Origin of the sequence: Mastigocladopsis repens PCC 10914, from assembly GCF_000315565.1 — a bacterium.
Taxonomy (GTDB): Bacteria; Cyanobacteriota; Cyanobacteriia; order Cyanobacteriales; family Nostocaceae; genus Mastigocladopsis; species Mastigocladopsis repens.
The window spans coordinates 2,889,203-2,946,873 of sequence record NZ_JH992901.1 but is presented as its reverse complement, the minus strand read 5'-3'; the positions used below and the strand labels follow the sequence as shown (position 1 = coordinate 2,946,873).

The window sequence follows — 57,671 nt, the reverse complement described above, 5'->3', positions numbered from 1 at the left end:
AGTTTTGCGCTTTCACAGAGCGTCTGCCCCACGGCTTGAGTAAAGAAATTGTGATGATGGCTAATAGGCAGATGACTTGCACCACCGTTCCAATGATCACGCCTCTAACATCAAACTGATAGAGTGGATTTTCTAAAGCTTGCAATCGTTGTGTCTCAGAAAGTGCCGTGGCTGCATTTGCCCACGGAAATAGCCAAAACGTTCCAAAGACGATAAGGAAAACTGTAGCAATCCATTTGACAATTACCCAGTAATGCTTGAAAAATCCCCAAACTGTTAGCCAACACAGTAATGTTCCCGTGAGTAATGACCCAATAGCAGATGGAATGACAACATAATCATCCAACAAGTTAATTGCTGAGTTGAGGGCATACAACACATCCGCATTCGCGGAATCTTTGTTTCTAAGTGCTAGCAGGAACATACTCAAAACCGTTCCAGTCCACAGCGCAGCAAACGCAACGTGAGCAGACACCAACCAATTTTTTTGCTTGACATTGAGTTTTGGCATTTTGTACTCCTTTGGTGAGTGAAGTTTGATGACACGAAGGATGAGCCATTGGCAGGCTTCCAAATCTATTGAATCGTGTCTCGAAAGGACTGATGAGTCGGCGTTCTCGTGTTCACCGACTTAATCGGCTAATATTCAATATATTTATATTTAATATATTAAGTATTTGAGATCCAGCTCAAGTTCGTAGTAAGGACTTTAGTCCTAGACTCCGAGAGCGCTCTTGCGCTCACTACGAATCCCTCAAAATTAATGGGACAGACCACTAGTTAAGAAACGTTAGAGACAATTTGATCTAAAAGGTTGGAAATCAATTCTTGGTCGGCTTTAGAGATGCCTTTCATTGCTCGATTAATCGTCTGCTCGCCAATGGATGGTAGCACCTCCTTGAGTTGCTCACCTTCACGGGTTAGCCAAATTCTAACCAAGCGTCGGTCTTCGGGGTCGCGCTGCCGATAGACGAGTTGACGGTCTTCCATGCGATCTACCACGCCAGTCAGTGTTGCTCCCAACTGTCCGAGCTTTTCGGCGATCCCAGATGTAGAAAGACCGTCTTCTTCCCACAGACAGCACAGCACAAGGTAATGAAACGGCGTGAGTCCGTAGGGTTCAAGTCTTTCTAAGAAATCGCGATACATCAGTTGCGATGCCAGCTTGAGTTTGTATCCTAAGTTGTAGGGAGCCAGAACATGTCGCCATTTCTTCACAAATTCAAGCTTGGCTGAGGAAGTGGACATCGCAGCAGGTTAGTTAGTTAAAGTGTTGATAATAACTACATAAAATAATAACCGAAATTAGCTACTGTACTCCCCTATTGTTAGATACGCCCACCCATCTTCACTCCACCGCCTCCCGATGCCTTTGAAGTGCAGCGCTTTGTAAACCGCTCTTTCCAAGACGACCTTTTAAGATAAAAAGGATGAATGAGTGGCGATCGCCAACACTATGAAATAATTTTTCAATTTGGCTATATTTGCCATTTGCCCGATAAGGGTTATTTATAACCATTCCATACGTGTAGAGACGTTGCAGTGCAACGTCTCTACATAGGCAATCATGCTCCACAGCTTCTAGCCGTGGGGAAGTTCAGGAATTACCGTTGCCATCTCCGCTTGATGGCATAGATTTCTGTAGTTGAAAATCATTCACCCAAATCGATTGTTGAGGCAAAGGAATGGAAATTCCGGCTTTGTCAAAGGCGATTTTTAGACGGCGGCGATACTCCCGTGCTACTTCCCATTGCTTCAGGGGTTGAGTTTTAATCCACACGCGAATATTCAAACCGCGATCGCCAAAATGATCCACTCCCAAAACTTGAGGAGTTTCCAAAATTGGATTCTGCCATTTTGGATCTTGATCCATCTCAAGAGAGACAGTTTCAATCAATTTTAAAGCTAGGTCAATATCGGTTTGATAGCCGACAGGGATAGTTAAATCAGCTCGTGACCAACGACTAGAAAGATTGGCAACAATTTTGATTTCGCTGTTGGGGATGGTGATCAGCCGTCCTTCTGCATCCCGCAGTTGAGTCATCCGCAGATTCAGATTTTCTACCAAACCTCCCACATCTCCCACGTTAATCACATCACCCAAGGCGTACTGGTCTTCCATGATGATCAAAAAGCCGTTAATTGCATCTTTAATCAGGTTTTGAGACGCAAGGGACACAGCCACACCAACTAAACTGGCACCAGCTAGCAAGGGAACGACATCTATGCCTAGCGTTGTTAGGGATAACAGAATGCCAACTCCCAACCAGACAATGGTGATAATACTTTTGGTAACACCAGCAATGGTAGAAACTCGCAGTTGTAACCGCTCAGAAGTTTCAGGAGTCAGCAAAGCACTACTGTTGATAAAAGCAGTGGTGAAACGATCAATCAGAGCATAGCTAAGACGTACTGCCACATAAGTTCCCAGTACCACAACACCCAATTTCAAAGGAATTTGCGCCGCTGAGATAATGACGACCTGAAGCGGTCGCGTGTAGGGAAACAGACCCAGCATGAACAAAGTTCCACCGCCCCAAATTGTTACTTGTGCAAGCTGAGAAAGTCGTCGCTTGACTTCTCGAAAATGTTGATGTTCTTGTTTCGTCAGTTGTGTGGTAATGGGTTGAACTTCTGGTGTAGTCGGTGGTATTGGCTGTAGTAAATGCCGTTTTGAGCGGCGTTGCCAGCTATATACCCCCCAACTTAATACAATCATCCCGATACCAGTTGTACCAGCAATGACACCTTGGCGGATTAAATACTGGGGTCGTCGCTCCTGTCTTGCCTGCTCTAATTCATCCTCCAATGTTTGGACAATGAGATTTGCCGCCCCTGAGGGAGGTGCCTGTCGTAGGTTTGCATCCTGAGACGTCACAGTCATGAGATATAGACCGTTGATGCTAATGATTGGTGAAGGACCTGAATCATTAACCTGTATATCCAGCTTGGCATTAGGGTCTTGAAAGTAACCTTGGCTAATTTCAGCCAAATTTCGTTCAATTTGTTGTAAACGCTCTGAAATGTTCGCCCTTGGAGCTGCAACCTGAAACAAACCGCGACCATCCAAATAAACCCAACGAGAAACATCTCGAGTATCTGATTCACTACTCCCATTGGTGGAAGTTTGCACCGTAGGCAAAAAAGGAATCTGCGCTCTAACTGGAGGCATTGCCCCAACTGTTATCACCGTGGAAGAAAGAGCGACTGCCAAAAATTGAAAGCGCACTTTCACACCTCCTTGTGCAAAATTTACTCTTATGTACTCTAAAGAGCTATGCTCCAAAATCAATTTGAGTACTTGTATCTGTCTTAAGTCAAGTTTTAACAAATCTTTAAGGAAATGCCTGTGGACTTTTTAGTTATTTTCACCCTTTAGATAGACGCCATGAAAGAATTAAAATGGTATTAATTTCAACCTACATCCAATACCCTGACCCTTACCCATTTTGCCAGTTGTGGAATACTCTAGTAGAGTGCATAAGAACTTAATTGAGGAACTATTTGATGACCGCAACTTCTCCCCGATTAAAGCACGAGGTTAAAGACCTCGCCCTAGCTCCCTTGGGAAGACAGCGCATTGAATGGGCTGGACGCGAAATGCCAGTTTTACGGCAAATCCGCGATCGCTTTGCCCAAGAAAAACCCTTTGCAGGCATTCGCCTTGTAGCTTGCTGCCATGTCACAACAGAAACAGCACACCTAGCAATTGCACTGAAAGCTGGTGGTGCAGACGCCCTGCTAATTGCAAGTAATCCCCTATCAACTCAAGACGACGTAGCTGCTAGCCTCGTTGCCGATCATGACATTCCTGTCTTTGCTATCAAAGGTGAAGATAACGAAACCTACAGCCGCCACGTACAAATCGCTCTAGACCATCGCCCCAACATCATCATCGATGACGGTTGTGATGTCGTCGCGACCCTAGTACAACAACGCCAGCACCAACTTGCTGACATCATTGGAACCACAGAAGAAACCACAACAGGAATTGTGCGGTTACGCGCCATGTTTAGAGATGGCGTCCTCACCTTCCCCGCCGTCAACGTCAACGACGCCGACACCAAACACTTCTTTGATAACCGCTACGGTACAGGACAATCAACCCTCGACGGCATAATCCGCGCTACAAACATTCTGCTGGCTGGTAAAACCATTGTTGTTGTTGGTTACGGCTGGTGCGGAAAAGGCACAGCTATGCGGGCGCGGGGACTTGGTGCTAACGTAATTGTCACCGAAATTGACCCCATCAAAGCAATTGAAGCCGTGATGGATGGTTTCCGGGTGCTACCCATGGCGGAAGCTGCACCCTTGGGCGATTTGTTTGTCACTGTGACTGGCAATAAGCACGTCATTCGTGGTGAGCATTTCGACGTGATGAAAGACGGGGCAATTGTTTGTAACTCCGGTCACTTCGATATTGAAATTGACCTCAAAGCCTTGGGCGCTAAAGCTACGGAAGTCAAGACAGTACGTCCCTTCACCCAAGAATATCGCCTGCAAAATGGCAAATCTGTCGTAGTTTTAGGTGAAGGACGCTTAATTAACCTTGCCGCAGCAGAAGGACATCCTAGTGCGGTGATGGATATGAGTTTTGCCAACCAGGCTTTGGGTTGTGAATACCTGGTGAAGAATAAAGGTCAGCTAGAACCTGGTATCCACTCAATTCCAACTGAAGTTGATCAAGAAATTGCACGATTGAAGTTGCAGGCGATGGGAATTCAAATTGATACCCTCACCTCAGACCAAATTGAGTACACAAACTCTTGGACTTCTGGAACTTGAGGGTTACCTAAGTACAGTAGTAAGTGCTTACTACGAACGATATGCATCATCTTCATTTCATTACCAACTTTTGTAATTCTGTACTAAGCGCTTTAAGCCAGAGTTGAATTTTCTAAATTTTTGTCGTGGGATAGGCAACTTGTCTATCCCATTTTTTTGTAATGCCAGCTAGCATAAAAATTAATCCTAAGATCAATACCTAATTGCGGACAAAATTTCTCATAATAAATCCGCATTTGCCAATATCAATTCCATCACAAAGGTGGCGAGCCTCCTGAGGAGGAGCTAAGTGCCTTTGGCACACGCTTCGCGAACGCTAACGCTTTTTGTGCTATGTTGCAGATAATTCCGCATCCAATTGCAAGCCCGATTCATTAGGTAAAAGAAAGTAGTGGCAGCGCTCCTGGCATCTGTGCTACTTCATCTATCAAATTATCTACCAAACTGTGCGGCTCAAAATACATCACCCGTGCTGATGCTGGCTCTTCAATGCAGGAGCGCAATTCTTCCCGCGTCATCGCCGGCACGATAAATCGCGCCCTTTGCCAATATGGCTCTAGGGCAGAATTTCGCAGTTGGGGTTCAAAGTCTGAACGCAGCGTCAGTATAATACGCAATCTTGATGAATATTTTGCTACTTTTTGAGCCAAGAAATTAAGAAAGGTTTCCCGCTCTTGGTCATTTAGACAAAGGGTAAGCAACTCTTCAGTCTGGTCAATAACTAGTACCAAATTTGACTGAGGATTCAGTTGACACCAAGTCGCAATCCTGGCAGAAAGGGTATCTACTTTTTGCTCGGTACTCAGGCTGGTAATCGAGACACCTGGCAAGTTTTCCTGTGCTAGTGTATTGTTCAACGCCCGCAATGGCGACTCTCCAGGACGCATGGGAGATAGGATTTGCCAATGGGGCTGATGCTTGAGGTAGGGAATCAATCCCGCTTTGACTAAGCTAGACTTACCAGTTCCAGAAGCACCCAGCACTACAGTCAACGGCTGCTTGCAGATGTGTTGGTACAGTTCTTCAGTTAACGCTTGTCTGCCAAAGAACAGGTGGCTATGTTCTTCATCAAACGACTGCAAGCCGCGATAGGGGTTTTGCGATTCATCAAGGGGTGGCGCTGGCGGTAAATTCAGTATATGCTCAGGGGTAAGGAAGATATACTCGCCCTTGTCGTGCTTATTCAGCGCCCAAATACCAGGGGTTTGTCGTTGGCGATTTCCTTGTGTGGCTAATTCGACGCGATCGCGCAAATATAAGTACAATTCAGTAGCAGTAATCACCCCATCTCCAGCCTGTTTACCATAAGCAGCAGGAGGATAAATATCTGCTTCTCCTTGTAGCGCTTCAAACAAAGCAGTCGCAAACGGCGAATGTTCGCCTTGACCCCGTTCGGTGTTGATTGCAAAAGCGTCTAAAGCTTTTTGGTCATAAGCCGCAGAGGTAATGACTTGCCATGCTGGGTCAGTGATAAAGCGATCGTAACGTTCTTGATGAATCACCTCTGGTGCAGATAACAAGTCTCTAGTCGAAGACCAGCGAAACGCCCCAGCAAAACAGCAGTCGAGAACAGCGAGAAAATGGCGACAAGGCAACTCACTCAAGCATTCGTGTACCTGGGTCATTGGCAAGAAAGCACACCCACACCTTGTAATCATGTTTTTCGCGCAGGATTTCCACCAACTTTTTGGCGTCATTCACAGCGTTGTGCAGGGGGGGAATGCCGTTGTTGTAATTGTTTATGCCAATTACAAATGCCAGATTGCGCGAAAACTCAGGCATGATGCAAACTCCTGTGTTAGTTGTTTGGAGGAAAATTACCAATAACCAACTGAATCTATTTTCAATCCCTATTCCGCAAGCCAAACAAATGTATTTGACTCCTCTTTATCTGCTTTATCTGTTTGATAAGATTTCAGACTTAAAATTAAGCTACAAAGCCAACCTTGCTGTCTTCTAAATAGCTGTCATGAAACTTAACTTATGCGCTTGTTGAGAATTGTCTCGTAGTTCGTCAAGCTAGAGTTGATGGGTTTGTAGTTGGCGCTTTAGCGCTCACGTGCGTTCCTGACTACTACTGAGGGCGCACAGTCGTGATCGTGATTTGACTTGCAATCCAGTCATCATAAAGTTCCTCCTCTGGTACGGCTGTAAGATTGCGGGATAGAACTCGGTTCATGAGACGGTTCAGCGTTCCGTGACCTCGACTTGGGCTTTTGACTAAGCGAGATGGCAAGTCAAGCTCCTGTTGTTCAAGTGATGACTCTAGCTTCGGCGATCGCCGCTGACAATTGACGTAGTTGTTCAGGAGGAGTGTCGAAGGGAAATAATGCCAGTAAGGTTGTCTCGTTTCCTATAGGTTGGAGAATACCGTGAACTGCACCGCCATCAATTATCCAACCGTGGTTTTTGTGAGCGCAGACGGTAAAATAAGGAGTACGTTGGGCGATCGCTCCTCCCAAAAAAGGTTGCTCTAAATCACTGAGAATCGTTGCTTCTATTTGGGGAGATTGAGCCATAACTTTACTGCGAACCAGAGCATTGGCACGCTTAAATAAGTCTCTATAAGTCAAGCTGCCATTAGCTTTCTTTAAAGTATCGAGCAAAAAGTAAGAAAAGACACCCCTTGCTTGCCCATCTCCGTTATACTCTTTGGCTAGCTCACTATCTAAGCAAGCTGCTAAGAAGATGTGTTTTCCTCTGGGGAAATTCCATCCACTGGGATTTTCTTCTGGACTACGAGAAGCTGATAATTGGTTGACTTCTGCTAAGGAGAAAATGAAACTGTCTGCATTTCGCTTGCGTGGATCAACGCTTGCTCTACGAACTGCTGTTTCCGCCTCTAAATCGCCACGGGTGCCAGAACCGGAGTGGCAGCAGTCCATAATAATAACGATGTGAGGGTTTTTCTTGGCTACCTCATTAATCAGCTTCGCTAACTCCTTATCTGCCAAGTCCCAACCGCCTAGGCTGCGACTGTCATAACACACTAGAGTTTCATCCAGTCGATCCGGCTCTAAAGTCCAAAATTCTTCCGGGGCATCCTCTTGACTTCCATGCCCTGCAAAATAAAATAAGACCACATCCTCAGTTGTTGCTTGGCACAAATGTTTACGGAAACCATCAATGATTGCCTGACGCGTGGTATCTTGATTTAAGAGTGTGCAAAGATGTAACTGGTATCCATCTCCAGCAACTCGCCCTTCTAAATATTCTTTTACAGAAATTACGTCGTTCACACAGCCCTGTAAGGAAGAAACAGGACGCAGGTATTCATCAATACCAACCAGCAGCGCATATATATTACGAGTCATAAAAACCTCTAGTCAGAAGGTGGTGCATAAGTCCTTGCTGTTGTCACCTATTCTGTAAGATAGATGACAAATAGGAAGCAATAAAGATGGCTAAACAGGCAAATTCTACTTCCAAATTATTTGCATTACTGATAGGGATTGATTGCTATCTACCGAATACCTTGCCTGGTGGTTCTTCCTACACGAGTCTCCAAGGATGCGTGCGCGACATCAACCATGTGGAGGCTTTCCTGAAAAACAACCTGCAAGTCCCTCCAGCACAGATTCTTAAGTTAACGGCTTCTCACTCTGACAATTCCAAACAGCCAAAAGAGCCTCTAGAGCAGTTGCCTACCTACGAAAATATTGTAGCCAAATTTAGGGAACTTATCGAACTGGCTCAACCTCAAGACCAAGTCTACATTCATTACTCCGGTCATGGCGGACGTGCGGCAACAATTTATCCAGAACTCAAGGGAAAGAACGGAGTTGATGAAACACTTGTTCCCACCGATATTGGCAACTCAGAGGCTCGTTATCTTCGTGATTTGGAGTTAGCAAAAATTCTACAAAATATGGTAGATAAGGCGTTAGTTGTCACAGTGGTGCTGGATAGCTGCCATTCTGGAGGAGCAACGCGAGGAGGTGTCAATGATTCTGATATTCGTGGTCTTAACAAAGACGTTGTAGATACAACGTCGCGACCTACAGAGAGTTTAGTGGCATCGACTGACGAATTGATCCAAACCTGGCAAAGCTTAACAGCAGAACAAAAAAATACTCGCAACGTTACCGCCACCAGTGGTTGGCTACCCGAACCTAAGGGTTATGTTTTATTGGCTGCCTGTCGGGATAATGAGTATGCTTATGAGTATGCCTTCAATGGTAAAGAGCGTAACGGTGCGCTGACTTATTGGCTACTAGATTCTTTGCAGAAATTGGGAAATGAAGTCAGTTACAAGGTCATTCACGCTCGCATTCTGGCAAAGGTCAACACTCAGTTTGAGCGACAAATACCTATGCTGCAAGGCGAAGGCGATCGCGTTGTCTTCAGCGGTCAATCAACGTCTTCCCAGTCTAGTGTCATCGTTAAGAAAGTAGATTTAGCCAAAAATCGGGTTTTGTTACAAGCAGGCGAAGCGCAAGGTCTGCGTAAGGGCGCGGAATTTGCTATCTATAACTTAGGCACAAGTGATTTCAGCCAAACTCACAAGCGAGTTGCACTGGCTAAGATTGTAGAAGTTGGTGCAGAAGAATCTTGGGCTGAGGTGACGGCAATTTTTAAACAAGAAAATACCAATGTAGACAATTATCGCACGACACGAGACACTTCCTCTAATCCTGTACGCTCTATTTCTGCCGTAACTTCACCACAACCAGAGGATACGCTGCGTCTTTACACTCCTCCCCCAAGTGAAGCCATCATTGAAGATGGCGCTCCTGCCTTACTGCTATCGCCAGGTGTCAAGCTTGTTCGGAAGGTACGTTTGTTGCCACCAGAGGAGCATCAGCAACCTTTAGGAATAAATCCTCAAGAAGCATTAGCAGCAGTCAAAGCCGCCAAGGCAAAAGTAGAAGGCAATGGCTGGGTAGAATTCTTGTCTTTTGATGAAAAGAGCGATGAACCTGTTACCTATCAAGTATCTGTCAACGCTCAAGGTGAGTATGAAATCCTCGATGCAGGCGGAGAACCAATTATTAATTTGCGACCGACGTTGAAAGTAGGCGATTCAGATGCTGCTGCTAGTGTGGTCAACCGCTTGGTACATTTATCTAAATACCACGCAGCTTTACAGTTAGACAACAACGACCCACTGTCACCTTTAGCAGGAAAGCTCAACGTTGAGCTATGCACAGCCGGAGAAAATCGTCAATTAATACCCATTAATGCTCCTGGCAATGTACCAACGCTTAATGTTGATGAATATGCATTCCTACGTATCCGCAATGAATCGGACCAAGTTCTCAACATTACCGTACTGGCGATTCAGCCTGATTGGAGTATTGCCCAACTCCACCCAGGCGGTGCAGCTGCCTTTGAACCCTTAGATCCTGGAATGGAGAAACTGATCCGATTCCAGACAAGCCTACCAGAAGGTTACAACGAAGGTGCCGATGTTCTCAAGGTTTTTGCAACAGTTGGTGCAGCTAATTTCGGTTTGCTAAAACTACCAGCATTAGATCAACCCCGTAGAGGAATAGAAGGAACCAGAGCAACAAACCCACTCGAAGAATTATTAGCAGCTGTTGCAAGTGAACAACCGCCAAATAGAAATATCAGTGCTGCTGCTTATCCGAGTGAGAAATGGACAATAGAACAAGTCAAACTTGTTGTGAAGGTGTAGAGACGCGATGCTTTGTAGGAGTGATTTTGAGCGATCGCACATTGTTTGGTCTGGGCTTAAGGGGCGATCGCCTTCTGTAACAGACGTGTTGGACAAAGATAAACAGAACCACAGATCCACACCGATAAACACGAGTTCTTTATCTGTGTCCATCTGTGTCCATCTGTGGTTTCATTTTCATAAATTTAACTACTGCAAGAGATTTACTAGATAAAACAGCGATCGCTTGTCTTGCGTGGTTATCAATTAAGCCGCACAACAAATAGGGGCGGGTTTCAAACCCGCCCCTATTTCTTCCGATATTCTCCGCCCAACAGATGCTGCTACGGGCTTTAAGCTATGAACCAAATTCACCATATCTTCCAAAGACAACGCCTGACGTGCGTCAGAAACAGATTTTTCTGGTTCTGGGTGACATTCAATAATTAACCCATCTGCCCCACAAGCAACAGCTGCCTTTGCAACAGGTGGCACGAGTTCCCGCTTGCCCACAGCATGGGATGGGTCTACAATCACAGGCAGGTGAGTGATCTGCTTAAGTGCCGCCACTGCGCCTAAGTCCAGTACGTTACGGGTGTAATTATCAAAGCTGCGGATACCCCGTTCACATAGCACCACATCAGGATTTCCATGGCTTAAAATATATTCAGCTGCCATCACGAATTCTTCAATTGTCGCCGATAACCCGCGTTTCAGGAGTATCGGCTTACCTGCTTGTCCTAAAGCTTTCAGCAAATCGAAGTTTTGCATATTGCGGCTACCAACCTGAAGCATATCAACATGAGCAGCGACGACTTCAATTTGGGAAATTGACATGACCTCGGTGACGACTGGGGTATTGTAGTGCGATCGCACCCCTGCCAAAATTTCCAGTCCTTCCTCTCCCATTCCCTGGAAGGCGTAGGGAGAGGTGCGGGGTTTGTAGACACCGCCACGCAAAGCTTGCACAGGTGCAGCAGATAGCTTTTGGGCGACAGTCTCCATTTGTTCGGTGCTTTCAACTGTGCACGGTCCGCCAATAATCACCAGTTCCGTACCACCGAAGGCAACTGTTTGAGAGAGGTTAACGATTGTCTGATGGTGAGGATGAGATTTGGCGGCTAATTTAGCGTTATTCATGGTTGGGTTCTCCTTAGAGTTACAAATTTTTTCTTTTTCTCTTCCTGCTGGTAGGAGGGGGTTAGGTTGACAACAAAAAAGCCCGGAATCTTGAGTTCCGGGCGTTAACGATTCATCGGCATGACGCTACTTACCCGGAACTTGTTCTAGGCCAAAAGTAAAAGCTATAAAACCAACTACCGAAATAGGTCATCATGATCAAAATTCTCGCCTTAAAAAACAAAAACCGCAGAGTTCGCTCTGCGGTTCACCGGGCGGTTTCCATTCGGAAACGTAATTCACCCCCGGTGAACCACCCTAAACCAAAAATAAAAGTAGGAAGTCGTGCTGAACATTTGTTAGGCGCTTTGTTGAAAAACTTAATTTACACTCACATTTTATGACACTAGCATAGAAAACGAGTCGCGTCAAGACAGCGATCCCTTTAAAAAAAGCGTTAAACTCAGTACAATTCAAGGAATCAAGACTTATTGCTGGCTAGATATCATCTCATTTAGAGAAATTAAAAAATATTTTTATTTCCTGAGTCATGGAGAAAGAAAGAATTTATGAATGCTGAATGAAGAGTTGGTTTGGAATGCTCATTTCATAATTCATAATTCATAATTTTGGCTTCGCCATTGACTTAATTAACACTGAAGGACTACCAAGTATTATTATGCCCAGTTCCAAAATTTTAACCACATCTTTTAATTATCAAGGAGTTTACCCTTGCCCAGTCTGTCGTGTGGGTAAGATTAGTCATATGCCATTAATGGAAGCTATGGCTTGTGACTTCTGTCAACAAATTTTTACTGTAAATGTAGAACAACAGCAAATTAAAATGCCATCGAGGCAACCACCTTTAATTTGGCATTGGAATGGATTTAATTGGACAGAAGCCCAAATAGAAGGTGTAGAATTTGGTTGGGGCTATCTGATAGCAGCAGGTGCTTTTGTACTCTTGCCTACTGCTTTAATTGGGATAGTAGCTTATAATTTCCCACCCAAACCCGAAACTCCGCTTTCGTGGGTACCATATGTTTGGACGGCGTTGACTTTTTTGTCGCATCTAGCAATTATTATTTGGCTTTTTATTGAGGTTTATCAAATTCCAATTAGGGCATATTGGCGAGCTATACAACAGCGTTTCCTAAATCGCTGAGAATCATCAACGACTTGCTATTAAGCCGAAGTAGGAATAATTATTTGAATGGCTCATTACATATTAGTTAACAACAGATGTTGGAAAATATCGGGTGTTGCTTAATTTTCCAAGCTGCTAACGGTAGTCATGTCATAGTACAGCAAATGTTAGTAGCCATCAAAGAATTAAAGAACCTGCGACAACCTAATAAAAATTACAAAATAAAAAATAGAGTTACGCAATGTTAAGGAATATGTTCTTTTTAAGAGAAAAAAAGCAATTCATACTCACATTACCCAAAGCATGGGGTATGAGACTTTTCTATAGGATGTGTGCTGTATTCACTTGAAAGACTGCGTCTGTTAGCATACAGGTATGCTGTAGTAAAACAGAAGGTTACTGCCGCTCAGGTGTTATTTAAAGCTTTGTAAAGGATACTGAGAACTCATGGCTTTTAGGCTCAATCACCCAACAGTAGAAAAGTTTGACAAATAATTCAGCCGCTAAACGGTTGCATCACTCATAATTAAGATAATTTTCACTGAAACGTCTTATGAGCGAGTTGGAGCAGTACTATAGAGTTTTGGAATTAGACCCGGGCGCAACATTCGAGGATGTAAACCAAGCTTATAAAGACCTAGCTTTTGTATGGCATCCTGATCGGCTCCCAAAAGATAATACCCGCTTACAAGAGAAAGCACAAAAAAAGCTACAAGAAATTAATGAGGCTCGTGAAAAATTGCGCCCCTCAAAAATGAAGTATCAAAGGTTACATAGTTCTGCGCCAGCCTCACAGAAAAAGCCAACCCAAAAAAGCTATGAACCACCAAAGCAAAACCCAGACTTAAGTGGAAAAGACTTTAGTCGGGCAAACCTACAAGGCAGAGATTTATCTAGCAGAAACCTGAGTTATGCGAACTTAAGTGGTGCAAATCTCAGTGATACTTTTATGCACAAAGCGAATCTTAGAGGTGCAAATTTGTCTGAGGCAAATTTATTTAGGGCAAACCTACTTTTAGCGGACCTAAGGGAAGCCAATTTACAGTGTGTTAACTTAATTGGAGCGGATCTCAGTGGAGCAGACTTGCGGGGAGCGGACTTAACGGGAGCGCGTATTCGATCTGGGGATAAACTTCTTGTTAAACTGATTGGAGCTAACTTGACTGGGGCAATCATGCCTGATGGCAAAATTTACGAATAAGTAAGACAATGAACGTTGCAATTATCGGTTGCGGATACGTTGGTTGTGGAGTAGCTCGATATTGGCAACAAAAGATGACTTTTGTAGTCACCGCTACCACAACCACTCCTGAACGTGTCCCTACACTGCAAGCAGTAGCCCAACGAGTCGAAATAGTCAAAGGAAACGACCCAGACTTGCTCCACACAGTCTTGAAAAATCAAGATGTTGTGCTTTTGAGTGTCGGTGCAAAGAGTGCTGATGTTTACGAAGAAACATATTTGCACACTGCTCAAACTTTAGTCTCTGTCTTAAAACAGATTCCAAGCGTGCAACAACTGATATATACAGGGAGCTATGCTGTTTACGGCGACAGAAACGGAGCATGGGTGGATGAAGAATCATTGGTTGCACCCGCTAACCAAAATGGACAAATTCTTAGTGATACTGAGCAAATTTTACTATCAGCCTCCAATGAATTTCTGAATGTTTGTATTTTGCGGTTGGGAGGAATTTATGGTCCAGATCGAGAACTGGTAAAAATATTTGGTCGATTTGCTGGTACAACTCGACCTGGTAATGGCAAAGATACAACAAATTGGATTCACCTTGATGACATTATTGCTGCTATAGAATTTGCCCGTAGGCGGCGACTACAAGGTATCTATAACTTAGTTAATGATGACCATTTCACAACGAAAGAATTACTTGAGCGTGTGTGTGAAACACATAATCTATCCAAAGTTATATGGGATTCTTCCCAAGAGAGTAAGCGCCCATATAATGTTAATGTATCTAATAAAAAGATAAAAGATGCGGGATACAAGCTGATTCATCCGCAGATGATGTTTTAACAATGATTACTCAAGATAAAACAGTATCTCCTACCCAGTTTTACAGTTGGAAGAATTATCGCTGCGCCTACGAAATTCATAACCCGACTCATTCAACTCCAGAGGGTATTCCCCTGCTGTTAATTCACCCTATTGGTGTTGGGTTATCGCGGCAATTTTGGCAGCGATTTTGCCGTGAATGGTATAAACAAGAGCACCGCAATCCTATTTACAACCCAGATTTACTGGGATGCGGTCAAAGTGATATGCCTCATGTAGCTTACACTCCCAAAGATTGGGCGGAACAGTTGCAATATTTTTTACAGACAGTAGTGCAAAAACCTGTCACTTTGGTTGTGCAGGGTGCTTTATTTCCGGTTGCAATTGAATTAGTTCAAAAGGAACCAAACCTCATTGCTGGACTTACACTAGCAGGACCTCCAGCTTGGGCAGTTATTACGAAAAAAACACCAGAATGGCAAGACAAACTCATTTGGAATCTGCTAGATTCGCCTTTTGGTAATGCTTTTTATCGCTATGCCCGACGTGAAAACTTTTTGCGTGATTTCTCAATACGTGAATTGTTTGGGTCAGACAATGCTGTTGACGCTGAATGGTTGAATACCTTGCAACAAGGTGCAGCAAATCCTGCCAGTCGCTACGCAGTTTTTTCTTTTTTAGCTGGTTTTTGGCGCAAGGATTATAGTAACGCTATTGCATCTATCAAGCAACCGACGCTGGTAATTGTAGGAGAAACAGCATCGAGTATTAGCCAAGCAGGTAAACAAGAAACACCAGATGAACGTTTAGCTGACTACCTCGCTTGTTTACCTAATGGTCGTGGAATTAAAATGCCCGGTCGGAATGTTTTGCCATATGAATCAACGGCTGAGTTTGTTAAAGCATTAGGGAAACGCCTCCCGTAGATTTAGAAACCTTATTGGGATGCTCCAAAGCGTTTACGGCTGCCTTGCGACGAGCATCTGTTTCACTTGTGTTCTCAAGGGTTTCTTTTAAAAAAGTGAACACATCTGTACGTCTTCTCTCATCCGCAGCGACTGAAGCAAAGGCATGATTTACTATATCTTCGCTATTATTAGCTCCTAGTTGTGATTTAAAGCTATTGATAATTTCATCAGCCAATGTCGAATCAACTTTTTGAACATCAGCCAAGCACTCAAACGCAACAACTGGATCTAGTGTGCGTACTTCTCTAATCAAATTTGTACTATCTCCAGCTATTCCACACCAGAGTTTTAGAGTTTCACGCCAAGCGTCAGGGTCAGCCTTAAAACGACTAATTAGACCATCAGCATTCTCTCGTAATTGACTTGCTGCGAAGAATTCCTGTAAGGTCAAGTGTGCGAACTGGTAACGTTCACCGGCATCAATAGCAAGTAGTAAACCATTACGTTCTACAATTTCTGGCAGAATGGATCTGGTACAGTCAGGAAGATTGAGGTCGGGAAGTATTTTTTTGACTTCTGATTCAACAGTTCTACAGTCTACGCTGCGACGGTCTTGCCCTTGCTGGTTAGCACTATCTTGAAAGAAAAGTGCTAAATGTTGAAGTATCAGCTTTTTATCACGTCCTTGGAATTGGTTGCGTTCTTGATGCCATTGTTCTAATAAAACATCTGTTGCTTTTCGATAAAACTCTGCCCTTGAATGGGGTAGCACAACAGGGGTATCAGCATAAAGATAGGCAATAATAGTAAGCATTAGTGGATTACGTGCCAGAGCCATAATTCGCGGTCGGTCATGCAACGTTTGTATAAGTTGCTCAACAGATTTATCTGCTGGCATATCTAGCTTCCACGGAACTAAAAATTCACGAATCTGTTGGTCGTTGAACTCAGCAACTTCTAGTGTCTTTTCAACTACCTCATGAAACTCATCTCTATAGACAGCCGTGCGGCAAGTAATAATAACAGGACATTTTAGATACTTATCCAATAAATTTTTTATTTCATTAACTACCCGCTCACGCCAATCGCTCTTTACCTCATCAAGACCATCAAACAGCAGTAGCAGTCTACCTTTATCTAAACTTTCAGAGACAAAATGTTTGGCGTTAGGAAAACCATCTCTATCAAAGGCATCCTCCAAGTGTTCTTGTAATGTCTTTTCTGAAGAGCTTAATCGGTGTAGTTCTAATAAAATTGGAATACAAGGGAATTTATTAAATACGCTAGACCAACGACCATCAGCGTAGCAAAGAGCAATATGCTTGAGCAGCATTGTCTTACCGGAACCGGGAGACCCTTTGACCATAAGTCGGCGATGCTTGGTTATAGCTTGGAAGGCATCAATCAACTCATTGTCGTTAGTACCTGTGACTTTTAGTGGAACATATATATCTTTTAGCTTTAGAGGTTTATTAGGTCGAAAAGAAATTTTTAACTTCTCATACTTCTCTTTGAGTTCTTCTCTGTATCGTTTTAGTGCAACGCCACGTAGTAATGGAATTCCTGATAGTTTGCTATAGATTTGATTTCCTACAGCTTTAAAAAAGCTACCAACCCATTCTGTTAAAGTATCTTTAAAAATTAAGACGAAAAATAGAACTATAGCAACTGACCATCCAGTTCCAGGCTTCAGTTGTTCCCACAAGTTATTTTTCTTTGCTTCTGCTAGCTTGGTATACTCGTTATCATATATTTCTAATATTTCTTCATCTTTTAAGCCTAGGGATTTTTTACCGTACCGCTTCACAGCATAGTCATTTCGTCTTGAAATATCATTTTCTACATCGCTCTTAGCCAGTTCTCGAACCTTCCGTTCGATTACAGGACGAGGTGTAGGGGTAGGAACTTGAGAATAGCTTGGAACTGCTGAAGTGGAAAGCACCAACCATAGAGTTAGTGTAAAGAAAAGTGCATATAATCTTTGCTTCTTTAAACTATTTTTTGCAGACTTTAATTTCTGAATATATTGAAGTAGTCTCATAAAATTCATGAATAGCACACTACAACTATTACCCGATTATTTCTGCCACAACCTTGATTCATAATCACCCCCGTAGGGCGCAAGCTGCATGGAATCGTTTCTTTAGTTCGTCCGCAATACTAATGTGCATAGCTAAAAGAGATGAGGACTGTATAAAAATAGTATCTCCACCAAACTACAAAAGTACAAAAATTGATAAATGTATAAAAATTGATTTCTGGAAAGCAAAATCAAAATTTGTCGTGGGGTGAAAAAGTCGGTATTTGGAGATAATGTAATATCACGCAGGCACTTGAATCCTCTGGCTACCCGCCAGTCCAAATGCCATGTGAATTGCTTGCAATGCCTTAACACCTTCCTCTTGCGCCACAACACAGCTAATTTTGATTTCCGAAGTCGTAATCATTTGGATATTAATTTGGTGTTGCGATAGCGCCTCAAACATTGTAGCTGCGATGCCTGGTTGTCCGACCATACCCGCTCCTACAACACTCACTTTGGCAATGGCACTATCGAGCGCCACTTCACCCCAGCCATATTCTGCGGCTGCTTGCTGGAGCATTTTTTGTGCCGCTTGTGCATCCATTCTGGCAACCGTGAAGGCAATATCCCGTGTAGGAACGCCATTGATCACATGACAGCGCTGAGACTGAATAATCATGTCTACGCTGATGTTGTGTTCTGCCAACAGTCCAAACAGCTTTGCTGCGGTTCCCGGTCGGTCAGGAACTTGACGAATTGCCAGACGCGCTTGGTTCATATCTAGCGCCACACCTCTTACGGGAGGATGGGAGGAGGAGGGGAGGGGGGAAGGAGAGGGGGATAATTGTCCCCTTGTCCCTTTGTCTTCTTCAATTTCAAAGGCACTGCGTAGGGTAGCAACGGCGCGATCGCAATCTGCGTTGTCAATCACGCAACTGACTTTAACTTCGCTTGTGGAAATCATTTGGATGTTGACGCCAGCTTCTGCGAGGGTGACGAACATCTTTGCCGCCACACCTGGACGCCCAATCATCCCCGCGCCTGCAATGCTGACTTTGGCGATATTGTGCTGTACCATCACTTCAGCCTCTTCGGCTTCAGTAGCCTCTTGAGAACGCAGAACAGGAGCAATGGCTGCCGCTACGGCTTCTGCCCGTTTTAATATCGGTGTCATCACGGTAAAGGCAATGTCATTTGTATTACCTTCATGAATTGACTGTATAATCAAATCTACGTCCACATCCTGACGGGCAATTTCCCCAAATAACCGTGCTGCTACGCCTGGTTTATCTGGGACACGCAACATTGACACCTTTGCTTGATTGGCGTCAAATGCAACATCATCAACTGAACGGGCAATTTCCAAATTCACAAGTGAGCGTGGACGTGGTTCCGGTGAAATGACCCAAGTCCCAGGATCATCTGTCCAACTAGAGCGTACCACCAAGGGAACGCCATAGTTCCGAGCAATTTCCACAGCACGAGGATGTAATACTTTTGCCCCCAAGCTTGCGAGTTCCAGCATTTCATCGCTCGTAATTTCATCCATCAGCTGGGCTTCTGGAACTAAACGGGGGTCTGTCGTTAAAATCCCTGGCACATCGGTATAAATTTCACAAAAATCTGCTCGCAATGCAGCAGCCATTGCCACCGCTGAGGTATCTGAACCGCCACGTCCCAAGGTAGTAATTTCCAAGTCCTCAGTTCTGGTAATACCTTGGAAGCCTGCTACGACAACAACTTTATTTTGATTGAGATGTCGCTTGATGCGCTCTGTTTCAATATGTAAAATCCGCGCCCGAGTGTGTTCTGCTTCGGTAACAATTCCTACCTGCGCCCCTGTCAGAGAAATTGCTGGTTGTCCCAGTTCTTGCAAAGCCATACTTACCAAGGCAATGGATACTTGTTCACCCGTGGAAAGCAACATATCCATTTCCCGACTGTTGGGATTTGTGGAGATTTCGTATGCTAGCTTAACGAGTCCATCAGTGGTTTTACCCATTGCGGAAACCACAACGACAAGCGAGTTTCCTGCTTTAACAGTTTTGCACACGCGCTGTGCAACACATTGAATGCGTTCGACTGAACCGACAGATGTACCACCGTATTTTTGAACTATGAGTGCCATAACTTTTATGGTATTGTTTGTGCCTGTAAAATCAATGCCCCCGCTGAATCAGCAAGCCTTGACGGCACGTTCAATTCCTGATCGGGATCAATGATTAAGCCAAGATCCTAAATATATATTATTTCAAACCAGAAACTTGAATCAAGTTACCTAATGAATATAGTTCGTAGTGAGGACTGTAGTCCTTACTTTATCTTCCCATCACCTAAGAACCCTGCCTATTTGACATCCTATATAGTACAATAGTACTCTAGAGCTTAGGAAGTGTGTAACGCAAATAAAGTAAAGCAATGCACACATTAATTTACGTAAATATACATAAGCACACTCCATCAACATCACTATCACTGCAAATATCTGCGTTTACCATGCCAGTTTGAGCAAGAAGTTACATAACTTTTGTCTGCAGTATTTTGCGTGTTTACCCTCAATTTTTAAGGTTTGTAAGAAGGTTTTCTTACTGAGGGTGACGCACTAAAAAAATGTGAATTAAGATGGTTTTTAACCTTTATCAAGGCTGGAATAAATATGGCAGAAAATAACGTTGTTAAACATCAAAATATCCACAATAAATCTACAAATAATACTAGAACAAAATTCACCCTTTACAACTTTGGTGGTCAGGAAAAAGCTTACTATTTAGTAGACAGATTACTCTTAGAAAGAAATCCTGGTGATATCCCACAAAAAGCAGTAGCGCATAGCATCATTATTATCGACCGTTCCGGCTCGATGTATGAGGATATCCAAGCATTGAAAGAGACTCTGATTAAGATTTTAACCCTTGATGAATACATCAATTACCAGCTAGTTATCACCTTAATATCCTATTCTTCTAAGGCAGATGTAACCTGTCATTTCGAGAGAATTCCTATTCAAGAAGTGATGAAACAAAGCTCTCCCTATTTAGAAGAAATCAAACAAATTCGTGCTACCTATCTAACCTGCATATCTCAAGCAATGCAGTTAGCGAAATCTCTAGTTAAAGAAGGAGAACTGACTGCCATAACTTTGCATAGTGATGGTTATGCTAATGATAGCAGTCCCAGTGCAGAAGCAAAAGCCTTAGAGGGGATTTGTGAAGAACTCAAAAGCATGGATGTTTTCGTCAACACCATCGCTTATTCCAACGCTTCTGACTTTAAGCTGTTGTCCAAAATTGCCAATATGGTATCTGGTTTATGCATTAAAGCCGGCGACGTGAAAGAAGTTTATGATGCCATTTACAGCATGGCAAAACTATTAAATGGTTCAGTTGCGCCAGCAATGGAAGAACCTTTAGCTGCTGATTATACTTATCAAGTTTTACTTTCTAAAAGTGCCAATAAAATTAATGGTACAGCAGGAACATTAAAAATCTTTGGGTTGAAACCCGATGATGAAGTTCTTATCTATAAATATAAGCAAATCACCAAAAAAGCTTATGAACAATTAGATGTACCTGTAGCGCAGAATCATGAGTCGGTGTATGCATTTGCTAAAGCAAATTTGGTGGAAGGAAATTTGAATACTGCAAAGTATGCTATTGCTAGTACATTTGACGCCACTTTAACAGAAAGACACGCTAAAGCGCTGACAAATGAGCAAGTTGCAGATTTTGCCCAAGACATTGACATCGCACTATTCTATCCTAATATCTTACGAGAGCATGAAATTCTAGATCAGGTGAAAGTTAATGAGAGAATTTCTCTGCTAGAACTTATCAAGATTTTGGAGGAACATCGCACCAGTCTCATTATTAATATCAAGCACTTGCAGGACAATTATCAAAGAAAAGGAATTAAAAGAGTTCAAGGTTCCAGAGATGAAAATGGCAACTTGATGAAACCTTGGCTGATAACTGAATTTATAGATCAAGGCGGTTATGTTGGCTTGGGTTTGTTTGAAATTAACCACAACACCGCCACCATTAATATGCTGATCACCCGCAAAGTCAGACTTGTCAAAGCTGAGGACAAAACCCCAATTCTTGAAGTTGCTGGGTTACTGGTGAATGACCTTGTTACCTTTAATAATTACACCATTGTCAGTGATGGTGAAGTCAATGTGAAGTCGCTGAAAGTGAAAATCAGCAGTAAAAAATCCTTTGACGTACTTAAGGAAAAAGGCGTATTGGAAAAAGAAGGTTCGCCAGCAGAAGAATTTGACTTTCGCAGTGAGTATACTATCAAGCTAGAAAACTTACCTCTTGTACCTTTTGAGGAACAGTATAGCAGCATTGATGGTTTGTTTTATGAATTAGCAGAAATTAAAGTTCTCTCTAGCATCATTTCTGCTCACTTGAAAGAAGAGTCAGATGTCTTTTTACCCGAACAGTTGGAAGAGTTGAAAAAGCATTACCTTTCAAAAAATCTTTACATCAACTTCCCAACAACGAACGAATACACCGACATCAAGGATGCCCTAGCAAATGGTACTCTTGATTCAAGAGTGAGCTATAAAATAGATATTGGTAGCAAAGATATTCTTAACTTGAGCAAGCTGCATTCAGCTAATAAATTTCTTGAGAGAATGTATCAGGTTTATGACAAACAGACTGGGGAAATTTTCCAGAAACCTTCTTTTGACCTAGCGTTAAATGAAAATATTGTTTTCACAGATAAGCAATTGTCATCCCGTACGAAAATCACAAAAGTGGATGAATTCATGAAACCAATTTTTGATGATTTTCTCGGTTTAGAGAAGAACGGTATAATTACGCCTATTCTTGTAAAAGTTGGTGCTAAGAGTCTCGTGCGGGTATTCCAAGATAAGTGGAATGGCAAATTTGTTAGCAAAGAGGAAATGGTTGCTGCTTTAACAGCTGGGAATACTAAATTGGAGGGGTATGTAGAGAGAATTTACCGGGATAAAATTTGTCCTTTGGTGTTCTACATTGGTTCTACTGGACTTTTGCCAGATGAGATGGAAGCGAAAGCATCCACTGCTGAGGAAATTGCTGCAAAATACCTAAATTTGCAGTTTTCTAAAGATGAGATAGAAGGGACGTTTTTTGAAGTGGGTGAGAGTATTGTCAGCGTGTATGCGAAGACTGAGTATTACACCAAGAAAGTTGTCGTTGGGGTAGAGGAATAGGGAGTCAGTGAAAGGGGACAGGAAACAGGTTGGAGTTCAAGTACCTTATACCCTGTCCCCTATTGTTGTCGTCGCTTCCATAATTCAAATTTGGGCTGAAGGATTCATAAATTGCAGGAATTTCCGCAAAAACATCTCATGAGAAGTCTTAACTGTTCAGTGATCATTCTTTATTTGGGTGCTTGCTTGGTTGGAAGGTTCATGCCAAAATTGCAGGTAAATCAGTTCTAGTTCGTTGCCAACTTGAGAGAAAAAGCCTTTTTGCCACGATTGCAAACATAGAAAAATTCGGAAAAATACAAAGGCAAAAATTGCTACTGCTATTCCAGTTGTAGAGCTAATTAACGCCTGAGCGATACCAGAGGTTACTGTAGCGAAATCAGTAATGCCTAAAGAGTTAGTTTTGAGGTTCGTGAAAGTGGTGATTAGACCATTAGCCGTACCTAAGATAGCCAGCAAAGGGGCGATCGCAACCACACTTTCCAGTAGCATATCACCTTTACGCATTGCCACGGATTCTTTATCATAAGCGGCTTTTATTGCCAAATGAAAGGTTTCGGGAGAGGGCTTTTTCAGTCTGAGAGGTTCTACCAAAAAGCGACCAATGGCTAAATTCTGGGCACTTGCTGCTATTTTTTCGGCTTTTTCTAAGTCTATCTTTGCCTCTGTCAAAACCCCACGCACTACCTGTTTTTCTTGAATCAATAGCTTCAACCAGAACCAACTGCGTTCCAAGATACATGCTAAGGTGACTACAAATAAACCCAACAGAGGCCACATGACTAGACCACCAGCCAGGAAGGTGTCGTATATTCTGGTCATATTTGATCAGGTAAGCGCTTAATGGTAACAATTAATGCATATTTTGGTTATAATATCTGAACTATTCTTGCTAAGAATTACAAAAATAAATTGAAAGGTTAACTTCTAGTTAAAATAAGCAATTGCCCTTGTAGGGAGATGGAGTTTAGACGCTTAGAGGACAGCTTCTCGTAGACCGCGAAGGGTAGGGTAGAGTAGGGTTGGAAAGATGTGGTGATGTGAACATTGAATAACTAACGACGAATGACTAATGACTAATAATATAAGAAAGCGCTTCACACTTCTTAAATATTATTTTTGGAAAAATGGCGAGAGATTTTCGGGGATTTATCAAACTTCTGGAAGAAAGAGGACAATTACGGCGGATTTCGACCCCAGTTGACCCAGATTTAGAAATTGCTGAAATTGCCAACCGGATGCTACAAAAAGGTGGTCCAGGGCTACTCTTTGAAAACGTCAAGGGCGCATCCTTCCCAGTCGCGGTCAACTTACTGGGAACAGTGGAAAGGATATGCTGGGCAATGAATATGCAGCATCCCCAACAGTTGGAGGAATTGGGGAAAAAGTTGGCAATGCTGCAACAACCAAAACCACCTAAGAAGATTTCCCAAGCGATAGATTTTGGTAAGGTACTGTTTGATGTCCTGAAGGCAAAACCAGGACGCGACTTTTTCCCAGCGTGTCAGCAGGTGGTGATTCAAGGGGATGAGTTGGATTTGAACAAGTTACCCTTGATACGTCCCTATCCTGGTGATGCTGGCAAGATTATTACGCTAGGACTAGTGATTACCAAGGATTGTGAAACAGGGACGCCGAATGTGGGTGTGTATCGCCTGCAACTACAATCTAAGAATACGATGACTGTTCACTGGTTATCGGTGCGGGGTGGCGCAAGGCATTTACGCAAGGCAGCAGAACGTGGGAAGAAATTAGAGGTGGCGATCGCACTAGGCGTAGACCCCCTGATTATTATGGCAGCTGCGACGCCGATCCCGGTAGACTTGTCAGAATGGCTGTTTGCTGGACTTTACGGCGGTTCCGGCGTGCAGTTGGCAAAGTGTAAGACAGTAGATTTGGAAGTCCCAGCGGATTCGGAATTTGTGCTGGAAGGGACAATTACGCCAGGAGAAATCTTGCCGGATGGTCCGTTTGGCGACCACATGGGTTATTACGGCGGCGTGGAAGATTCGCCCTTAATTCGCTTCCACTGCATGACGCACCGCAAAAGCCCAATTTATTTTACCACATTTAGCGGGCGACCACCGAAGGAAGAAGCGATGATGGCGATCGCCCTCAATCGCATCTACACCCCAATTTTGCGGCAACAAGTTTCGGAAATTGTGGATTTCTTCTTGCCGATGGAAGCGCTATCGTACAAAGCAGCGATTCTATCTATAGATAAAGCATATCCGGGACAAGCGCGACGGGCAGCTCTTGCTTTCTGGAGTGCTTTGCCACAGTTCACCTACACAAAGTTTGTGATTGTGGTGGATAAAGATATTAATATCAGAGACCCACGTCAAGTGGTATGGGCGATTAGTTCCAAAGTTGACCCCGCGCGGGATGTGTTTATTTTACCGAATACACCGTTTGACACTTTAGATTTTGCAAGTGAAAAGATTGGTTTGGGGGGAAGGATGGGAATTGATGCAACGACGAAGATTCCTCCGGAAACTGAACATGAGTGGGGTGCGCCTTTGGAATCAGATCCTGAGGTGGCGGCGATGGTTGATAGGCGTTGGAGAGAGTATGGTTTAGCAGATTTGCAGTTGGGGGAAGTTGACCCGAATTTGTTTGGTTACGATGTGAGGTAGTATCCCACCACGCCAGTCGCACGCCAGTTGCTATCTCCTATGCCTACGGCGTTAGCGTAAGCGTCTCCGTAGGCTCAGGTTTTACCCGAAGGATGCAAACTCCCCTAACTCCTCTGGTCACAAGCGAGGAGCTGGGTGGTTTCATATAGTCGGAGAATGGGAGAAAAATGAAAATACTGGGGTTAGCTAGGCTAACAGCATTTTTTTGTTATTCTCTATGTAAAATTTTGCTGCCGTCAACCGTGGAAATCGTTTAAGCTAGCTGAAAGATTCTTTCATTCTTGGCAAAGAGGCGGTAGTGTGCCTAAACGGATTGGTTTGATTTCTCTTCTGGTTGTTTGTAGTTTGTGCAGTTTACCTCAACCTACAAATGCACAAGCACTGGTACCCCATACACTGCAACTTGATGCAGCGAAGTTAGAACAGCAAGGGTTGGGTCTGGCGAAGGAGGCTGCTCAACTAGCGCAGTTTCAACAGTATGAACTAGCTTTACCAAGAGCGCGCTTGGCATCACAACTAGCTCCTAGGAACGATAAAGTATGGTTTCTCCTAGGTGGTTTGTATTTGCAAACCAAAGATGTGAATGGCGGAATAAATGCCCTAAAAAAGGCACAATCTCTCAACCCTAAAAATGGTGATGTTCAATTCGCTTTAGGTTCGGCTCTCTTTCAGCAGGAAAAATACCAAGAGGCTGCAAGTTACTACCAACAGGGTTTGAAATTGAAACCCAATGACCCAGAGGGGTTGTTTGATTTGGGTAATGCTTACTATATGCTACGTAAATTTCCTGACGCGATCGCCCAGTACACAAAAGCAGTCTCCTTTGACAAAAAATTCTGGCCTGCCATCAACAATGTTGGGTTAATTTTGTATGAACAGGGCGATATTCAAGGCGCGATTAAGCAATGGCAAGACGCTGTCACGATTGAGAAACAAGCGGCAGAGCCTTTACTAGCATTGGCAGTAGCTTTGTATACCAAAGGTGATCGCCAACAAGGTCTGGCAATGGGAGCAGCTGCAATCCGCATTGACGAGCGCTACGCTGATGTAGATTTTCTCAAACAAAATCTCTGGGGCCAACGCCTGCTGTCGGATACGCAAAAATTCTTAGAATTACCGAGCATTCAAGCTGCTCTCCAGCAACGTGAAGAACCATCAGCTCCTACTATCAGGCGACAAATTCTTCCGCAATAGGAAACAGAGGAGAGGGTTCAGGGGACAGAGGATAGGGAAACTCTAACCTCAACTCTAAAATCCGTAACCTCTGACCTATTACCTCTAAACCTGTAACCTATTCCCTATTGCTACTTGCTCAAAATCTCATCTAATAGTACATATATATTATTCTGTAAAAGAAACAGTAACCCAACATATACATTGGACTACTGTTCTGGTGTGTTCTTAACTTAAGGACACTAATATGAAAATGTGCTAGGTGCAGTTTACCGTGGAGTGAACATTGTTGATCGCTCCGTATTATGCGTTTAGTTGTCCTGCTTAGGTAGCAGTGCGATGATTTGGTCAACAAACTGTTGATGGTCAACAATTGGCTTGGAGATATAGCCATCAGCACCGCTTTGTTTGAGAAAGTTCTCGCGATCGCCCTCCATAGCGTGTGCTGTTACCAAAATAATAGGTAAGGGAGCTGTTTGCGGATCGGATTTTAACATTTGTGTAATTTTGATACCATCAACAGACTTACCTTGGTAAACACTTCGTGACAGAGAAACATCCATCAAGATAATGTCAACTTCCCCCGATTGGGCAATTTTGATGACTTCTTCAACATTTTCAGTGTGTTTTACCGCCAAGCCACCTCGCTTGGTCAAAATCTTGGAAAAAACACGAGCATTAATCAGATCATCTTCGACAATCAAAACAGTTTTCATGAGAATTTGACTTTTGTTAGCCCATCTTAACTAAAGGCGCACAGGTCAGAGAAGGGGAATACCACCTAATCAAAACAATGAATGTGCCTAAGCTTGAAATAATCAATATAAATCTCCATCAACAAGGATGATACTACTGCTTTTTATCCTGTAACTATCAAGATTGTGTAATGAAAAGCATTTCATCCGTTATGCTGTGGTTGCTGCAGTCTTCGTTAATGGCAAATTTTGTGTAGAGGAAATTTAGGGAAAAAAACTCATGGCAAAACAGTTAAACCTTCTCTGTGAGGGACAGGTCATTACCACAGCCTTGCACACCGAGATGCAACGGTCTTACCTAGAATATGCCATGAGTGTCATTGTTGGGCGAGCGTTACCAGACGTGCGAGATGGCTTAAAGCCAGTTCACCGACGCATTTTGTATGCCATGCACGAACTAGGTCTGACGCCGGATCGACCCTACCGTAAGTGTGCGCGTGTGGTGGGAGACGTGTTAGGTAAATACCATCCCCACGGCGACCAAGCGGTTTATGATGCCTTGGTCAGGCTGGTACAAGAGTTTTCCAGTCGCTATCCCTTACTGGCTGGACATGGGAATTTCGGGAGTGTGGATAATGACCCGCCAGCAGCGATGCGCTACACAGAAACGCGTCTTGCATCCATCAGCCACGAGGGAATGCTGACAGAAATCGGTGAAGAAACAGTGGACTTTATCGGTAACTTCGATAATTCCCAGCAAGAGCCAACCGTACTGCCAGCGCAGCTACCATTTCTCTTGCTCAATGGCAGTTCTGGTATTGCGGTGGGGATGGCGACGAATATTCCACCGCACAACATAGGGGAAGTGGTAGATGGGTTGATTGCATTAATTGATAACCCCGACTTAGCCGATGAAAAGTTATTTGAGATCATTCCTGGACCTGATTTTCCCACAGGTGGTGAAATTGTGGGCAACTCTGGAATCAAAGAAGCATACACTACAGGGAAAGGGAGTATTGTGCTGCGGGGAGTTGCCCAAATTGAGGAAGTTGCAGGTACCAGGGGTAGCAAGCGGCGGACAGCAATTGTGGTGACGGAATTGCCTTATCAAGTGAATAAGGCGGGTTGGATTGAGAAAGTGGCGGATTTGGTGAATCAAGGACGTCTTCAGGGAATTGCGGATCTGCGAGATGAAAGCGATCGCCAAGGAATGCGCGTCGTGATTGAACTAAAACGCGATACCAACCCCCAAGAAGTTCTCCAGAATTTGTATCACCAAACCGCTTTGCAAAGTAACTTTGGGGCAATTCTCCTAGCTTTGGTAGATGGACAACCCCGTCAGCTGAGCTTGCGTCAGTTGTTGCAAGAGTTTTTGAGTTTTAGAGAGCAGACACTGAACCGCCGCTACTCTCATGAGTTGGATAAGGCCCAAAGTCGGCTCGATCTAGTTGAAGGTTTACTCAAAGCGCTGTCTCACGTAGATGAGGTTGTGGAGATTTTACGAGGTGCTGCTGATGGTACTACGGCAAAAATCAGCTTGCAAAACCGACTGGATTTGAGTGAGGTGCAGGCGGATGCTATTTTGGCTATGCCGTTGCGACGTTTAACGAATTTAGAACAGCAAAACCTACATAAGGAGTATGAGCAGCTCAATGAGCAAATTCAGTTATTGCGGCGATTACTAGACGATAGAAAGGAGTTACTCAAGTCGCTGAAAAAAGATTTGCGATCGCTCAAGCGCAAATACAGTGATAGCCGTCGTACCAAGATAGTTGTCATGAATGAGGAGGAGGTGACCGGACAAGGAGACAAGGGGACAAGGGGACAAGGGGGTAAACACACAGAGAGTCCAAAATCCAAAATTGAAAATCCCACATTGGATGTACCACCAGAAGAGGTGGTTTTAGAGTTTAGCCACCGGGGATATGTACGTCGTCAACCATCATCCCGGAAGGCAAGAACTGACAACGGTACATCTGATAATGACACCGTTATCCAAACCGTATTGACCGACACGGCAAAAGAGTTGCTGGTACTCACTAGTGGTGGCAAGGTTTACCCAGTGAATGTGGCAGATATTCCTCCCACCAGTGGACGTTCTCCACGGGGAACACCATTGATTACCTTGCTCTCCAGCTCTGCTCAGGGTGCTCAAGAAGGAGTGATTAACCGCTTTGTACTGCCGGAGCATCTAGAAAATGCCGAGATTGTTCTCCTGACGAAGCAAGGAAGAATCAAGCGTCTGTCCCTGACAGAATTGACTAACCTGACTCGTCGCGGAATTACTATTTTGAAACTCAAAGACGATGATGAATTGTCATTTACTCAGTTCACCACTGCGGGTGAACATCTGGTTTTAGCGAGTTCGGGTGGAAGAGTCTTGAAGTTTGAGGTGAATGATCATCAACTCCCCGTTATGGGTCGCACTGCTATGGGTCTGCAAGCTTTACGAGTGCGCCAACAAGAGGAAATGGTTGGTTGTGTCACCTCAAGCACGAAGGAAAATCTATTACTGGTCACTCAATTGGGATACGCTAAACGTCTGCCAGTGAGTGCTTTGCGGGTAGCAAATCGAGGCGATATCGGCACTCAGACTTTTAAATTCACCAACAAGACCGACATCTTAGCAGGAATGGTAAGAGCGATCGCAAATACTGAGGTGGCGCTCGTCACTAATCATCAACGAGTGGTACGCCTAAGCGTAGAAACAGTTTCCAGTTTCGGCAAGGATGGCACGGGTGAAAGTGTCCTTCAACTCAATCGCGAAGAAAAAATTATTTCTGTCGTCCAACTGCAATAAGGTGTGAAGGCGCAAAGTACTGCGCCCGTAAGGGTGCAGGGATAGAAGGAGTTTAGAACTTCACAAATCAATACAGCAGATTCCAAGTTCATGAGGTACAGCTTTTCAACTCAAAAGCCAGATATAGAGCAAATTTTACTTCTGGCTCCTGACGATTGACGCCTTTATTCTGCTGTATGTTGTCTTTTGGCTAACCCTCTTTTAAACTCCTGAACTCTTCAAACCACTACAACATACATCTTTTCTGATGATCAGTTGTACTGATCAGCGAATCTCATATAAGTTGAATTTATTTAAATAAGATATAAAAAATATGACACTTCTTAAAAATAATTGTTATATTTGTTTACGTAAGGTTACGAACCTTAAACAAATCAGTTTGGAGTGCCGACCATGCAAGACGCAACAAAAGTTACTGCTCCCGTAATGGATGACCGTAATGCTTGGCGTTGGGGTTTCACACCTCAATCAGAAATTTGGAACGGTCGCTTGGCAATGATTGGCTTTTTAGCAGCTGCTCTCATTGAACTGTTTTCAGGTCAAGGTTTCCTGCACTTCTGGGGCATCCTGTAAATTGTAAGACTACCGATTGCCTATAGATAATTAGGTAAAGTTAATAAAACTTAGAGAATTGGAGTACTGACCATGCAAGGCACAACAAAAGCTACTGCTCCCGTAATGGATGACCGTAATGCTTGGCGTTGGGGTTTCACACCTCAATCAGAAATTTGGAACGGTCGCTTGGCAATGATTGGCTTTTTGGCAGCCACTCTCATTGAACTGTTTTCTGGTCAAGGTTTCCTACACTTCTGGGGCATCCTGTAAGTTTTAAGACTGCGGATTGCTCAGTAGTCATAGATAAATGAATAAGTAAAAAACCTGGGAGTGCAGCTTTTGCCTCTCAGGTTTTTTTATAGTTATATATGTAGAGAAGCGTTCTCATGAAAGCGTCTCTACAGCTCATAAGTACGTCTGTACAACAAATGACTAACGGATATACTCTTTGAGAACGCTGTTGCGATTCGGGTGCCGTAATTTACGAAGTGCCTTCGCCTCAATTTGACGAATTCGTTCGCGAGTGACATTGAAAATTTGTCCAATTTCTTCTAATGTCTTCATGCGACCATCATCCAACCCGTAGCGCAGTCTGAGAACATCTCGTTCCCGAGGACTGAGACTGTCGAGGACTTTTTCCAGGTCTTCTCGCAGCAGATTTTTGGAAACTTGGTCTTCTGGTGTTTCACCATCTGACTCAATAAAATCGCCCAGTCGGGAGTCTTCTTCTTTCCCAATGGGCGTTTCTAGTGAAATAGGCAGTTGTGCCGATTTAGCAATAAACCGCAGCTTCTCAATGGTCATTTCCATACGAGTCGCAATTTCTTCTTCGGTGGGTTTGCGACCCATCTCTTGAGAAAGCAGCTTTGTGGTTTTCTTAATCCGGGAAATGGTTTCGTAGAGGTGAACCGGAAGGCGAATTGTCCGGGATTGGTCAGCGATCGCACGGGTAATTGCCTGACGAATCCACCATGTCGCGTATGTAGAAAACTTGTAGCCTTTTTCGTGGTCAAATTTTTCGGCGGCGCGAATCAAACCAAGACTGCCTTCTTGAATCAAGTCTTGAAAAGACAAGCCTCGATTCATATACTTCTTAGCAATTGAAACTACAAGGCGCAGGTTAGATTGTACCATTTTGTCTTTCGCTCTGCGACCAACATGCAGTCGATAACGAAATTGTGGCAAGGGTATTTGTACTGCTGCTGCCCATTCACTGTCGTAAGGCTCGCGAGCTAACTGCTGTGCAAGTTTTTCGCGCGCTCGCTCTAATTCCAGTAAGTCGGCAATCTTGCGTGCCAATTCAATTTCTTCATCTGCACGCAACAGGCGAATTCGACCTATTTCTTGTAAGTAAAGGCGGATCGAATCCTCGGTGTAATGCTTTTTCTTCGTTTGAGTCCGACGACGCGATTTAGCGGCTTTCCCAGACTTTGCGTCGTCCTCATCAGACTGAGGCTCTAAAAATTCATCGAGTTCGCCTTCATCGCCCGTCAGCAAGTCCTCTTCGTCGTCAATCAAGAGTTCTTCTAACTCAATCTCAGGCTGATTCATTATTTCTAGGTCATCAGGCTGATATATGTTTTCGAGTACGTTGTTAGCCTGGTTCATGCCGCGTTCCTCATGCTCCTTGCAGAATCAATTACTTAAGATATGTTTACGCTCTTAAGGTGAGCTATTTCCCAACACAAAAGAGCTTTTTTGGCTATCTTGCCTAAGATAATTTTGGAATTTTCACACCTTTCCAATATAGTTTTACCCTGTAAGGGCAACTTCCTTGAAGGTAAATTCCTATCCTTAGTTAACGCCATGTGTGTTGCCGAGCAACATCAGTTTTTACTAGCTGGTCTCAAAAAGACTCCGGACTGCTAAAAAAATTTACCACTCCATACAAATGAATATGACTGTTGGGAGATTCTTTTGTAAAGACTGTTCCGATTGTAGCCTGTTTCACAGAAATTGCACTGTGTTTGTGTGGTAACCATGAAGTCATTAAGCAAGTTAAAGGCTGTTCTACCAAAGTTAAGACATTGAAAAAGGCAGCCATACCCTTGTATTTTCTCCAAAACTTTTTGGAATTGCAGTGGTATGCTCATTTCCATTTAATGTTAAGTACACCTGCTTATATCTACTTCAATGTATTACCCAGAGCATTCTTTACTCAGAAACAGCATATCTTCTATTAACCCAAGTCAGAAAAAATGCTTACACCCATTTTTACACTTCCTTTACATAACTTCCAGAGTGGAGTTATGTTCGCCCTCTGGCGAAAACTTGTCATCCACAGGTTGTCTAAAGCGGCTTTGTGCTTTCTTCCATTGGGCTTACCATAGGCAGCATCAATGCAAATTCAATAATGGCGGTGGTTTTTAGCAGTTCCCTAACTTTGTTCTGCCAATGACTTTAACTTAGGAGTCAAGACTTTAGCAGAATTAGCTAAATGGACATGGAATTTTGGTTCAACTAATTCGGTCTTTATCACACGTTAGCGCACTGTTGAAATTTCAACCTTATGAATCTTGACAAACTGTTCTTATTGTATACAAGGATATTTTAATCAATTCAAAAAGGATTTGACAGTTAAGACTATCGATATTAACCTACTTAACGCTTAATTTCCTAAGACGAAGGCAAAATATACTAGAGGGTGCTACAGAGGGATAGAGAAACATATTTAACAAGACCACCGTAGAGAGCATCGCCATCGGCTCATAATTTTGGTTGATGGTGTCAGCCCCCTTTGTGGTTGCTGGCAACGTTTGGAAAATTGGGATGAAGTTCGGAGTTAAGGCATGATGGCTTATAGGCAGCAGCTTCCAAGGAAGACATCGCTCGAACCAGTAAGATAAAACTAACAACAATATACGGATATGATTTGCATCTCGCGAGTCAAGTTGTTGTAATATTTAATACTTTTAATTTCACAAATCAGCTATTGTCTCAGGGCTGAATAATAAATAATTTTTATAATTGTAAGTAGTAACTTAGAATATTCTATATCTAAACTTTAAGAGTTAGATTGCCAAAGTTTTTAGTAGGGGTGTCAGGGTATAGGCGATAAAGGCGCATGGCTTTGTGCCCCTACCCTGAGTTAATTAAGTACTTCGCTGTTTACTTGGAATCAAGACTTGCTTGGAAATTTGGAGGCAGAATGACCTTGTCCACTACGTGAACGACACCGTTACTGGCTGGAATGTCTGCCTGAATGACCTTAGCATCTTTCACGGTGACTGTACTGGTGGTACTGTCAACCTTGATTGTCACAGGAGTCCCCTCAACAGTTTTGACTTGTCCAGATGTCAGTTGACTCGAAGTCACTTGTCCAAGTATAACATGGTAGCTTAAAAGCTTCACGAGTTGTTGTTTGTTTTCTGGGTTGAGAAGGTTGTTTAGTGTAGCTTTTGGTAAAGCCGCAAAAGCAGCGTCAGTAGGTGCAAAGACTGTGTAGGGTCCTGGTTCAGCCAGTCGTTCAGTAAAGCCTGCGGCTTGCACTGCCCGTGTTAGCGTTGTAAAAGACCCCTGAGCAGATGCAGACTGTGCTAGCTGTGCCAAATTTTGGCTGGCTGTTGGGGTCGTGGGAGTTTCCGCAATTGGAGGCACAGCTGGAGGAACATCTGCTACTGGAGTTTCGGTAGTTTGAGTTGTTGTATTCTCTGCACTAGGCTGACCACAAGCAGACAAAGCAATGAGACTACTTGCACAAATAACACCAAACAATGCTTTTCCCAAAATGCCTTTACTTGCTTTCATAGCTACATATTATGTATTGTTAATATCACTCTATAACTTTTAACAAAACTTAATAAAGTAACTGAGATAGTCCCTCAGTCCTAAGGAATAGATTGAGGCGGAATGGAGTGTCGCGGGATAGTTACCCAGTTTGCTATTAGCTAAAACAGGTCATACCAAATCTTTTTGAAAGCCTTATGAAAGCTTAAAGAGTCCGTTACTCAACAAATCTCCAACATCTCTCGCAAAAGCAAAGTACGGTTATCCGTAAGCATAGCCGTACTTAAATTGTGCGAAAAATTTACTAATTATGCCTAAATTGCATTAATTATGCACACCCACAAGATTTAGATATCTAAATCAGCTAAGTTGAGTTTAGAACCGTAGGTTTCAATGAATTCGCGACGGGGTGCTACGCGATCGCCCATCAAAATCGTGAAAATGCGATCAGCTTCGGCTGCATCCTCAATTTCCACTTGCTTGAAGGTACGAGTTCCTGGGTTCATTGTGGTTGTCCAGAGTTGTTCTGGCATCATTTCACCCAAACCTTTGAAGCGTTGGATGGTGTAGTTCGCGTTGTCGGGAAACTCAGCGAGGCGCTGTTGCAGTTCGCGCTCGCTATAGCAATAATAGTGATTGCGTCCACGCTCTACTTTAAACAGTGGTGGACAAGCAATGTAGATATGCCCCTGTTCAATCAGCGCCCTCTGATACCGATAGAAGAAAGTTAATAACAGAGTCCGGATGTGCGCTCCATCTACGTCAGCGTCAGTCATAATGACTATACGGTGATAGCGCAGTTGCGATGCGTCGAATTCCTCGCCCTTAACTCCTAAACCGAGTGCTGTAATTAGCGCCTGAATTTCAGTATTTTTATAGATTTTGGCGTCGTCAGTTTTCTCGATGTTCAGTATTTTACCGCGTAGGGGGAGAATTGCTTGGAATCGGCGATCGCGTCCTTGTTTGGCACTCCCGCCTGCCGAGTCCCCTTCCACGATGTAAATTTCCGACTCCTTAGGATCTCTAGTACTGCAATCTGCCAATTTTCCGGGTAATGGTGAAGATTCCAGCACCGATTTGCGACGCACTAATTCCCGCGCATGGCGTGCTGCTTCTGCGGCTTTGAAGGCTTGGATGGCTTTATCTAAAATCGAATCGGCGATACTAGGACGAAATTCCAGGTACTCGGTGAGAACTTCTCCCACAAAAGAATCGACAATTCCGCGGACTTCTGTGTTGCCTAGTTTGGTTTTGGTTTGCCCTTCAAATTCTGGATCTGGTACTTTAACGGAAATCACCCCTGTCAAACCTTCGCGGACGTGTTCGCCGCTGAGGTTGGGTTCATTATCTTTGATTTTGTTGCGCTTGCGGGCGACTGCATTCAAGGTGCGAGTTAAGACTGTCTTCAACCCTTCTAGGTGTGTGCCACCATCCACCGTGCGAATATTATTGGCAAAGCCTAGTAAATTGTCAGTATAAGCATCAGTACACCATTGCAATGCCACTTCCACGTTTACGTTGTTGCGTTCTCCTTGCACAAAGATAATCTCTTCATGCAATGCCTGCTTATCACTGTTCATGTAGGCAATGTATTCTCGAATACCACCTTTGTATTCGTAGGTTTCTACCTTGGGTGTATCACTTTTCAGTAATTCCAAACGGTGATCTGTAAAAGTAATTTTGACACCAGCATTCAGATATGCTAACTCCCGCAGGCGACTTGCTATAGTAGTGTAATCAAATTCAGTAACGGTCGTGAAGATTTGGGAGTCTGGTTTGAAGGTGACAGAAGTTCCGGTGCGGTTTTCTTTGTAAGGCTTTGCTATCAGTTCCGTAACGGGAACACCCCGTTCGTAACGCTGGATATGAACCTTTTTATCTCGCCAAACCGTAACTTCTATCCACTCCGACAGGGCATTCACTACAGAAACACCAACCCCGTGCAATCCTCCAGAAACTTTGTAGCCGCCGCTGCCAAATTTACCCCCGGCGTGCAGAACGGTTAACACAGTTTCCAATGCTGATTTTCCCGTTTGGGGGTGAATATCTGTAGGAATACCCCGACCATCATCTTGTACTGTACAAGAACCATCAGCGTTGAGATCCACCTCCACATGGGTGCAGTAACCCGCCAAAGCTTCATCTATCGAGTTGTCTACCACCTCGTAAACTAAATGGTGGAGTCCTCGCGGACCTGTGGAACCAATGTACATTCCCGGTCTTTTGCGAACGGGTTCCAGACCTTCCAGAACTTGAATCTGAGCGGCACTGTAACTGCTCGTCATGTAAAATCTCCTGTTAAGTGGGGGTGAAGTCGCCTAAAGGCGAAAAAATATTAAAACACTCCAAAATTCTAACACAAAAGCCTTGGTGGCGACTTTAGGGCAATCTGAAGAGAAGTTTATGATAGGGATGTACCCTTTTCGTCATTCGTCATTTGTCCTTCGTATAAGTACCAATGACTAATGATTAATGACTCATGACTCATGACTAAACTCATTGTGATTTGTGGCGCGACGGCGACAGGTAAATCGGGATTGGCGTTGGACTTGGCGATGCGACTCGGTTGTGTCATTCTCAGTGCAGATTCCCGTCAGGTTTATCGGGAGTTTGATATTGGTACAGCTAAACCTACAGAAACTGAACAAAAGTTAGTACCGCACTATCTTATAAATATCTGTGACCCAACGGATACTATGACAGTTGCAGATTATCAAGAGCAAGCACAGGCGTTAATTGCTTCTCCCCCAACAATTGGACAAGGAAAAGTAGCGGGAGTAGCGGGAGTAATTACTCTCTCATCTTCTCTAACTTCCCCCACTTCCCCACCTCTGCTAGTTGGTGGTACGGGTTTATACATACGCTCCATCACGCGGGGTATGAAGATTCCCAGGGTTGCACCGCACAAGGAATTGCGATCGCAATTGGAATCTTTTGACCAAAGGCAATTGTACGCTATATTGCTACAAGTTGACCCCATTGCAGCACAAAAGATTCATCCTAACGACCCAGTGCGGACTTTAAGAGCATTGGAAGTATTTTATGTCACTGGTCGCCCAATTTCCGAGCAGCAGGGAGAGAACCCCCCAGATTATCCCATTTTGCAAATTGGTTTAGACTGTGACTCTGCTCACCTTACCCACCGCATTACACAGCGCACTGAGAAGATGATTGCAGATGGTTTAGTCGCAGAGGTGGAGTATCTTTGCCAGAAATATGGTGCTGATTTACCTTTGCTAAATACTTTGGGTTATCAAGAAATCAAGCAATATTTGGCAGGGGATATTTCTTTAAATGAAGCTAAAGAATTAACTGTGTTGCACACAAAGCAATTTGCTAAACGCCAACGCACTTGGTTTAAAGCATATCCGCAAATTGAATGGTTTGATATTGAGAGTCCAGATTTATTAGAAAAAATTTGCCAGCGTGTGCAAGGATTTCTGGAATCTTAACTGACACTTGAGAGCGTTATTTCTAGGTTAGTTGATCACGGGTAGAAAGGAGCTTGGGCGTTTATGTACAACCGTGACAGAGCAGTAGTTAAGCAGGGAGGTTGTGCGAAAATTTATTTACTGGTCATGCCCTCAATCTCGCCCCGTGAAAAAAATTCTGATTCTCACAGCCAATCCAAAAGACACGGATAATTTACGCCTAAATGAAGAGGTACGAGAAATTCAAACAGGCTTAGAAAGGGCACGTAAACGAGACCAGTTTGAAATTATCTCACGGTGGGCGGTGCGCTCTGATGATTTGCGGCGGGCATTGTTGGACTATGAACCGCAGATTGTACATTTTTCTGGACATGGGGCAGGTGCTCAAGGATTAGTTTTGGAAGACAGCGCGGGAAAGATGCAATTAGTCAGCGCTCCATCTTTGGCGCGGTTGTTCAAGCTTTTCCAAAACAAAGTTGAGTGTGTGTTGCTGAATGCCTGTTATAGCGAGGTACAAGCAGAAGCAATTTGTCAACATATTAACTATGTGATTGGCATGAATCAGGCAATTGGCGATCGCGCTGCAATTAAGTTTGCCATTGGCTTTTACGATGGGCTAGGTGCAGGACGATCGCTAGAAGATGCCTTTGAATTGGGTTGTATTGCAATCGACTTAGAAAGTATTCCAGAGTCCGCAACACCTGTACTTAAGAAACGGTCATCATCTTTCCTCCAAGCTTCTGAGCAAGTGCTGACAAAGCCGCAAAGTCGCATTTTTATCAGCTACAAACGCAACGCAGAACCTGATGAAACAGTAGCGTTGCAAGTATTTCAGGCACTCAGTCAGCAGCATGAAGTGTTCATTGATCGGGCAATGCTGGTAGGTACTCCTTGGGCACAAAGGATTGAAGCTGAATTGCGTCGGGCAGATTTTTTGATTGTTTTTCTCTCAGAACGAGCTGTTCACAGCGAGATGGTGGAAGCCGAGATTGCCACGGCATACCGTTTGGCAAAAGAACAGGGAGGACATCCTGCGATTTTGCCAGTGCGTCTGAACTATCAAGAACCGTTTCAGTATCCACTAAGTGCTTATCTCAATAGCATCAACTGGGCATTGTGGCAGGGAGATGAAGACACACCCGATTTGATTGAAGAGTTAAAACTGGCGATTGCGGGTGGTACTCTTTCCATCACTACAGAACAGTCCAAAACCGACTTGCTGCAAATTTCCCCACAACCATCTTTACCGCGTCCATCTCCCTCTGCTCAACCAGTGCTTCTAGAGATGCCAGAAGGGACAATGGACTCAGAGTCTCAATTTTATATTGAGCGACCTCAGGATGCGATCGCGATCGCGACAATTCAGCGACAAGGAGTCACTTTGACGATAAAGGGTCCGCGTCAAATGGGCAAAAGTTCGCTGTTGATCCGGGTGATTGATGCTGCGCTGAAAGTTGGAAAACGGGTGGCGTTTTTGGATTTTCAATTATTTGACCATGAAGCCATCACCAATGCAGAGATTTTTTATCAGCAGTTTTGTACGGATTTAACCGAACAGCTGGGAATGCCCAATCGAGTGGCAGAATTCTGGAGAGAAGGCGGGGGTAACAATCAGCGTTGTAACCGCTATATGCAATCCTATCTGCTCAAGGAACTCGGTGGTTGCCTGGTTCTGGCAATGGATGAGGTGGATCGGATTTTTGATGCTGATTTTCGCTCTGACTTTTTTAGTATGTTACGCAGTTGGCACAATAACCGTGCTTTACCCACTATGCGTATCTGGAAAAAGTTTGACCTGGCGTTGGTGACTGCTACTGAACCCTATCATCTGATTGCCAACCTGAATCAATCGCCCTTTAATGTGGGTGAAGTTCTCCTCCTTGAGGACTTTACACCAGAACAAGTTGCTGACCTCAATCAAAGGCATGGTTCTCCGCTAACGCGGTTGCAAGCAAGCCAACTGATGGCGTTATACCATTTCACGAAAAGCCTGATACAAATAAAGCATCAAGAATAAAATCCCAACCTGTAATAGAAGCAACGATTGATGTGTTTAATTGTTCCAATCGCTTCCAAATAAATTCTCTTAATTCATCTAAAGTTGAGAAGCTTTCCCAAGTTAAATGCCTTTTAACCTCCTCCCACAATCTTTCAATTGGATTAACTTGAGGTGTATGCGGAGGCTGAAATAACAAAACTATATTTTCTGGTAGTTTGAGATGCTGACTAAAATGAAACGCTCCATTATCTAACTGAAGAATATGTATATCTTGAGAATAAGTCTCTGAGAATTTTTCTAAAAAAATATTGAAACAAGCTGTATTTAAATGAGAGAATTCCCAAATAAAATGCTCTCCAGTTAATGGTTCTACTAATCCATATAAATAAAAATTATCCCGCTTCCATTGCATAATGCCGATGGGCTTGACTCCTTTTGTCGTAATTAATCTCCCAGGTTCAGTCTTCAACCCCACACGGCTTTCGTCTCCACACCAATATCTAATTTTTTTTTGTTTATCGACTGGTGCTATGATGTGTTTTTTAATTACTTCTAGGTATTGTGGCAGTTTTTTTTAAATTCCAATTCTGCTTCACTATCGTATTTGACACCTACGGCTCGCGGTACTTTTAGCTTCGCTTTCATTTGATAGCGCACTGTGTCGTGTACTACTTTATATGATGCTTCTATCCCTTCCACTGCTTTTAACCAAGTTCGTATTTCTTCATAACTTTTAAATCCCTGTGGCTGTTGAAGTTCTCTGTCTAGCTGCTCTCTTGCTTGTAAGTTAATCATTGGCGGTCTTCCTGGACTCTTTTTCGTTGACAATAAACCTTTTATTCCTGATTCGGTATAGTCCTTCAACCATCTTTGTACCGTTACCCTTGCTCTCCCTAGCACCACCGCTACATCCTGTATTGTTTTTACATGACCTATTTTCAGCAAATACAACGCTTGAATCCGTTCACGACTTGATACTATTTTTTGTTTTCTCAGCAGTTCCTGTAATTCTTCTGCTGACTCATATATTTCTACTTTGGTGACTCCAGCCATCTTTGCTCGTTGATATTTATTCCTTCTTTATCTGTATCATAGTTTTAGTGAATTGGTATTACTGCATGGTCATCCTTATTTGGTGAGGCGGGCACTATATCTGGTTGCTAGCCAGCAGATTCAAGCAGAAGCGTTATTTGCTCAAGCAATAGGCGATCGCGGTCCCTTTGGCGATCACCTGCGCTATCACCTATTCCGCATTTACGAAAAAAAAGACCTAGTGCAGGGATTTCTGCAAGTCATTCACAACAACACCTGTCCAGATGAGCGGATTGCCCGATTACTGAGTGCAGCAGGTTTAGTCCGGCGTGAAGGTCAGATAATTGTGCCACGCTGTCAACTTTATGCTGACTATTTCCGGGAGCACCTGCATGGCTGAACCAACCATTTACACCGTTGGCGGTACTGTTCAAGCAAATGAACGGGGGTTGTATATCCCCCGGCAGGCAGATGAAGAATTACTGACACTGTGTCGTGATGCCACTTTTGCCTACGTCCTCACTCCCCGTCAATTGGGAAAATCCAGCCTGATGATCCGGACGGCAGAACAGTTGATTGAGGAAGGCATTCAATGTGTGATTATTGATATCAGCGGTGTATTGGGTGTCAACTTAACTGCTGAACAATGGTACAAAGGGTTGCTTGATGAGATAGCTAATCAACTGATACTGGATACGAATGTGAACCAGTGGTGGCAGGAGCATACCGATTTGGGCGTTTCCCAGCGGCTAACTCTGTTTTTTCAGAATGTGTTGCTGGTTGAAGTGGCAGCACCCATAGTGATTTTTATTGATGAAATTGATACTACCCTGAGCCTAGATTTCACTGATGATTTTTACGCGGTGATTCGTTACTTTCACGTTGCCCGTGCTACAAGTCCCGAATTCCGCCGCCTTTCCTTTGTTTTGATTGGTGTTGCTACACCAGGTGATTTAATCCGCGATCCAAAGCGTACCCCCTTCAATATTGGACACCGGGTAGATTTGACAGATTTTACCTTTGAAGAAGCACAGCCCTTAGCAGTAGGATTAGGATTATCTACAGAGATTGCCCAGCAGGTATTGCGATGGGTTTTGAAGTGGACAGGAGGACACCCGTATTTAACTCAGCGTCTTTGTCGCATTCTTGCTGATCACACTCAAGCAGATTGGTCTGAAGCCGAGGTTGATCGCGTTGTGGGTAGTACCTTCTTTAGCACAGCCAGCGAGCAGGACAATAACTTGCAATTTGTGCGGGATATGCTGACCAAGCGTGCCCCCGATATTACCAGTGTTCTCAGTGTATATCAACAAGTATGGGGCGATCGCCATCCTGTTGTTGATGAGGAGCAGTCGCTGGTTAAATCTCACCTCAAGCTTTCCGGCGTAGTCAAGCGCGAAGGCAAAATCCTGAAAATTCGCAATGCCATTTACCGAGAAGTCTTTAATAATACCTGGATTAGAAGTCATTTACCTGTCAACTGGGCAAAGCGACTACAACGTGTGGCTGTGATTTTGATTGGATTAATTTTATTTTCTTCAGTGCCCTTGGCAGCATTTGGTTGGTGGAAAGCACAAGAAGCAGAACAACAAAGAGCGATCGCTGAACAGAATGCCAAAGAAGCTGAAGCAGCCAAAAAAACAGCGGAAGACGCTCAACAAGCGGAAGCAAAACAACGTCAAATTGCTGAACAATTGAAGGGTAAAGCAGAAACTGCCAGAAGCCTTGCCGAAAAACGCCGACAACAGGCAGAAATAGCCCAAAAGGCTGAAGCACAACAACGCCAAATTGCAGTGAATGCCAGAAGCCTTGCCGAAAAACGCCGACAACAGGCAGAAATAGCCCAAAAGGCTGAAGCACAACAACGCCAAATTGCAGTGAATGCTCAAAAAATTGCTGAACAACGCCGACAACAGGCAGAGACAGCTCAAAAGGCTGAAGCACAACAACGCCAAATCGCGGAAGGACAACGGGAAGAAGCAAACAAAGCAAAATTAGTTCAAACCCTGGCAGGACAAGCTTTAGCATTCCGTGATGTATTTCCGCAACGCAGTCTTTTATTTGCAGTTGAATCGCTTAACAGAGGAAAGAATATTTTGCGGCGTACAGAAGCGGGGGCGCTGTTGCGTCGGCTGCTAGGTGAAATTGGCGGGACTCCGTTGCTTGGACATGAAAAACCAGTCGTTACTGTTGCCTTTAGCCCAAAAGGCAATTGGTTAGCGACAGGGGGAAAAGATGGAACAGTACGGCTTTGGGATAAGCTTAATCCTGATAAACCCGCCGTTATTCTACAGGGAAATACAGGTGAGGTAAAGGCTGTTGCTATTAGCCCTAATGGCAAATGGTTAGCAGCGATCGCGAATGACACCCGCATTCTCCTCTGGGATATCAGTACACCACACTTCAACACTGCACCTAAAATTCTCCGAGGACATACCAAGCCAATTAATGCTCTTTCTTTTAGTCCTAACAGCAAGTGGCTAGCAACAGCCGGTCAAGATGCCATTGTTGGGCTATGGGACATGACAACTCAAACCCCTGGCTCCCAAATGATGCCATTGAGAGGATATAAATCACAGGTTCTACAAGTCGTTTTCAGTCGTTCTGGGCGATGGTTAGCTACAGGTGAAGTAAATAGCATTGATGTTGGATTATGGAATATGGAAGCAATTAACTCCTCTGCCACACCCGTAATCCTCAAGGCTAGAGAATATACTGAAAATAATATTCGGGGACTGACTTTCAGCCCTGACGAAAAACGTTTGGCCGCTGCTATATCCTACTCTGTTCAAGCTTGGGATTTAACAGCCCAAAATTTGGTTGCCACCCAATCTATCATTTTAGGTGCACATTCTCAGTGGATTTCCTCCATCGCCTTTAGTCCTGATAGTCGCTGGGTGGCCACAGGTAGCACAGACTCAAAAGTGAAACTGTGGGATATGCAAAGCTTGAACCACCCACAAACTAAATCCTCTACCTGTCAGACCGATGCTGCAAATTATTTTGTCTGTCGCGTTGTTTTGCAGGGACACACAGCTAGAGTTGATGCAGTTAAATTCAGTCCTAATGGGAAATGGCTAGCTAGTGCCAGTCAAGATGGCACAGCTAAATTATGGAATATTACTGATCTATCAGCTCCGCCAGTCGCTCTTCAGGGACATGAAGGGTGGATCAATGCAATGACTTTCGATGCAACGGGACAATGGATAGCAACTGCTAGCGAAGATACTCAAGCTCGATTGTGGAAAGTTCCCAACGTTTTGAATGATCCAATTATTTTCACTGGTATCAAAGATTGGGTAAGGGCAGATGCAATTAGCCCTGATCATAAGTGGATAGCAAGTGCTGACGACGACCACATCATCCGACTGTGGAACACCACCGATCTGCAGCGTCCGCCCATCTTGCTAGTCAAACACAAAGATCACATAAGGAGTCTAGAATTTACTGTCAATGGAAAATGGTTAGTTTCCGCAAGCGATGATCGTACAGTTCGATTGTGGGATATGACTTCTAACCAGCCAAATCTCAATTCACGAGTTTTACGAGGACACACTGAATGGATTCAGAGGATAGCAATTAGCCCAGACAGTCATTGGCTGGCGACAGGTAGTTGGGATACCACAATACGTCTCTGGGATTTAACAGCATCTGACCCAAGTGCTAATCCACGAATTTTGCGAGGACATCGAGCTGCAATTAGAAGTCTAACATTCAGCCGTGATGGCAAACGCCTAGTCAGTGGTAGTGGTGATAATCTCCACAGTGTAAACGATGTGTTTGCCCTGGTATGGGATATGACGGCTGCTGATCCATCGGCTCACCCCATAAGAATTATGGGACACCAGGATATTATTCAAGATGTTGATATCAGTCCTGATAATCGTTGGGTAGCGACAGCAGGTTGGGATGGTACAGCCAGATTGTGGGATTTGACATCAAGCAATCCCTCAGCAAATGCAAAGATTATGACATTTGATCCAGTTGGCCGTGTTGTTCAAATTGCCTTCAGTCCGGATGGTCACTGGTTAGCGGCTGGTTCTTGGAATTATCAAGTTAAGTTACAGGACATGAATAATCTTGCCAAAGAACCGGATTTGCTGGCAGGACATCGAGGGCGTGTTTTTGGTCTAGAATTCAGCCCCGATAGCCAATGGCTAGCAACCTCTAGTGAAGACCATACCGTTCGCCTGTGGAATCCCACGGACATCACCGCCGCACCAATTGTATTACGCGGACATGATGCTGCTGTCGGTCCTTTAGCCTTTAGCCCTGATAGTCGCTGGCTCCTCAGCGGTAGTTCTGATGCACGTCTCTGGCGAGTGCATTTCAGTAATGACGACTTAATCAAGATCGCTTGTCGCACAGCAGGTCGCAACCTGAGACCACAAGAGTGGCAACAAGCTTTCGACAATCAACCTTATCGTAAAACCTGCCCAGACTAACCTTCCAGCCAGGCAAATTCTTCCCGTGTGTCAACAGCCAATACCTTTAGGAGGAACGCGCTGAACGACTAGCTGCCAGATTGCGAGAAATGGGAGTAGACCCAGATAAAATATAAATTATTAGCACCTACTGTAGCTGCATCTTTTAGGGAGTCGGCAAAGTAGATTTCTCCCTGGGACAAAACCACCTATGCTCACCCAAGAAAAACAACAACGCAACTGGAAACCCATCATCAAACAATTTGAGGCTGTGGTTGGCAAAAATGGCGTGGTGCAACGCCGCGAAGAACTCATTACATACGAGTGCGATGGACTCACCAGCTATCGCCAACGTCCGGCTGTGGTGGTGCTACCAAGAACGACAGAACAAGTCGCACAGGTGGTGAAGATATGCGATCGCCACTCTGTCCCCTTCATTGCACGCGGTTCTGGTACGGGTTTATCTGGTGGGGCGTTGCCAGTTGAGGATTGTGTGTTGATTGTCACTTCATTGATGCGGCAAATACTTAAGGTGGATTTGGAAAATCAGCAAGTTGTCGTTCAGCCGGGAGTGATTAACAGCTGGGTGACTCAAACGGTGAGTGGTGCTGGTTTTTACTACGCTCCCGACCCCTCCAGCCAAATTATTTGCTCAATTGGGGGTAACGTTGCCGAAAACTCTGGTGGTGTACATTGTTTGAAGTACGGTGTCACCACCAACCACGTTTTGGGGTTGAAACTCGTCCTTCCTGATGGTTCAATTGTAGACGTGGGCGGACAAATTCCTGAGATGCCTGGTTATGACTTAACAGGTCTGTTTGTAGGTTCTGAAGGAACACTGGGAATTGCCACAGAAATTACTCTGCGAATCCTCAAAAGTGCTGAATCGATTTGTGTACTTTTGGCTGACTTTACCAGCATTGAAGCGGCCGGTGCAAGTGTTTCGGATATCATCAGCGCGGGAATTATTCCTGGTGGTATGGAAATTATGGATAACCTCAGCATCAATGCTGTTGAAGATGTTGTGGCAACGAATTGTTACCCCCGTGATGCTACCGCTATCTTATTAGTAGAAATTGATGGTTTGGCAGTAGAAGTTGCGGAAAATAAACAGCGCATTGCTGAAATTTGTAAAAATAATGGTGCGCGGAATATTACTATAGCAAGTGACCCAGAACAGCGCTTGAAATTGTGGAAAGGAAGGAAAGCAGCTTTCGCGGCAGCAGGACATTTAAGTCCAGATTATTATGTACAAGATGGTGTCATTCCCCGTACTCAGTTACCGTACGTACTAGGAGAAATTGAAGCATTAAGTCAAAAATATGGTTATCGTATTGCTAACGTATTTCATGCTGGCGATGGCAATCTTCACCCACTGATTCTGTATGATAATTCCATTCCTGGTGAATTAGAAAAGGTGGAAGAAGTAGGGGGAAAAATTCTTAAGCTTTGTGTCCAAGTTGGTGGTAGCATTTCTGGAGAACATGGCATAGGTGCAGAAAAAAGGTGCTATATGCCGGAAATGTTCACCGCTGCTGACTTAGAAACTATGCAATGGGTGCGGCAAGCACTTAATCCTAAAGGTTTGGCGAATCCCGGTAAGATTTTCCCTACACCCCGTACTTGTGGTGAAGCAGCAAAAGCTCTGGGTGAGATTGCCAAAAAGTTTGAGGAAGTGGAAAGATTTTAGCAAAGCGCAAAGTTCCAAAGATGCAAAGAGACTTTTGACTTTTTTGCGTCGCCAGTCGCCTCTGTCGGGAAACCCTCCTGCAACGCTGCCTCGTCTTTGCTCGAAATCATTAAAAATGATGTCAAAAAATTTATCGATAAGTTAAAAGAAGGCTTCTACATTGTGTCGATAGGCGATCAAGGCGTGGCTGCCCTGTTCCTCTTTCAATGCCGAGAAAATAGCATCAGATGTTTCTAATGAAACAATGGTCTTGATTTCAATATTGGTGTTGTAACCTGCCATGTCTCCCAAGCGTCTTCCATGCCCACCCTCACCCTGCACTTGATTAATGGTGTAGCCGGTGACATTATGGCTTTTCAGCAGCTTGACAATACGGTCTTTCAGCACTGTTTCACCAATGATGGTAATGAGGACAGCGGGTTCGACGGGACTAGCTGAGTTTGACATCGAGAACTCCACAGAATAGGTTTTGGCTTTTAAAGCTTAAGTTTTCGTCCGCAGGTCAATCGCTTTACCAAGAATCTGGCTTAACTTGGATTGCTTTAGAAAAGCCGCGAAGCTGTGTAAACGATAGTTAGTTGCAAAAATATTACAGAAGTTTTAAGGATTTCTGAAATTACTTAACATTATGTTACGATTATTTCCTGAGTATCTATGCTTAGTCAAGTAGTAAGTGAGTATTTTTGCTTGGCTCAACCATAAGTGCAGCTTAACTCTGCCCAGTTTTCTGTTCCACTGCTATTAGCGTTATCAGCATCGATTGCTCATTTCACCCCTACAATGCACAGTAGGGAGTGAATGAATTAGCTTAAACAGATAGATGACATAGGTGGAAAACGTCTATCTGGATATGACAACGCAATTATCAAACTCAATAAGCCGAAAGGATTCGGATTTGCAGCGTAATACAGCGTTGTAATGCAACTGCAAGATACAAGTCACACGGGAGTAAGACAAGTGGATATTCAAGTTGCTACCAAGTATTACATTGCCAACAAGCCAGTACAGCATAAAGCTTTAGGTTTAATGCTGATCGTCGATTTGTATCCATCCAGACTTGATACTGTGGGCGTGAAACTTCCTAACGGTGTAGTGATGAATTGCGAACTGAAGTTTCTGGATGAACCAGATAAAACAGCTAAAAAGCTTTAGGCTTTGGAGGAATCTGCTGTAGATAATCTTGAGTTTTCTTGTGTTTTAGTTTGTAGAATTCAAGCTGATTAAGTATATAATTTGCATTTTCTATGCGAACAATTGCGGAAATCAATGACAAAATCAGCCGCAAACAAGCGGTAGTATTGACCGCTGAGGAATTAAAAGCAAGAGTTGCAGAAGTCGGTGTTACCAAAGTTGCCAAGGAAGTTGATGTCATCACCACCGGCACTTTTGAGCCGATGGAATCTAGCGGTGCAATTATTAATTTAGGACATACTGACCCGCCAATAAAAATTCGCCGTTGCTGGTTAGATGGCGTACCGACATACTCTGGTTTTGGAGCAGTAGATTTGTACTTAGGCGCGAGTTGTGCGGTGGAAGTGATGGACGGGGAAGAAGTCCGGGAACGTGGTGGCGGTCATGTTATTGAAGATTTGATAGCTGGTAAACCCGTACACGTACGAGCGCAAGGACAAGTCACAGATTGTTATCCCAGAGCCACTTTTGAAACGACGATTACCCGTGAAACCATCAATCAGTTTTATTTATTCAATCCACGTAATCTTTACCAAAATTTTATTATTGGCGTGAATGGGGGAGAGCGTTTACTAAACACATACCTTGGTCCTTTACAACCGCGTTTAGGCAATGCCGTTTACTCTAACCCTGGTGCTATCTCCCCCATGCTCAATGACCCAGACCTGCAACTGATTGGTATTGGTACGCGAATTTTCTTAGGAGGCGGTGTTGGTTATGTCGCTTGGGAAGGCACCCAGCACTTCCCCTTACAAAAGCGCTTACCCAATCGTACACCTATTGGTCCAGCTGCAACTTTGGCTTTAATTGGTGATGCTAAGCAAATGGATGCTCGTTGGGTGCGTGGGTGTTACTTCAAAAGTTACGGTCCTTCTTTAATGTTAGGAGTGGGCGTACCACTCCCTGTGTTGAACGAAGAAGTCGTCGCAAGATGTGCAGTTCAAGATAAAGACTTGGTAGCCCCGATAGTAGACTTTTCCATTCCCCGGCGCGTCCGTCCTACCTTTGGTTTAGTCAGTTACACCCAACTCAAATCCGGACGCATCAGCATTGAAGGCAGGACTGTGCGCGTTGCACCCCTTGCAAGTCTGTTTCTCTCTCGGCAAGTTGCCGCAGAGTTGAAACAATGGATTTCATCAGGTGATTTTACCCTAACAGAGCCTGTAGCGCCAATTTCCATGGAGCGGTCTTTTCTTCCCCAAGACCGCTGGACGGAGTTTTAAGAACAGAGCACACGAGGTTGGGAAGGCAGGAGATCTGGTGAGGCATTTTTCTCCCCCTGTTCCACGGCAGTTGCTCCACTTGGGGAGACCCCAAAACCCACTGCCTCCCCTGCTCTCCCTACTTACTGTTCAGGTGGCTTTGGGCGCTTGACGGGCTTAGGAATGGGTTTTGTAGAGACAGGTCGTGGCGCCGCAGAAGAGTCGGCGGTTTTCCGAATTGGGCGCGGAGCTTCCCCAGTGCGTTGTCTTGGGGGAAAAGGTTTCCTTGCGCTTGGACGACGACCGCCCCCTCCTCCTGGTCTTCTTTGTGGAGGTCTGCGCTTTCTGGGCAAATCAGCGATCGCCTCACCACTTTCTATAACCAATTCGTCAGCTTCGCGCGTAACTTGTAAGTCCCAAAACTTACCGACTGCTCTGGCTTCAAGCTTACCTTTAATTTTCAGCTTGAAATATTTTGGTTTGTCATCTTGTTTACGAGCAGCCTGCTTAATTTTGATCACTAAGTTTCCAGCCTCAAAAGACTGATAAACTACCTCGCCCCGAACAGAAAAACCACCATCTGGTAGTTGTGATGAGGGTAGGAGGGGACTGGATGAATCATTGGCGGGTGTTGGCACTTGTGAAGCTGAATCTTGGTCATCATCGGCTGTTTGATGTTTAGCCAAGTTTTCTGGCTCCCAGACTCCTACAATCTGGATGTGCAATTTGTCGTTTTCTTGTCGAGTACGCGGATAAACGACCCACAAATGTTCTTTTTCCAAGTCCAAATGATTTTTCACTAAACTCATTATCCGACCCAGAAGGACGGCGTCGATTTGCGCGCCATCTGTGGTCAGCATTGTACCTTGAGTGAATTGTTCGCTGCTGGCAACGTAGCGACCTCGCACTAAACCAATTGCTCGGTACTGCATTGGTTCGCTAGGAGGTGGAATCGGTTGCAGCCGATTTGCTAAATTCTCATCATTGGCAGTCTCACTTGAGATATCAGGTGAGTTTTCTTCTTGAGAGGTTGGGGAAGCTGCATTGACATTTGCAGCTGCGTTGTTGCTGTTTAAAGCCTCTTTCGAGGTAGTTGAGTTGGACGATTCAGGCGACGGCATCAGGTCGGAATTCATAAAAACTCCTTGCGGCGGAGACATATCCCATTGTGGGATTTTACAAAGGCAACTGAAAAGAGCGTTTGTGCGGCGCTTGTAAGTATATTTCCTTTCAAGACAGCCACGTGTTAACGCTCTGTATGATACTCAAGACACGACGGCAATCGCACCCTAGTCACCTCAACGGGGGGAACCCCCCGCACGGTCAGCCAGGGAAGGCTGGAGGGTTTCCCACGCCCGCTGCAACTGGCATAGGCGCAGCCTCTGGGGAGGAGATACCCATAGGGTTTCCTTCCGTAAGGAACTGGTGAACTTAAAGGGCGCTGCCTCAAATTTTGCATACACTCACTAAATGTGTAATTTAGCGCCTTTACACTAGTTTCGGAAGCATAGCATAGCTACAATTCAGACGGTTCCTCCTAAAGTCAAAACTTGTATAGACTGCGTAAATGGCTTTTTGTTATAAAATTCACAAACAATTCACGGCATTCCGCAAACTTTTTGAAATATTTAACTTTCGTGTTTTCTGTAAAGATAATGTCATTAGAGTTTAAGGACGGTTTTGTGTCTCAACCTCGCAAACGCTGGATAGTCAATGTGGTTTTGGTGCTAGCAGTTCTTGCTTTTGTTGGAGTGTCAATAGTGCCGATAATTGCGGCGTTTAATCAAACCCAAAGCTCGACCCAGAAATCTATCAACGCAACAAGTGGTTCGGCTTCCTCGGATCAAAGATCAAAGCTGGAAGATGCTGCACGGGGTTATGAACAGGTTTTGCAGCGGGAAAGCGAAAACCAAACGGCGCTACGAGGCTTGCTTGAGACTCGGCTACAGTTACTTAGCTTAGGTGTAGGTGATATAAAGGCTGTCATTGAACCTTTAGAAAAGTTAGCCAAGCTCAATCCAGAACAAACAAGATACGCAGTGCTACTGGCTCAAGCCAAGCAGCAAATTGGCGACAAGGAAGGAGCTGCCCAAGCTTACCGTTCTGTTCTGGAAAATAAACCAGGCGACCTTGAGGCTTTACAAGGAATGGTGGCTCTCCTGCTCACTCAAAAACGCCCCGAAGCAGCTGTTGGCTTGCTACAAGATACTCTCAATACTGCAAGTCAGGCAAATAAAATTCAGGCTGGAAGTGTGGATGTTGTCGCTGTACAGGTGCTGTTAGGCAACGTACACGCTTCCCAAAAACGCTATGCTCAAGCTCTTGCTGCCTATGACCAGGCAATGAAGAATGATCAACAGGATTTTCGTCCCCTCCTCGCAAAGGCGATGCTCCTGAAAGAACAGGGCAAAACAGAGGAGGCAAAAATTTTGTTTACCAAAGCGGCGTCTTTAGCACCAACTCAGTATAGAGACGAAATCAATAAGCGGGCAAATGAATCTCCTGCTCCCTCTCCAACACCGACAATCCAAAGCACCCCCAAACAATGAGGGGGAAGATTCTTGTAGAGACGCTTTCATGAGAACGCGTCTCTACAACTCCTAACTCCCTTCTATCGCCGCTACCACTCCAAACACAAGAAACAAAAATCCACCAATAAAGGTGAGTTTGCGCTCAGAAATTCGCCCAACCAGCATTCTTCCACCAATAACAGCAATAGCAGCACAAATGGCGTGTCCCAAAATTGCACCCGTTGTCACTCCAATCGCGTTATTTCCTGCGGCTAGGGCAATTGTGGCAATTTGCGTGCGATCGCCCCACTCTGCCATAAATGTCAGTACAAAGGCTTCTGTTAAAATTGCTAGGGAATTTTTCTTTTTTGGCAGTTGCATATCTGCTTGTTTTACAGCTGCCTCTGCCTCTTCTACAACTTGTGTATCACAACTCGAAGCAGGCATTCGACTTGCATTGTAAATCAGCTTAATACCAAAGCCAATAAATAAAGCTATCTCCCCAACATGAATATAAACTTTTGGAAGTATAGAAACTGCTTGTCCCACGACAACAGAAAGTATTGTCATTGCAGCTAAAGCCGCTATCACTCCTGTGAAGACTAGCCGCCGTGAGTGATGCATCGCCAAAATCACCGCGATGAAAAAGGTTTTATCGCCTAGCTCCGAAACCGTAATGAGTAATAAACCCGCAGTAAAAGCTGTTAACACTCTCTCAAGCTCCTTTCAGGATTTTCCGCCTACGTGAGCTTGATGCGAGCAATGAGACTCCACCAAGCTCACATTTTTTCATGTGAACTCAGTGAAGGTCTCACTTCCAAGAAGCTAATTGCTTACCTGCCACCTGAACCAGGCTCATCGCCAGTATGTTGATTCAGGTATACTGGCTGTTATCTTTTGCCAGTAGCTACTCCCCTTCTTCTTTTGAGTAATTATACATCTGTCTGAGGTTGGAGTAAAGTTTTTAGGTGAATTCACAATTCTGAGTCCTGAGTTCTTCAGACTAATACTTCCGCTCTTGTGGTTGAAACATGGTAATCGTCACTGGGCGATATTGGATATCAATCCCTGCGGGCGAATAATAAGCCATTGTGTGCTTTAGGAAGTTAACATCATCCCGTTGGGTAAAATCTTCTCGGAAGTGAGCGCCACGACTTTCCTGACGATTTAATGCCGATTCTAGAATCATACGCCCTACCACCATCAAACTCCGCATTTCAAATGCTTCTAAGATTTCCGTATTCCAGCAACTGCCCTTATCATCTAAGTAGATCTGCGAATATTGCTGTTGTAATTCTTGTATTTTATTCAGACCTTCACGCATAAGTGCTTCTGTGCGGAACACGCCACAATACTGCGTCATATCATCTTGAAAGGCTTGGCGGATTTGGTTGATGCGGTACTTCCCGGGCTGTTCTAGCAAAGCTTGAATTTGTTGCTGGGCTTCGGTGATGTAGCGTTGCTCGTCCACAGTCGGCAGCTTGCGTTTTTGCACAAATTGTGCAATGTATGCTCCAGTTCTGCGTCCATAAACCACACATTCCAACAAGGAATTACTGCCAAGCCGATTTGCACCATGTACAGAAACACAAGCAGTTTCCCCAGCGGCAAAGAAGCCATCAACCAGACCATCACCACTACTGCGGACTTGACCATCGGTATTGACAGGAATGCCGCCCATGCAATAGTGAATGGTGGGGCGGACTGGCATGGGTTGAGTTACTGCGTCAACGCCCACTAGACGATGTGCTTCTTCCCAGCAGAAGGGGACGCGACTCATGATTTTTTCTTTACCCATATGTCGCAGGTCGAGATAGACAAACGGACCCCCCGCACTGCCATCAGGATGAACACCGCGACCTGCGCGAATTTCGTAGGCGATCGCTCGTGAGGTAATATCACGCGGGGCAAGTTCCATGCGACTAGGAGCATACCTTGCCATAAAGCGTTCTCCCTCACTGTTGATCAAATACGCTCCTTCTCCGCGCACTGCTTCTGAAATCAGCACCCCTACCGGATATAATCCTGTGGGATGGAATTGCACAAATTCCATGTCTTCTAAGGGCAAGCCAGCGAGAGCCGTCATTGCCAGACCATCACCAGTGGAAGCATAATCATTAGACGTGGTATTGTAAACCCGACCATAGCCACCAGTCGCAAACATCACCGCCTTAGCGCGCACCACTTCAATATGCCCATCTTGGATGCGGTACATCACAACACCTTTCGCCTGACCTTCTTCCAAAATCAGGCGCATCACGTACCACTCCTCATAAACTTGCACACCATATCGGCGTAGATTGTTGACTAGTTCATGCAAAATTGCGTGACCAGTCTTATCAGCGGCATAGCAAGTGCGATTGTGAGAATGTCCGCCAAAAGCACGTTGAGCAATGCGACCATCGCTTAAGCGGGAAAACAAAACGCCCATGTGTTCTAGGTCAATCACCACGTCTGGTGCTTCACGGGTGAGAATTTCCACTGCATCTTGGTCTGCTAGATAGTCGGAACCCTTCACAGTGTCAAAAGCGTGGGCTTCCCAACTGTCAGTAGAATCAACATTTTTTAAAGACGCAGCCATACCACCTTGTGCTGCGACCGAGTGGGAACGAATCGGGTGGGTTTTAGCAACCACTGCCACATTCACACTGGGGTTCGTGCGGGCAATTTCCACTGCGGCGCGACACCCAGCCAACCCACCCCCGACAATAATTACATCATGTTCAAGCATAATTAGCCCCGACTGTAAAACAAGCTATAGATGTTCTATTGTAAAAAGGCGCTACATGGCGTGTGTAAAAAAAATTCCCCGCCAACAGACAGGGATGTTTTATGAATTGTGGATTTTGGAGTAGGGAGTGAGGATTGTTAATTGTTAGTTATGGTTTATTCTTGACCAAAAACTATTAACTACTAATTAAGAACCAGTCCTCAATCTAAAATCCATTCAGCTAGTTGCTTGTACTGGTTGTTGCTGAGAAACATTACCAGGTATTGGCTCCATCTTCGTCCCTGGTTCTACAGGAGCCATCTCAATGTGATTTAGCAAGGTAGTTACGAAGGCAAAAAGCAAGAAAGGCAACGATAGTAGAACAACGAGAGCGACAGTCGCTAAAGCATAAACCGGTCGTCTAGCACCCATGAGCGCCAAAGCTGACGCCAAACTTACCGTAATAGTAATCAACCAAACAATGATTTGACCGTAAATATCCCCGAAGGTAAGGGTACAGACAAACCGATACTTTTGAATGTTATTCGTCATAATTTGCCTCTAGCATCTCCTTTGGTTCTACCTTAGAACCATGTTTGAGTTTCAGACAATTTCTAAATATTTTTGAAACAATTGTAATATCACTTCACAATTGACTGACCTTTTTTCTCTCTCAATATGGTAATTTTACCTATGACTTATGAACTATTCAACAGATATATATAATAGAATAAAGGGCAATCAAATGAATACTATTAAGGGAACGTTCATAAAACCTTAATAATGAATTAAGGGAGTTATCTAAAGTTGCCAGAAGTGGAGTTGCACCTTACACAAAGTCGCTGAATAGGATGAAAATTCTCTAATTGTCAGTTTTGCGATCGCTAGATTATAGCTGTTCCATTTTCATTCGCAAATCAAAATCATCACTCATCAAAATTGTTTCTAAGTTAGCGATTCTTGATGAAATTCTCTTGTTATATTTAAGACCTTAGTTTATATATTGAAAACATTCTCTAACGTTGGATAACTTTTATGAGATCTGCCCGGGTGGGCTAGTACTTCATCGCATTAATTATGATGGTTGTATAAGTTCGTAGTAAGGACTTTAGTCCTAGACTCCGAGAGCGCTCTTGTGCTCACTACGAATCCCTCAAAACTAATGAGACAGACTACTAGGAACAGCTTCTACATCTGCACCACAAATGATATCGACTGCGTAGGCAAATGGTTTGCCTCTATAACCAACGTCAACCCAAATTAACTTTAAGCCTTGCGCGTCAAAAACTTCTTCAACTAATGCGATTGCACGCAGCACACTCCGCGAACGCAAATCATGCCGCAGACATACGCGAACGGGCAATCGCTGTTTCTCGAATAGATGTGCTTTAAGTTTACTTTGTAAATCAACGGTTGTGTTGCAAAAAATGATAATGTTCTAATAAATATACTTAATACAGCCGTTTGCGGATGAGTGAGGTACAAAACTTCGGTCTCAAAGCCAGATAGAACGCCTGTTTTACTTCTGTGCCTCCTAGGTCGGAACTGCGTTAACGCGCAGCTTGCCCAGAGGGCATATTCTGACGACTGACACCTACACCTTTATTCTGCTATATCTACCAACAGATTTTTACAACATAACAGCAAGCTCCTGGGTGCAATCCGTAAGTTCCAGCACATACCTTGGGAGAATAAAATGAATCTTGACAAATCGAATCATCAAACGGTTATAGTATGCAACCATTGTGGCTATGATATAAATCCTGCCACGGCTAGACGCTGTGTGAAGTGCGGTAAACCCCTCAATGTTTCTCAGATACGAAACAGCAACAAGCTTGCCAACCCTGAGCCTAAAACTTTGACAGATTGGCTGTTGACACCTTGGATAATTCGACTTCTTTCTGGTCTGGTGTTTCTGGTTATTAGTTGGTTAATCTACTGTTTATTCGTAACTGTTAGCAGTGTAAACAAGTCCGAGGATATCGGAGTTTACAATTCCAGTGACAGCAGTCAGAACACCTCCTCTGATATCAAACTCTACGATTCTATAAAAGAGGTGCCGGACGTGCCGGAAGGGACATTTAACTACGGCGGTGGTACCAGCTTTGCAGCTTTGAGTGCTGCTGGCTTAAACGATGCCATCGCCGCAGCTCAACCCAATTTTCGCCTCCGCTACATTGAACCGAAAGACGGTAAACCAGGTGGCAAAAAGGGTGTAGCTATGCTGCTTGATGGTCAACTGAGCTTTACTCTGTACGCATCATCTCTCAAGGATGCTGATTATAACAAGGCTCAACAACGGGGCTTTGCGCTAAAGCAAGTGCCAGTCGCTTTAGATGGGCTTGTCTTCTTTACCCATCCAGATGTCTCCATTCCAGGACTTTCAGTTGATCAACTTCAAGACATATATAGAGGTAAACTCACCAACTGGAAGCAGGTGGGAGGACCAAATCTGCAGATTATACCTTTCTCCAGAGACCCTAAGGCTTCCGGTATATTGAATGAGCTTCTCGGGCAAGAAGATGGACAAATAAGTTCCAGGGTGAACTTCATCCGTGATTATACTGAAGGTATTCGTAAGGTTGCCTCTACTCCTGGGGGGATTTCCTTTGGAGGAACTGGACTAATTGTTGGTCAAGGAACAATCCGCCCCGTTGCTATTGCTAAAGCTAACTCCCAACAATATATGCAACCTCTCATAGATAATGGCAAGCAGATTAATGCTGCCGCGATGCGGGATGGCACTTACCCCCTCACCCGGCGTATGTTTATTGGGTTTCGCCAGGACGGCACAATCGATCAACTAGCTGGGGACGCCTTCGTCAATATGTTACTTTCCAAAGAAGGTCAGCAGATTGTCGAAAAGGCTGGACTGGTTCCCATGCGCTGAGAACATGAATTATTGTTAAAGAATTCAACAAAAAAACGCTCCTGAGGAAATGGTAAGGTCAATGAGATATCACCATTTCCTCTAGAGCATGAGTTAATACCATTTCACGAAAAGCCTGATACAAATAAAGCATCAAGAATAAAATCCCAACCTGTAATAGAAGCAACGATTGATGTGTTTAATTGTTCCAAT

At 44.1% G+C, this 57,671-nt stretch carries 45 protein-coding genes and 1 pseudogene (1 of these 46 cut by a window edge); 21 read left to right on the top strand and 25 right to left on the bottom strand.

Going from position 1 to position 57,671, the window contains the following annotated elements; genetic code table 11:
* The 4 genes from MAS10914_RS0115270 to MAS10914_RS0115255 all read right to left on the bottom strand — a co-directional run.
* A protein-coding gene (locus MAS10914_RS0115270) for a DUF2269 family protein (protein WP_017316812.1) crosses the window boundary here: on the bottom strand, positions 1-511 show its 5' portion. The gene continues 32 nt to the left of window position 1, outside the view; 511 of the gene's 543 nt are visible here — the first part of the coding sequence; it begins with the start codon at positions 509-511; the stop codon falls past the left edge of the window.
* A 269-nt stretch (positions 512-780) separates the two neighbouring features.
* Positions 781-1,248, bottom strand: coding sequence for a MarR family winged helix-turn-helix transcriptional regulator (locus MAS10914_RS0115265; protein WP_017316811.1), 468 nt, complete (start codon positions 1,246-1,248; stop codon positions 781-783).
* A 100-nt stretch (positions 1,249-1,348) separates the two neighbouring features.
* Entirely contained in the window at positions 1,349-1,519 is a 171-nt protein-coding gene (locus tag MAS10914_RS34265) for a hypothetical protein (protein ID WP_156818165.1), read from the bottom strand.
* 78 nt (positions 1,520-1,597) lie between these two features.
* Positions 1,598-3,172 (bottom strand): mechanosensitive ion channel family protein, encoded by a 1,575-nt coding sequence (locus tag MAS10914_RS0115255; protein WP_051151152.1) that lies wholly within the window; start codon positions 3,170-3,172, stop codon positions 1,598-1,600.
* Positions 3,173-3,507: 335 nt separating this feature from the next.
* Between MAS10914_RS0115255 and ahcY the strand changes: the two genes are divergently transcribed.
* The gene (gene ahcY / locus MAS10914_RS0115250; RefSeq protein ID WP_017316809.1) at positions 3,508-4,785 is read left to right on the top strand and encodes an adenosylhomocysteinase; all 1,278 of its coding nucleotides are present in this window, start codon (positions 3,508-3,510) and stop codon (positions 4,783-4,785) included.
* Positions 4,786-5,159: 374 nt separating this feature from the next.
* Here the strand turns inward: ahcY and MAS10914_RS31595 are convergent, their stop codons facing one another.
* The 4 genes and pseudogenes from MAS10914_RS31595 to MAS10914_RS0115240 form a co-directional block, all read right to left on the bottom strand.
* Entirely contained in the window at positions 5,160-6,410 is a 1,251-nt protein-coding gene (locus MAS10914_RS31595) for an nSTAND1 domain-containing NTPase (RefSeq protein WP_232224167.1), read from the bottom strand.
* Positions 6,382-6,567, bottom strand: a complete 186-nt coding sequence (locus MAS10914_RS35570; RefSeq protein ID WP_051151123.1) for a caspase family protein — start codon at positions 6,565-6,567, stop codon at positions 6,382-6,384. The genes MAS10914_RS31595 and MAS10914_RS35570 overlap by 29 nt, the downstream gene beginning before the upstream one ends.
* A 292-nt stretch (positions 6,568-6,859) precedes the next feature.
* Positions 6,860-7,021 (bottom strand): hypothetical protein, encoded by a 162-nt coding sequence (locus MAS10914_RS34260; protein WP_156818164.1) that lies wholly within the window; start codon positions 7,019-7,021, stop codon positions 6,860-6,862.
* A 22-nt stretch (positions 7,022-7,043) separates the two neighbouring features.
* Positions 7,044-8,099: pseudogene (locus tag MAS10914_RS0115240) on the bottom strand (caspase family protein); the annotation flags it as partial.
* An 86-nt stretch (positions 8,100-8,185) separates the two neighbouring features.
* On the opposite strand from MAS10914_RS0115240, the gene MAS10914_RS0115235 reads away from it, so the two are divergent.
* Positions 8,186-10,423 carry a caspase family protein gene (locus MAS10914_RS0115235; protein WP_017316806.1) on the top strand — a complete coding sequence of 746 codons (2,238 nt, stop codon included), beginning with the start codon at positions 8,186-8,188 and terminating at the stop codon, positions 10,421-10,423.
* Here the strand turns inward: MAS10914_RS0115235 and MAS10914_RS36200 are convergent.
* Positions 10,401-10,535, bottom strand: coding sequence for a hypothetical protein (locus tag MAS10914_RS36200; RefSeq protein ID WP_269635057.1), 135 nt, complete (start codon positions 10,533-10,535; stop codon positions 10,401-10,403). The genes MAS10914_RS0115235 and MAS10914_RS36200 overlap by 23 nt on opposite strands.
* 134 nt (positions 10,536-10,669) lie before the next feature.
* Positions 10,670-11,569 (bottom strand): 3-deoxy-7-phosphoheptulonate synthase, encoded by a 900-nt coding sequence (gene aroF / locus MAS10914_RS0115230; RefSeq protein WP_269635090.1) that lies wholly within the window; start codon positions 11,567-11,569, stop codon positions 10,670-10,672.
* Positions 11,570-12,200: 631 nt separating this feature from the next.
* On the opposite strand from aroF, the gene MAS10914_RS0115220 reads away from it, so the two are divergent.
* From MAS10914_RS0115220 to MAS10914_RS0115205, 4 genes are all read left to right on the top strand, one after another.
* Positions 12,201-12,686, top strand: a complete 486-nt coding sequence (locus tag MAS10914_RS0115220) for a hypothetical protein (RefSeq protein WP_017316803.1) — start codon at positions 12,201-12,203, stop codon at positions 12,684-12,686.
* Positions 12,687-13,221: 535 nt separating this feature from the next.
* Positions 13,222-13,869 (top strand): pentapeptide repeat-containing protein, encoded by a 648-nt coding sequence (locus MAS10914_RS0115215; RefSeq protein ID WP_017316802.1) that lies wholly within the window; start codon positions 13,222-13,224, stop codon positions 13,867-13,869.
* A gap of 8 nt (positions 13,870-13,877) precedes the next feature.
* Complete coding sequence (locus tag MAS10914_RS0115210; RefSeq protein ID WP_017316801.1) at positions 13,878-14,702, top strand: SDR family oxidoreductase; 825 nt, start codon at positions 13,878-13,880, stop codon at positions 14,700-14,702.
* Between the two features lie 2 nt (positions 14,703-14,704).
* Positions 14,705-15,607, top strand: coding sequence for an alpha/beta fold hydrolase (locus MAS10914_RS0115205; protein ID WP_017316800.1), 903 nt, complete (start codon positions 14,705-14,707; stop codon positions 15,605-15,607).
* Here the strand turns inward: MAS10914_RS0115205 and MAS10914_RS30245 are convergent.
* Positions 15,579-17,531 (bottom strand): NACHT domain-containing protein, encoded by a 1,953-nt coding sequence (locus tag MAS10914_RS30245; protein ID WP_198014979.1) that lies wholly within the window; start codon positions 17,529-17,531, stop codon positions 15,579-15,581. The genes MAS10914_RS0115205 and MAS10914_RS30245 overlap by 29 nt on opposite strands.
* Positions 17,532-17,910: 379 nt before the next feature.
* Positions 17,911-19,740 carry an aspartate kinase gene (locus tag MAS10914_RS0115195; RefSeq protein WP_017316798.1) on the bottom strand — a complete coding sequence of 610 codons (1,830 nt, stop codon included), beginning with the start codon at positions 19,738-19,740 and terminating at the stop codon, positions 17,911-17,913.
* A gap of 528 nt (positions 19,741-20,268) precedes the next feature.
* Between MAS10914_RS0115195 and MAS10914_RS0115190 the strand changes: the two genes are divergently transcribed.
* Positions 20,269-22,815 carry a vWA domain-containing protein gene (locus MAS10914_RS0115190; protein ID WP_017316797.1) on the top strand — a complete coding sequence of 849 codons (2,547 nt, stop codon included), beginning with the start codon at positions 20,269-20,271 and terminating at the stop codon, positions 22,813-22,815.
* Between the two features lie 156 nt (positions 22,816-22,971).
* On the opposite strand, the gene MAS10914_RS0115185 is transcribed toward MAS10914_RS0115190, so the two are convergent.
* A complete protein-coding gene (locus MAS10914_RS0115185) occupies positions 22,972-23,637 on the bottom strand; it encodes a MotA/TolQ/ExbB proton channel family protein (protein WP_026082570.1) in 666 nt (221 codons plus the stop codon).
* Positions 23,638-23,942: 305 nt separating this feature from the next.
* Between MAS10914_RS0115185 and MAS10914_RS0115180 the strand changes: the two genes are divergently transcribed.
* Positions 23,943-25,451, top strand: a complete 1,509-nt coding sequence (locus tag MAS10914_RS0115180) for a UbiD family decarboxylase (protein ID WP_017316795.1) — start codon at positions 23,943-23,945, stop codon at positions 25,449-25,451.
* Positions 25,452-25,751: 300 nt separating this feature from the next.
* The gene (locus tag MAS10914_RS0115175) at positions 25,752-26,645 is read left to right on the top strand and encodes a tetratricopeptide repeat protein (RefSeq protein ID WP_017316794.1); all 894 of its coding nucleotides are present in this window, start codon (positions 25,752-25,754) and stop codon (positions 26,643-26,645) included.
* Positions 26,646-26,935: 290 nt separating this feature from the next.
* Here the strand turns inward: MAS10914_RS0115175 and MAS10914_RS0115170 are convergent, their stop codons facing one another.
* The gene (locus MAS10914_RS0115170; RefSeq protein ID WP_017316793.1) at positions 26,936-27,340 is read right to left on the bottom strand and encodes a response regulator; all 405 of its coding nucleotides are present in this window, start codon (positions 27,338-27,340) and stop codon (positions 26,936-26,938) included.
* A 259-nt stretch (positions 27,341-27,599) separates the two neighbouring features.
* Here MAS10914_RS0115170 and MAS10914_RS0115165 point away from each other — a divergent pair, with 259 nt between their 5' ends.
* The 3 genes from MAS10914_RS0115165 to MAS10914_RS0115155 all read left to right on the top strand — a co-directional run bounded on the left by MAS10914_RS0115165 (position 27,600) and on the right by MAS10914_RS0115155 (position 30,944).
* Complete coding sequence (locus MAS10914_RS0115165; RefSeq protein ID WP_017316792.1) at positions 27,600-30,119, top strand: DNA gyrase/topoisomerase IV subunit A; 2,520 nt, start codon at positions 27,600-27,602, stop codon at positions 30,117-30,119.
* 393 nt (positions 30,120-30,512) lie between these two features.
* Positions 30,513-30,692 carry a chlorophyll a/b-binding protein gene (locus MAS10914_RS0115160; RefSeq protein ID WP_017316791.1) on the top strand — a complete coding sequence of 60 codons (180 nt, stop codon included), beginning with the start codon at positions 30,513-30,515 and terminating at the stop codon, positions 30,690-30,692.
* Between the two features lie 72 nt (positions 30,693-30,764).
* On the top strand, positions 30,765-30,944 hold the full coding sequence (locus tag MAS10914_RS0115155; RefSeq protein WP_017316790.1) for a chlorophyll a/b-binding protein: 180 nt from the start codon (positions 30,765-30,767) through the stop codon (positions 30,942-30,944).
* Between the two features lie 162 nt (positions 30,945-31,106).
* On the opposite strand, the gene rpoD is transcribed toward MAS10914_RS0115155, so the two are convergent.
* From rpoD to gyrB, 3 genes are all read right to left on the bottom strand, one after another.
* On the bottom strand, positions 31,107-32,282 hold the full coding sequence (gene rpoD, locus MAS10914_RS0115150; RefSeq protein ID WP_017316789.1) for an RNA polymerase sigma factor RpoD: 1,176 nt from the start codon (positions 32,280-32,282) through the stop codon (positions 31,107-31,109).
* A gap of 1,500 nt (positions 32,283-33,782) precedes the next feature.
* Positions 33,783-34,421 carry a fasciclin domain-containing protein gene (locus MAS10914_RS0115140; RefSeq protein WP_017316787.1) on the bottom strand — a complete coding sequence of 213 codons (639 nt, stop codon included), beginning with the start codon at positions 34,419-34,421 and terminating at the stop codon, positions 33,783-33,785.
* A 326-nt stretch (positions 34,422-34,747) separates the two neighbouring features.
* Positions 34,748-36,685, bottom strand: coding sequence for a DNA topoisomerase (ATP-hydrolyzing) subunit B (gyrB, locus tag MAS10914_RS0115135; RefSeq protein WP_017316786.1), 1,938 nt, complete (start codon positions 36,683-36,685; stop codon positions 34,748-34,750).
* A gap of 201 nt (positions 36,686-36,886) precedes the next feature.
* Here gyrB and miaA point away from each other — a divergent pair, with 201 nt between their 5' ends.
* A complete protein-coding gene (gene miaA, locus MAS10914_RS0115130) occupies positions 36,887-37,852 on the top strand; it encodes a tRNA (adenosine(37)-N6)-dimethylallyltransferase MiaA (protein ID WP_017316785.1) in 966 nt (321 codons plus the stop codon).
* Between the two features lie 103 nt (positions 37,853-37,955).
* Positions 37,956-39,848, top strand: coding sequence for an AAA-like domain-containing protein (locus MAS10914_RS0115125; RefSeq protein WP_017316784.1), 1,893 nt, complete (start codon positions 37,956-37,958; stop codon positions 39,846-39,848).
* Here MAS10914_RS0115125 and MAS10914_RS0115120 read toward each other — a convergent pair.
* Together MAS10914_RS0115120 and MAS10914_RS0115115 are read right to left on the bottom strand one after the other, a co-directional pair.
* Positions 39,811-40,335, bottom strand: coding sequence for an IS630 family transposase (locus tag MAS10914_RS0115120; protein WP_033364721.1), 525 nt, complete (start codon positions 40,333-40,335; stop codon positions 39,811-39,813). The two genes, MAS10914_RS0115125 and MAS10914_RS0115120, sit on opposite strands and share 38 nt — an antisense overlap.
* A gap of 47 nt (positions 40,336-40,382) precedes the next feature.
* Complete coding sequence (locus MAS10914_RS0115115; RefSeq protein ID WP_017314015.1) at positions 40,383-40,883, bottom strand: helix-turn-helix domain-containing protein; 501 nt, start codon at positions 40,881-40,883, stop codon at positions 40,383-40,385.
* Between the two features lie 52 nt (positions 40,884-40,935).
* On the opposite strand from MAS10914_RS0115115, the gene MAS10914_RS0115110 reads away from it, so the two are divergent.
* The 3 genes from MAS10914_RS0115110 to glcD all read left to right on the top strand — a co-directional run bounded on the left by MAS10914_RS0115110 (position 40,936) and on the right by glcD (position 46,976).
* Positions 40,936-41,262 (top strand): AAA-like domain-containing protein, encoded by a 327-nt coding sequence (locus MAS10914_RS0115110; RefSeq protein WP_017316783.1) that lies wholly within the window; start codon positions 40,936-40,938, stop codon positions 41,260-41,262.
* On the top strand, positions 41,255-45,307 hold the full coding sequence (locus MAS10914_RS30235; protein WP_017316782.1) for an AAA-like domain-containing protein: 4,053 nt from the start codon (positions 41,255-41,257) through the stop codon (positions 45,305-45,307). The genes MAS10914_RS0115110 and MAS10914_RS30235 overlap by 8 nt, the downstream gene beginning before the upstream one ends.
* A gap of 190 nt (positions 45,308-45,497) precedes the next feature.
* On the top strand, positions 45,498-46,976 hold the full coding sequence (gene glcD / locus MAS10914_RS0115100) for a glycolate oxidase subunit GlcD (protein ID WP_017316781.1): 1,479 nt from the start codon (positions 45,498-45,500) through the stop codon (positions 46,974-46,976).
* Positions 46,977-47,117: 141 nt separating this feature from the next.
* On the opposite strand, the gene MAS10914_RS0115095 is transcribed toward glcD, so the two are convergent.
* On the bottom strand, positions 47,118-47,423 hold the full coding sequence (locus MAS10914_RS0115095; protein ID WP_017316780.1) for a P-II family nitrogen regulator: 306 nt from the start codon (positions 47,421-47,423) through the stop codon (positions 47,118-47,120).
* A 510-nt stretch (positions 47,424-47,933) separates the two neighbouring features.
* Between MAS10914_RS0115095 and MAS10914_RS0115090 the strand changes: the two genes are divergently transcribed.
* Positions 47,934-48,128, top strand: coding sequence for a hypothetical protein (locus MAS10914_RS0115090; RefSeq protein ID WP_156818163.1), 195 nt, complete (start codon positions 47,934-47,936; stop codon positions 48,126-48,128).
* A 92-nt stretch (positions 48,129-48,220) separates the two neighbouring features.
* Complete coding sequence (locus MAS10914_RS0115085) at positions 48,221-49,390, top strand: homocysteine biosynthesis protein (protein WP_017316778.1); 1,170 nt, start codon at positions 48,221-48,223, stop codon at positions 49,388-49,390.
* Positions 49,391-49,512: 122 nt separating this feature from the next.
* Here the strand turns inward: MAS10914_RS0115085 and MAS10914_RS0115080 are convergent, their stop codons facing one another.
* Positions 49,513-50,505, bottom strand: coding sequence for a hypothetical protein (locus MAS10914_RS0115080; RefSeq protein WP_017316777.1), 993 nt, complete (start codon positions 50,503-50,505; stop codon positions 49,513-49,515).
* A 546-nt stretch (positions 50,506-51,051) separates the two neighbouring features.
* Here MAS10914_RS0115080 and MAS10914_RS0115075 point away from each other — a divergent pair.
* A complete protein-coding gene (locus MAS10914_RS0115075) occupies positions 51,052-51,918 on the top strand; it encodes a tetratricopeptide repeat protein (RefSeq protein ID WP_026082566.1) in 867 nt (288 codons plus the stop codon).
* A 51-nt stretch (positions 51,919-51,969) separates the two neighbouring features.
* On the opposite strand, the gene MAS10914_RS0115070 is transcribed toward MAS10914_RS0115075, so the two are convergent.
* From MAS10914_RS0115070 to MAS10914_RS0115055, 4 genes are all read right to left on the bottom strand, one after another.
* Complete coding sequence (locus MAS10914_RS0115070; RefSeq protein ID WP_017316775.1) at positions 51,970-52,590, bottom strand: TMEM165/GDT1 family protein; 621 nt, start codon at positions 52,588-52,590, stop codon at positions 51,970-51,972.
* A 292-nt stretch (positions 52,591-52,882) separates the two neighbouring features.
* Complete coding sequence (locus MAS10914_RS0115065) at positions 52,883-54,610, bottom strand: succinate dehydrogenase/fumarate reductase flavoprotein subunit (protein ID WP_017316774.1); 1,728 nt, start codon at positions 54,608-54,610, stop codon at positions 52,883-52,885.
* A gap of 216 nt (positions 54,611-54,826) precedes the next feature.
* Positions 54,827-55,141: a hypothetical protein gene (locus MAS10914_RS0115060; protein ID WP_017316773.1), complete on the bottom strand. Its 315-nt coding sequence runs from the start codon at positions 55,139-55,141 to the stop codon at positions 54,827-54,829.
* A gap of 607 nt (positions 55,142-55,748) precedes the next feature.
* The gene (locus MAS10914_RS0115055) at positions 55,749-55,952 is read right to left on the bottom strand and encodes a hypothetical protein (RefSeq protein ID WP_017316772.1); all 204 of its coding nucleotides are present in this window, start codon (positions 55,950-55,952) and stop codon (positions 55,749-55,751) included.
* Positions 55,953-56,285: 333 nt separating this feature from the next.
* Here MAS10914_RS0115055 and MAS10914_RS0115050 point away from each other — a divergent pair, with 333 nt between their 5' ends.
* Positions 56,286-57,479 (top strand): substrate-binding domain-containing protein, encoded by a 1,194-nt coding sequence (locus MAS10914_RS0115050; protein ID WP_017316771.1) that lies wholly within the window; start codon positions 56,286-56,288, stop codon positions 57,477-57,479.
* Positions 57,480-57,671: the final 192 nt, after the last annotated feature.

Coding starts and splice junctions, on each gene's coding strand:
- glcD (WP_017316781.1), top strand. CDS start 45,498: ATGCTCACCCAAGAAAAACAACAACGCAACTGGAAACCCATCATCAAA.
- ahcY (WP_017316809.1), top strand. CDS start 3,508: ATGACCGCAACTTCTCCCCGATTAAAGCACGAGGTTAAAGACCTCGCC.
- MAS10914_RS0115210 (WP_017316801.1), top strand. CDS start 13,878: ATGAACGTTGCAATTATCGGTTGCGGATACGTTGGTTGTGGAGTAGCT.
- MAS10914_RS0115080 (WP_017316777.1), bottom strand. CDS start 50,505: ATGAATTCCGACCTGATGCCGTCGCCTGAATCGTCCAACTCAACTACC.
- MAS10914_RS0115235 (WP_017316806.1), top strand. CDS start 8,186: ATGGCTAAACAGGCAAATTCTACTTCCAAATTATTTGCATTACTGATA.
- gyrB (WP_017316786.1), bottom strand. CDS start 36,685: ATGACGAGCAGTTACAGTGCCGCTCAGATTCAAGTTCTGGAAGGTCTG.
- MAS10914_RS0115220 (WP_017316803.1), top strand. CDS start 12,201: ATGCCCAGTTCCAAAATTTTAACCACATCTTTTAATTATCAAGGAGTT.
- MAS10914_RS0115185 (WP_026082570.1), bottom strand. CDS start 23,637: ATGACCAGAATATACGACACCTTCCTGGCTGGTGGTCTAGTCATGTGG.
- MAS10914_RS0115060 (WP_017316773.1), bottom strand. CDS start 55,141: ATGACGAATAACATTCAAAAGTATCGGTTTGTCTGTACCCTTACCTTC.
- MAS10914_RS0115195 (WP_017316798.1), bottom strand. CDS start 19,740: ATGGCACTCATAGTTCAAAAATACGGTGGTACATCTGTCGGTTCAGTC.
- MAS10914_RS0115165 (WP_017316792.1), top strand. CDS start 27,600: ATGGCAAAACAGTTAAACCTTCTCTGTGAGGGACAGGTCATTACCACA.
- rpoD (WP_017316789.1), bottom strand. CDS start 32,282: ATGAACCAGGCTAACAACGTACTCGAAAACATATATCAGCCTGATGAC.
- MAS10914_RS0115095 (WP_017316780.1), bottom strand. CDS start 47,423: ATGTCAAACTCAGCTAGTCCCGTCGAACCCGCTGTCCTCATTACCATC.
- MAS10914_RS0115265 (WP_017316811.1), bottom strand. CDS start 1,248: ATGTCCACTTCCTCAGCCAAGCTTGAATTTGTGAAGAAATGGCGACAT.
- MAS10914_RS0115085 (WP_017316778.1), top strand. CDS start 48,221: ATGCGAACAATTGCGGAAATCAATGACAAAATCAGCCGCAAACAAGCG.
- MAS10914_RS0115115 (WP_017314015.1), bottom strand. CDS start 40,883: ATGGCTGGAGTCACCAAAGTAGAAATATATGAGTCAGCAGAAGAATTA.
- MAS10914_RS35570 (WP_051151123.1), bottom strand. CDS start 6,567: ATGCCTGAGTTTTCGCGCAATCTGGCATTTGTAATTGGCATAAACAAT.
- miaA (WP_017316785.1), top strand. CDS start 36,887: ATGACTAAACTCATTGTGATTTGTGGCGCGACGGCGACAGGTAAATCG.
- MAS10914_RS0115155 (WP_017316790.1), top strand. CDS start 30,765: ATGCAAGGCACAACAAAAGCTACTGCTCCCGTAATGGATGACCGTAAT.
- MAS10914_RS0115050 (WP_017316771.1), top strand. CDS start 56,286: ATGAATCTTGACAAATCGAATCATCAAACGGTTATAGTATGCAACCAT.
- MAS10914_RS0115065 (WP_017316774.1), bottom strand. CDS start 54,610: ATGCTTGAACATGATGTAATTATTGTCGGGGGTGGGTTGGCTGGGTGT.
- MAS10914_RS34265 (WP_156818165.1), bottom strand. CDS start 1,519: ATGGTTATAAATAACCCTTATCGGGCAAATGGCAAATATAGCCAAATT.
- MAS10914_RS30235 (WP_017316782.1), top strand. CDS start 41,255: ATGGCTGAACCAACCATTTACACCGTTGGCGGTACTGTTCAAGCAAAT.
- MAS10914_RS0115215 (WP_017316802.1), top strand. CDS start 13,222: ATGAGCGAGTTGGAGCAGTACTATAGAGTTTTGGAATTAGACCCGGGC.
- MAS10914_RS0115170 (WP_017316793.1), bottom strand. CDS start 27,340: ATGAAAACTGTTTTGATTGTCGAAGATGATCTGATTAATGCTCGTGTT.
- MAS10914_RS0115180 (WP_017316795.1), top strand. CDS start 23,943: ATGGCGAGAGATTTTCGGGGATTTATCAAACTTCTGGAAGAAAGAGGA.
- MAS10914_RS0115205 (WP_017316800.1), top strand. CDS start 14,705: ATGATTACTCAAGATAAAACAGTATCTCCTACCCAGTTTTACAGTTGG.
- MAS10914_RS0115190 (WP_017316797.1), top strand. CDS start 20,269: ATGGCAGAAAATAACGTTGTTAAACATCAAAATATCCACAATAAATCT.
- MAS10914_RS0115255 (WP_051151152.1), bottom strand. CDS start 3,172: ATGCCTCCAGTTAGAGCGCAGATTCCTTTTTTGCCTACGGTGCAAACT.
- MAS10914_RS0115160 (WP_017316791.1), top strand. CDS start 30,513: ATGCAAGACGCAACAAAAGTTACTGCTCCCGTAATGGATGACCGTAAT.
- MAS10914_RS0115140 (WP_017316787.1), bottom strand. CDS start 34,421: ATGAAAGCAAGTAAAGGCATTTTGGGAAAAGCATTGTTTGGTGTTATT.
- MAS10914_RS31595 (WP_232224167.1), bottom strand. CDS start 6,410: ATGACCCAGGTACACGAATGCTTGAGTGAGTTGCCTTGTCGCCATTTT.